Genomic DNA, 55,985 nt, shown 5'->3' on the forward strand with positions numbered 1-55,985 from the left:
CGAGGGCGTCAGTTCGGCGCGCACCTCGGTGCGCGAGCCGGTGAACTCAACAAAGGCCGTGTGGTTCTCGCTCAGCGCAAACGAGGCGCGGGCGACCAGATTCTTGGCCTCCAGTGGCGGGGCCAGCATGTATTGCGAGCCGTAGTCGGTGTTGCAGAGATAGCGGCCGCTGGCCTGCGAGGTGTTCCAGAGCTGGGGCTGGAACTGCACCCCAGCTTCCACATCGCCGCACTTGCCCTGGATGCTCAGCAGATTGATGCGGGTGTACTTGGTCGTGTCGCCGCTGCTGCCCACGGTGGAGCCGGCCGAGCCCAGGGCCGTGCCCGCGCCGTTAAGAATATTGGCAAAGGGCGAGCTGGAGGAATTGGGCGACAGGCCCAGCTCCGGCTGGAAACCATTGGCCCAGCTGCGATCGCTGCCGCGCAAGATCTCGTTCTTGTCCAGCGTGGCGCTGATCAGCACATTGAAGCGGTCCTTGCCCAGGTCGCCGAAGCCGCCGGTGATGGCCGCACGCCGGGTCGTGCCACCGCCATCGGCCAGGGGCTTGGTGAAGTCCACGCCCAGGTTCAGGCCCTGCATATTCTTCTTGAGGATGAAGTTGATCACCCCGCCGATGGCATCGGTGCCGTAGATGGCGGAGGCGCCGTCCTTCAAGATCTCCACCCGGTCCAGGGCCGCCATGGGGATGGCGTTGAGGTCGACCGCGCCGCCACTCATGCCGTGGGTGGAGACGCGGCGGCCGTTCAAGAGCACCAAGGTGCTGCCAGCGCCCAGGCCGCGCAGATTGGCATTGCTGGAGCCGCCGGTGAGCCGGTCGGTGTCGGCGCCAAAGACATTGTTGTTGGAGGTCGCGTTGTCGGCGCCGGCCGCGTTGATGCCCAGCTGGCTGAGCATTTGTTCGGCGGTCTGAATGCCTTGGCGGCTGAGCTCATCGGCCGTGATCACCTGCACCGGCAAGGCTCCCTCGTCCTTGAGTCGTTTGATGCTGGAGCCCGTCACCTCCACCCGTTCGATCTTGGTCGCCGGAGGGGCGGCCTGAGCCTGGGCCAGGGAGGCGGCCAGAGCCAGCTGGGCAAACAGCCCGGTCAGGGCCAGACCCTGGGCGAGGGGGGACAACTTCATCTGCAAGGGCACGATCTTCTCCTTGGGGTGGACGCGGGGGGCGCGGCAATGAGGCCGATGATGGCGGCAAGCCGCGGCCGCCCGCACTAGGGCGGCACCGTAGTTGTTGCGTCAAGCGCAATGAATGCTTGTCGCTCTCGCATAACCTGCGGTGATGCGCGGGTCTGTGAAACCTGCAATTGGGCGCTATGCGCAAAGTGATGCAGCAGCGGCCCCAATCCCGCGCTGGCCCTAAAGTGCGGGCTTGCCTTCCAGCCCCGACCGATATGCACGCCCCAGCCTCTCAACGCCCCCGCGCTCTGCCGCTGCTCACCCGCTGTGCCGGTTTGCTCCTCGCTCTGGGCCTGAGTGCCTGTGCCCAGCTCGGCCCCAGGACGAGCTTGCCACCCGAGCTGAGCAGCGCCCTGCAGCGGGTCAAGCTGCCCGAGCAGGCCCTGGGCCTGGTCGCCTTCCCCTTGGCGGACCGCAGCGCTGGCTGGCGGGTGCAGGCCGAGACGCCCATGCAGCCGGGCTCGGCCATGAAGCTGGTGACGGCCATCGTGGCCCTGGACCGCCTGGGCGCCAACTCACGCGGCCGCAGCGATCTGCTGGTGGACACGCCGCTGCAGGGCGATGTGCTGCCGGGTGCGCTTTATCTGCGCGGCGGCGCCGACACCGATCTGGACTGGGGCGCGCTGTGGCTGATGCTGCGCCAGCTGCGCGAGCAGGGTGTGCGCGAGATCCGCGGCGGCCTGGTGGTGGACCGCACGCTGTTTCGCCCGGCCCGGCCGGAGCTGAACGCGCCGCCCTTCGATGAAGCGCCCGAGTTCCCCTACAACGTCATCCCCGATGCCTTGATGCTGAACGGCGGCCTGCTCAGCTACGAGCTCAGCCGCGAGGGCAGCGGCCCTGTGCATGTGCGCGCCAGCCCGGCCTGGCCGGGCCTGCGCTTCGACACCCAGGCCATGGGCTTGAACGACAAGGCCTGCAAGGACTGGGGGGATGACTGGCGGCCGCCCTTGGTGACGCCTCTTTCGGGCGGCGTTGAACAGTGGGTCCAGCTGCAAGGCAGCTTCCCGCGCGACTGCCGCCAAACCCAGGCCCTGAACCTGCTCGACCGCCAGTGGCTGACCGAGCAAGCCCTGCGCCAGATCTGGCAGGAGCTGGGCGGCACGCTCAGCGGGCCAAGCGTGGAGGCCGCCACCCCGGCGGGCGCCCGTGTCGTGGCCAGCCATCTGGGCCGGCCCCTGGCCGAGGTGATGCGGGGCGCGATGAAGCGCTCCGACAATGCCCTGACCCGCCTGGTCTTTCTGAAGCTGGGCAGCACGGTGGCCGGGCCCGAGGAAGAAACCCAGGCCGCCGCCGCACGCCTGGTGCAGCGCTGGTTCGCCGAGAAAGGCCTGGACGCCCAAGGCCTGGTGATGGACAACGGCTCCGGCCTCTCGCGCTCGGAGCGCATCAAGCCCGCCCAGCTGGCCGATCTGCTGGCCCTGGCCTGGGAGGGGCGCCAAGCCCCCGAGCTGCTGGACAGCCTGCCCATAGCCGGGGTGGACGGCACCCTCAGCCGTCGTCTCAAAGGCGGCCCGGCCGAGGGGCGGGCGCGGCTCAAGACCGGCACCTTGCGCAATGTCGTGGCCCTGGCCGGCTATGTGCAAGACAGCCGCAACAAGCCCTGGGTGCTGGTGGCCATCATCAACGACGAGCAAGCCCCCGCCAAAGGCCGGCCGGTGCTGGACGCCGCGGTGGAGTGGATCAGCCGCCAGTAATTCATGGGCGATGATGGGGGCGTGCTGCTTCCCGTGTTCCGACTCGGAGTCTTGCCATGCTGCCCTTGCGAAGCCCTCGCCTCAGACCCTCGCTGCTTGTCGCGGCCCTGCCTTTGTTGTTGGTCACGCTGCTGAGCGCCGTGGCGCCGGCGCAGGCTGCGCCCAGTGCGCCCGAGACGGTCAAGGCCTTGCACGCTTTGTTCGAGGCCGATTGGCAAGCCCAGCTGGCCGCCAACCCCTTGTCCGCCAGCTATATCGGCGACACCCGCTACAACGCCCTCTGGCCCGACCTCAGCCCTGCCGCGCGGGCGCGCGAGCTGGCGGCTACCCGCGAAACACTGGCGCGCCTGGAGTCCTTTGCCGCGCAAGACCTGCCCGTCGCTGAGCAGCTCAATCTGCGCCTGTTCCGCCGCGACTTGCAGGACCGCCTGGCCGTCGCCCCCTTCCAGCCGCAAGCCTATGCGATGACGGCGCGCGAAGGCCCGCAGTCGGCCAATGAGTTGGCCGAAATCATGCCCTTCAACAGCGTGGCGGACTACGAGGTCTGGCTGCGGCGCATGGCCGGTCTGCCGGCCTATCTGAAGCAGTACGCGGCCCTGCTGGCCGAGGCCGCCAAGTCCGGCCGCACCCAGCCACGACTGCTGATGCAGCGGGTGCTGCCCCAGCTGGATCAGCAGCTGGTGGATGCACCCCAGGCCAGCCCCTTCTACAGCGCCTTTGCCAGAATGCCGGCGCAGATCCCGCCCGCCGAAGTGAGCCGTTTGCAGGCCCAGGCTCAGCGGCTGATCCAGCAAGACATCGTGCCGGCCTACCGCGAGTTCAGGCGCTTTTTCGAGACCGACTACCTGCCCGCCTGCCGCGAGACGGTGGGCATCTGGGACAGCCCCGATGGCGCGGCTTACTACCAAAACCGCATCGCCCAGCACACGACGACCACGCTGACGGCCGAGCAAATCCACCAGATCGGCCTGCAGGAGGTGGCCCGCATCCAGGGCGAGATGCAAGCCCTGATGCAGCGCCTGGGCTTTCAGGGCACGCGCGAGCAGTTCTTCGAGCAGCTGCGCCGTGACCCCAAGTTCTATCACCCCACGTCCGAGGCCTTGTTCGCCGCCTACGTCCAGGCGGCCAAGCGGATCGAGCCCGAACTGCCCCGCCTCTTCGGCAAGCTGCCACGCACGCCTTACGGGGTGCGCGCCATCCCGATGACCAGCGCGCCCAATACCACGGCGGCCTATTACAGCGGCCCCTCCAGCGATGGGCGGCGGGCCGGCTTTTACTACGTCAATCTCTACCGGCCCGAGATGCGGCCCATTTACGAGATCGAGGTCTTGACCACCCACGAGGCCGTGCCCGGCCACCACTTGCAAATCGCCTTGGCACAGGAGCAGGGCGAGCTGCCCGCCTTCCGCCGTTTTGCCGGCTACAACGCTTACATCGAAGGCTGGGCCCTGTATGCTGAGACCCTGGGCTTTGAACTGGGCCTCTACCGCGACCCCTACTCGCACTTCGGCCAGCTCACCTACGATATGTGGCGGGCCGTGCGCCTGGTGGTGGACACCGGCTTGCATGCCAAGCGCTGGACGCGCGAACAGGCGATTGATTACTTCCGCGCCAACGCCGCCAAGACCGAGGTGGACATCGTCAACGAGGTGGACCGCTACATCGGCTGGCCCGGCCAGGCCCTGGCTTACAAGATCGGCCAGCTGCGCATTCTGGCCTTGCGGGCCCAGGCCGAACAGAAGCTGGGCCAGCGCTTCGATATCCGCGCCTTTCACGACATGATTCTGGACGGCGGCGCCGTGCCGCTGGATGTGTTGGAGCAAAAGGTTCAGGCTTGGATCGCTGCGCAATGAAGTCAATGCATAACTTGTTATTCAAGCGCCATCTTGTCGGCGCATTGGCGCTGGCGCTGCTGGCCGGCCTGAGTGCTTGCCAACCCAAGCCGCCCACCGCCTGGGCCGGCTATGCCGAGGCCGAACCTCTGTATCTGGCCGCGCCCGTGGCCGGCCGCCTCGCCGAGATGGCGGTGCAGGCGGGCGATCAGGTGCAGGCGAATCAACTCTTGTTCGCACTGGAAGGCAGCCTGGAGCGGGCCGCCGATGCCGAGGCTCAGGCACGGGTGGGCAGCGCCCGCGCCCAGGCCGCCAATGCCGACAAGGGCAGGCGCCCGCCCGAGCTGGCCATCAACCAGGCCCAAGTTGCCCAGGCGCGCAGCCAGCTGGCCCTGGCCCAGGCCAATCTGCGCCGTCAACAGGAGTTGCTGGCGCAAAACTTTGTGGCCCGTGCCGCGGTGGAAGACGCCCAGCTGCAGCTGGCCCAAGCCCAAGCCCGCTTGGGCGAGCTGCTGGCCGCGCTGCAGACGGCACATCTACCCGCTCGCGAGGACGAGCGCCAAAGCGCCCGCGCCCTGGCCCAGGCCGCCGAAGATGCGCGCGCGCAAAGCCAGTGGCGGCTGGCCCAGACCCGGCAGACGGCGCCCCAGGCCGGCCGCATCGAGGATGTGCTTTACCGCCCCGGCGAATGGGTGGCGGCCGGTCAGCCGGTCCTGGTCCTGCTACCGCCCAGCCATCGCAAGGCGCGCTTCTTCGTGCCCGAGGCCCAGCTGGGCGGCTTGGCCCTGCAGCAGGCCGTCACCTTGCAGTGCGATGGCTGCGGCGCGCCCATCCCGGCCCGCATCACGTTCATCGCGGCCCAGGCCGAGTACACGCCTCCGGTCATTTACTCCAACGCCCAGCGCGCCAAGCTGATGTTCATGCTGGAGGCGCGGCCCGACAAGGCCGAGGATGCGCTGCGCCTGCACCCTGGCCAGCCTCTGGACGTGAAGCCTGGGCCCACGCCATGACGCTGGCCATCGATGTACGTGGCCTGAGCAAGATTTACGGCGGCCGCGCCGTGGTGGATGCCATCGATCTGCAGGTGGAGCGAGGCCGCATCTACGGTTTTCTGGGCCCCAATGGCAGCGGCAAGACCACCACCATTCGCATGCTCTGCGGCCTGCTGACGCCCGATGCGGGCGAGGGCCAATGCCTGGGCCTGGACTTCCGCAAGGAGGCCGCGGCCATCAAGCGCCAGGTCGGCTATATGACGCAGAAGTTTGGCCTCTACGAAGACCTGTCCATACGCGAGAACCTGGACTTCATCGCCCGCTTGTTCGAGCTGCCGCAACGCCGCGCCGCCGTCGATCAGGCCTTGGAACGCCTGGGCCTGCAAAGCCGCGCCAAGCAGCTGGCCGGCTCGCTCTCCGGCGGCTGGAAGCAGCGCCTGGCCCTGGCCGCCTGCTTGTTGCATTCACCGCGTCTGCTTTTGCTGGACGAGCCCACGGCCGGGGTGGACCCCAAGGCGCGGCGCGAGTTCTGGGACGAGATCCATGCCCTGGCCGATGAAGGCATCACCGTACTGGTCTCCACCCACTATATGGACGAGGCCGAGCGTTGCCACGAGCTGGTCTATATCGCCTACGGCAAGATCCTGGCGCGCGGCACCGAGGCGCAAATCATTGCCGACTCGCGCTTGCAGGTCTGGTCTTTGCAAGGTGACAAGCTGGGCCCGCATCTGGCGGCGCTGAAGGCCGCGCCCGGCGTCTTGAGCGTGGCGGCCTTTGGCAATACCGTGCATGTGGCGGGTCAGGACGAGGCCTTGTTGCAGCAGGCCCTGGTGCCCTTGTTGTCGCAGCTGCCGGGCCTGCGCTGCGAGCGGGCCGCTGCCAATTTGGAAGACGTCTTCATCAGCCTGATCGCCAGCGCCAAAGACAATTTCGGGGGCGAGGCATGAGCGGCAGCCCGCCCGGTGGCAAAGCATTCGCCTGGGCCAGAGTTTGGGCCATCTTCGTCAAAGAGTTTCAGCAGATGCTGCGCGACCGGCTCACCTTCGCCATGGCGGTGGGCGTGCCGATCATTCAACTCATCCTCTTCGGCTACGCCATCAACACCGATCCCAAAGGCCTGCCCACGGCCGTGATCTCGCACGACACAGGCGTGATGGGCCGCAGCCTGCTGGCGGCCATACAGACCAGCGGCTATTTCAAGATCGTGGCCCAGCCGGCCAGCGAGCGCGAGGCCGATGAATTGATGGCGCGCGGCGAGCTGCAGTTCATCGTCGTCGTGCCGCCCAATTTCAGCCGCGAGCTGATACGCGGCGAGCGCCCGGTGCTCCTGGTGCAGGCCGATGCCACCGACCCTTCGGCCGGCGGCAATGCCATCGCCGCCCTGCAGCAGCTGGGAGCCACGGCCCTGACGCATGATTTGCGCGGCGTGCTGGCCCCTCTGCAGCCCCGGCCCCAGCCCTTCGAGCTGCGCCTGCACAAGCGTTACAACCCCGAGGGCCTGTCGCGTTACAACATCGTTCCCGGCCTGATCGGCACCATCCTCACCATGACCTTGGTGATGCTGACCTCGCTGGCCATGACCCGCGAGCGCGAGCGCGGCACGATGGAGAATTTGCTCGCCACGCCGGTGCGGCCGCTGGAGGTGATGCTGGGCAAGATCCTGCCTTACGTCTTGATCGGCTATATCCAGCTGGGCGTGATCATGGGCGCGGCCTGGGCCTTGTTCGAGGTGCCCATGCTGGGCAGCCTCACGCTCCTGCTGGCCATGATCGGCGTCTTCATGCTGGCCAATCTGGGTGTGGGTTTCACCTTCTCCACCCTGGCCCGCAACCAGCTGCAGGCCATGCAGATGACCTTCTTTTTCTTTCTGCCCTCCATGCTGCTGTCGGGCTTTATGTTCCCCTTTCGCGGCATGCCGGACTGGGCGCAGAGCTTGGGCGAGCTGCTGCCCCTGACCCACTTTCTGCGCATCGTGCGCGCCATCATGCTCAAGGGCAGCGGCGCCGCCGAGGTCTTGCCCGAGCTCTGGCCCATGCTTGCCTTTTTGCTGGCGGCGGGGCTGCTGGGGCTGGCGAGGTATCGACAGACCCTGGACTGAACTGGCCTAGGGCGAACACCATTGTTGCTCACAGGGCAGGCCGTTTTTATTGCCGTCCAGGTTCACGCCGGGGCAGAACTGAAGAAAGTATTTGGCCTCGTCACAGGAGCGCATCTGCGAGCAATAGCTTCGGCCATCACAGTCAAAGCCGCCCCTGGCTTGGCGTGCTTCGGAGCGGCGGGGTGGGCCTTGCAGCCCCCAGGCTTCGCCGTCGTTTCTGGCCATCGCCTCCGCTGCGGCCTTGGTCTTGATTGCAACTTCCTGCCGGCCCTTGTGGGACTCATAAAGCCTGATCAAGGCGGCAGCCAGGAGGACTAAAAGCGTGAACTTGCGCATCGCTCAACTCATGCACGGTATCGGGTGAGGGGGCTACCGTGACGGCCTGGCAGCATTCGGAACTGCGGGCCAGATTAGAGACGCTGCGCCTCGCTGGGTCTAGCCCATGGCTACGCCGCAGGGGCGACTGCCGCACCCGACTGAAGCGCCGTGGCCCAGTTCTTCCGCCTTGCGTCGATCTCGGGATCGGCTTCCATGACCAGTGCGCGGATGCGGCTGAGGGTGGCAGCGCGCCAATCGCCGAGCTCGGCAAACCTCTGGCTGATCAAGGCGGAGGCCGAACCGTTCGCTTCTTTCTCGCGCATGCACACGCTTCTGTGATCAGCCGCCCGCTGCTTGCTTCAACTCTGCTGCCAAGCGATCCAGATTCTGCTCATTGGCCGGCACCACGATGTGGCGCACGGATTCGGCCACGGCCGCGTCGTCAAAGGCCTGGGACCACTGCAATCGCGTGCCGCTTGCATGAGAACTTAGGCTGATGCTGAGCGTGAAGAAGGGCGCGCAATCGTGACGGATCACGACCTTCTGGTCGGGCACGATCTCGGCGAAGCGGGCAGTGTTGGGGTAGTCGCTGCCATCCGGCCCGTGCATGACGAAGCGCCAAGCCCCGCCGGGCTTGAATTCGCAGACCTCAAAGCTATTGCGAAAGCCGGCCGGGCCCCACCAGCGGGCCAGACGTTCGGGGGCGGCGAAGGCTTTGAAAACCTCGGCAGGGGTATGGGCAAGATCGCGGGTGGTCACGAAGGTGGACATTGCAGTACTCCTCACTGAGTTCGGCCGAGACCTTCTATCTTGCCATTTGATTCGCCAAGTTCGCGACGCGTTGACCCAGGTAATGAGCCGTGCTTCGGTCGGCTGTTTGGAGATGCTGGGATTCCGTCTGGGCCGAGGCTCCGAGCTGAACCCCAAGCCTGTTTCGACCTAGCGCATCGTATCCGCTGGCCAGGTCAACTCCGGCCCACAACATGCCGTGTTGAGCCGCCAGAATGGCAAAGTACTGAAGGGTGTTGCCTTGGTCGCCATTGAGATTGCTGCCAATGGTGAAGCCGGCGGCCAGCTTGTTGCGCCAGAGTTGGCCGTCCCAGCGATCACTGCTGGCATCGGCAAAGGCCTTGAACTGCGCGGAAGGGCCGCCCATAAAGGTGGGGGCACCGAAGATGACCGCTTGTGCGGCGTCGACGGCCGCCAGGCTGGCTTCATTGCGGTAGCGCCCCTCAAGAATGTCAGACCCCAGCAATGGGATCAATGTCGGTGCGGCGAGTCCGGTGCTTGAAACGCCTTCGGCGACAGCTTCGGCAAGTTGGGCCGTTGTGCCCTGGGGGGAATGAAAAACGATCGCGACTTTGATCATTGGAGCGAGAAGTGCCAAAGCAAGAGTTGATGGATAGATAACGCCAAATTTAGACGGAATCTGAATCAACTCGTTGGGCTAAGGGCATTCAGGGCAAAACAGCCGACTCGCTTGGGAAAAGCCGCAATTTAGGCGACGGCCGGCTCCAGCATTTGCAAGCTGCCCGCGTCCGCATCGATCTCGACCATGGCGCCCACGGGCAGGGTCATCTTGCGGCGGATATGGCCGAACATGGCGCCCCGGTAGACGGGGATCTTGTGCGGCTTGACGAAGACGTCGTCGAAGACCTCGTCCAGGGTCAGGGAGCCAAAGCCCTCGCCGGGCTCGCATTTGGTGAACGCGCCCAGGGCTACGCCGGCTAGGCTGTCGAGGGCGCCCGCCAGTCGCAGGGTGGAGAGGCAGCTGTCCAGCTTGTAGATGGGCTCGTTCACGTCCTCCAGGAACAGCACGGCACCACGAAAGTCGGGGAAGTAAGCCGAGCCCGCCATGGATGCCAGCACACTGAGATTGCCGCCTAGCAGGTGGCCACGTGCGCGGCCGCCGCGCAGGGTCCAGATGCGGTCTTGTTTGGCAATGACGTTGTCGCCCCGTTCAGGCGGCGGGTTACGCAGCAGCGCGGCCTGCGCCTCCATCACCACGGCGCGGAAGCTGCTTAGGCTGTACTCGTTCCACTCCGAGCTGCCCATGGGGCTGTGGAAGGTGATCAGGCCGGTGCGCGTCTGGATGGCATTGGTCAGCGAGGTCAGGTCGGAGAAGCCGCCGAAGAACTTGGGCTTGGCGCGGATCAGGCCGTAGTCCAGCTTGTCGACGATGCGGTTGCAGCCCGAGCCGCCGCGCAGGGCCAGGATGCCTGCCACACCGTCGTCAGCGAAAAATTCATTGATGTCGGCGGCGCGCTCGGCGTCGGTGCCGGCGAACTGGCCGTAGCGGGCGCGCAGATGCTTGCCCTCCTTGACCTTGAAGCCCAGGGCTTGCAAGGACTCAATCGCCAGCGCAAAGGGCTCGCGTTCAAAAAAGGCGTGGCTGGGCGCGATCAGGCCTATCGTGTCGCCGGGCTGCAGGCGCTTGGGGCGTAGCAGGGGCAGGCGCGGCTGGCTGGCGCGCGGGGCGGCTTGAGCAAGAGGGGCCGAGGCCCCCGCCACCATGGCGGCGAGGGATTGCGCGGCAAAGGCGCGGCGGGAGGTTTTGGGCATGGTGGGGCGCTGAGAAGCAGGGCTGAAACATCAGCCCCTGTGGAGGCAGTCAAGCGACTTTACTGCCTCCGGCCTGCCGCGGCCTCAGGGTCTGGCCCAGCCCTGGAACAGCGCCTGGGTTGAGGCATCCATGGTGCCGAAATAGCGCGCGTAGAGGGCAGGGAATTCCTTGCTCTGGTAGAGCTTGCTCAGCGTGCTGTCCACCAGCAGGCGGAAATCATCGTCGTTGCGAGCCAGGGCCAGGCCCAGCAGCTCGGTGTTGAAGCTGCGCTTGACCAGCAGCAGCTCGCCTTCCAGTTTGTTGCGGCTCAAGTACTGCTCCAGCAGGACGCGCTCGCCCACAAAAGCGTCGGCCTGTTTGCTGCGCAGCAGCTGCACGCCCTTGGCGTCCTCGTTCACCAGCACGGTGCGCACCGTCACGCCCAGGCGGCGGGTCTGGGTCTTGGCCCAGTCCTCGGCCAGACTGGCGTCGCGCACGGCATAGGTGTAGTTGGCCCGGCCGCCATTGATCGTGCCGCGCCAGACCGGGCCTGCCGCGGGGGTCTTGCCCTGCAAGAAGTCGCTCAAAGCCCGCGGCGCATCACGCCGGATCAGCACGCCCACGCCGCCGTTGAGCACGGGGATGGAGTAGGCCAGGCGCTCGCGTCGCTTCAGCGTTTCGGCCGTGGCCGTGCACATCAGATCGATGCTGCCGGTGGCCACTTTGTCGATGGCATCCTCGGCGCTGACCGCCACAAAGCGGACGTTCAAATTGGCCAGATTCAGCTTGGCCTTGACGGCCTCGGCAATCGGCTGGCACAGCTCGGCGCTATAGCCCTGTACCTGGCCCTGGCTGTTGCGGCTGGACATGGGCGCCGCATCATCGATAAAGCCCAGATTGATCTGCCCCGTCTTGGCCACGCGGGTCAAGGTCTGGGCATTGGCGAGGCCGGGCAGGGCCAGGCTGCTGAGCAGGCCCAGGGCGAGCAAGCAATGCCGTGTGATTTGTGAGTTAGTCATTTCTTCTCCTCCCTTAGACCTTGGTCTGCACAGGCTTGGCAGCGTCGTCCATGAATCGGTGGGCGATGAAGCCGTAGATCAGATAGCCCACGGCCATCACGATCATGCCGCCGAAAACAGCGTCTTTGCCCGAGGCGTAGAGGGCGTAAAAGCTATAGGCCATGGCGACCAGCAAGGCCACCACATTGCGCTTGAACAGGCCGGGCTCGACCCGGGCCTTGTGCATGATGATCATCAGGGCCGAGAGCGAGGTGACGTAGGGGATCACATTGGTGACGGCGGCCAGATTGACCAGCTTGCCGAACTGCGCGGCCGCATCGGGCGACATGGTGGACATGGCCATCAGCGTCTGGATCACACAGGCCACCAGCATGCCGATGACGGGCGCCTCCGAGGCGGTGACGCGGGAGAAGAAGGCCGGGAACATGCGTTGATCGGCCGCCGCCTTGGACACCTGGCTGAGGGTGAACTGCCAGCCCAATAGCGAACCCACGCAAGCCGCCACCGCCAGGAACAGGATCACATTACCCACCATGGGCGTGAACATGGTGGAGTAGACCAGGGCGAAGGGCGCCGAGGAATGCGCCAGCTCGGCATTGGGCACGATGCCCTGGATCACGGTGGTGGACAAGATATAGACCACGGCCGCGCCGCCGGTGCCGAACAAACAGGCCAGGGGCACATTGCGCTTGGGGTTCTCCACCGCATCGGAATTTGCCGCCGCCGACTCCATGCCAAGAAAGGCCCAGAGCGTCAGTGGGATGCTGGAGGAAATCGCCTCGCCCAGGGGGGAGCCATGCGGGTTCCAGGCCTCGACGAAGATGGCGGACTTGAACCAGAACCAGCCGATCAGGGACAGGCCCGCCACCGGGATGATGACGCCCCAGACGGTCACGGCACCGATCTTGCCGGTGAGCCGTGGCCCACCGAAATTGGCCACCGTGGTCAGCCATAGCAGAGCGACGACGCCCACGAATAGCGGCGTGGCGCCGGTGCCCAGCCAAGGGATGAAGGGGGTGATGTAACCGACGGCCGAGATGGCGATGGCCACATTGCCTATGGCCAGCGAGAGGTAGTAGAGAAAGGAGGCCATGAAGAAGCCGGAGCGGCCATGGGCCTCCTCGGTATAGGCCGACATGCCGCCCGAGCGGGCGCAGAACAGGCCGCACTGGGCAAAGCTGTAGGCGATGGCCATGGAGCCCAGGGCCGTGATGCCCCAGGACAGCAGGGACACGGCGCCGATCTGCGCCATATTGGCGGGCAGCATGATGATGCCGGAGCCCATCATATTGACGGCCACCAGGGTCGTCAGACCCATCAGGCTCATCTTCTTGCTGGAGTCAGCCATGGCGGCCTCCTTCTGGTTTTCGGCTTACTCAGCCATGCATTAGGTGTTTGGGCCGAGCGCCGGGCCGCTCCCAAGCCGGTCCACCTGAGGCTGTTTGCGGCTCAATGCCGCAGACGGCCTCGTCCCCACGGGGGACCGACCAGTTTCGCCCGCGTTCAGCGTGGCGAGACTGGGCGAGGGGTTCACTTTCACTTCAGGCACTGGACGAAGTAGCGCCCGTCTTTGACTTCGACTCCGTGGGTGTCACGCCCAAAGCCGGGGAAGCGCTCGCCCCAGTTCTGCAGGCCGCGCAGATAGCCGATGTAGGGCCCATCCGCCGCGCCGGCCGACTCACCCGGCATCAGCATGGGGATGCCGGGCGGGTAGGGCACGATGGCATTGGCCAGCACGCGGCCGGCCATATCGTCCACCGCCACTTCCTCGATCTCGTTGTGCACCAGCTTGGAATAGGCATCGGCCGGCGTCATCACCGGCACCGGCAGGGAGGAGAAGGCCTGGGCCTGCAGGCGCAGGATGTCGCTGCTGCGCATCTGCTCGAACATGGCGGCGGCCAGGTCCTTCAGGCCCATTTCCAGATAGGCCTCGGGCACGGCCTCGCCCGGCGCGTACAGCACCTCGGCCACCGGGGTGTTGGCGTCGTAGGCTTCCTTGAAGCGCAGCAAGGCATTGACCAAGGTGCCGAACTTGCCGCGGGTGACACCGAGCGAGAACAGCACCAGAATGGTGAAGTCGGTGGTTTTCTCGACCTGGATGCCGCGCTGGCTCAAGAAGGCCGTCACCAGCATGGCGGGGATGCCGCTGGCCTCGAAGGAGCCGTCCTCCGCCACGCCGGGCGAGACGATGGAGACCTTGATCGGGTCCAGCATGCAATAGCCGTCCTCGATGTCGGCAAAGCCGTGCCAGGCTTGGCCGGGGTGCAGCACCCAGCAGCTGGGTTCGTTAACGAGCAACTCGGTCGGCGCATCCTCGAAGGCCATGCATTTGCCGCTGGCGGGGTCGGTGACCTGGTCGGCATTCCAGGTGCTGAAGAACCAGTCGCCTGAGCGCCGGGCATCGCGGCGCAGCGCCCACAAGGCCTTGCGGAAATTGACGGCCTCCTGGATCGCCTCGTGGGTCATGGTCACGCCGCCCACACCGCTCATCATGGCGGCCGAGACCTCGTTGGACGCGATGATGGCGTACAGCGGCGAGGTCGAGGCATGCATCATGTAGGACTCGTTGAAACGCGCATGCGGCACCGGGTTGCGGCCATCACGTACATTGATCAAGGAGGACTGCGAGAGCGCGGCCAGCAGCTTGTGGGTAGAGGTGGTGGTGAAGATGGTGGGCTTGTCGCGCGGGTAGTCGCGCGCCTCGCCATACATGCCGAAGCGGTCGCGGTAGAGCGGGTTGAAGCGCGCATAGCCGTACCAGGCTTCATCGAAATGGATGCGGTCCACGCTCTTGTCCAGCAGCTCCACCACACGGGGCACCAGATAGATCAGGCCGTCGTAGGTCGAGTTGGTGACGATGGCGTGGATGGCTTTGCGTGACTTGTCCTGCGCCAGCGGGTTGGCCTGGATGGCGGCTTGCACCGCCTCCTCGCTGAGCGTCTGCGCATGGATGGGGCCGATGATGCCCAGGTGGTTGCGCGAGGGCCGCAGATAGGTGGGCACCACGCCCGTCATGGTCAGGGCCTGCTCGGTCGACTTGTGGGCATTGCGGTCGCACAAGGCGTAATCGCCCCGGGTGACCGAGGCCATCATGATGACCCGGTTGGACATGGACGAGCCATTGGTCACCGAGTAGGCGCGGTCGCCGCCGAAGATCTTGGCGCAATACTTTTCGCTCTCGCCGATGGGGCCGCTGTGGTCCAGCAAGGAGCCCAGCTCGCCGACCGAAATCGACAGATCGGAGCGCAAGAGGTTTTCACCAAAGTAGTCGTGAAAGGCCGCCCCTACCGGCGACTTCAGGAAGGCCGTGCCGCCCGCATGGCCGGGGGTGTGCCAGGAGTATTCGTACTTGCGCGCAAAGTCGATCAAGGCGCGGGTGAAGGGGGGGGCGATCGCGGCCCGGTAGCGGCCGATGGCGGCCAGCACCCGGCCGGCGATGAAGGCGGTGGTGTCTTCCAGGAACCAGATCAGCTCGTCGATCTGGCGCATGGTTTGCGCGTTCAGCTGCAGGCCGTCCTTGCCCGCCATCAAGACCACCGGCACATGGCTGTTGCGCGAGCGAATGAGTTGCAGAATCGCCTGCGCGCTGGCGTGGGCGTCCGCGCCTTGGCCCATATTCCAGCTCAAGAGCACGCATTGGATGGAGGGGTCGGCACTGATCAAGGCCTTGGCGTCCTCGGCCGTGTCGGCCTCCAGCACGACGATGTCGCGCTCTGCCAAGGCCTTGCTGAGGGCCTGCAGGCAGCGGCCGACGGCCGAGCTGGCGTGCAACTCATCGCTGATCAACAGCGCCCGCATTTCAACGATCAAAGAACCGTGAGCCATCAAACTCTCCCAGGCATCCAAAGGCCGCGGGCGAGCGATTGAGCACCATGCTCTAGCTGCGCGCCGGGCCAGGGTTTCCTAGCAGACTAGCAGCACAAAATGACATCACCGAATTTCAAGATAGGGGGCTGTTGCTCTCGTGCAAGCCCCGATTCACAAGACGCGTGGCAGGTCCCGGCGCACATGCAGGCGGTCGCCAAAGTCGAAGTGCCACCACTCGGTGCTGATGGTTTGAAAGCCGGCCTGGCGCATGGCCGCGCGCAGCCAGCCGCGTTCGATCAGCTGAGCGGGGCTCAGCAGGCCTTGGGCCAGATGCTCGGCCTCATGGTCGGTGTGGGAGATCAAGCTCATCTCGTCAAAGCCCGAGCCCATGTCCACCTCCAGGCCTTGCGGGTCCAGCAGGCTCACATCCAGGGCCATGCCCCAGGAGTGGATGGAGCCGCGCTGGGGTTCGGCCAGATAGAGCGTGAGCGGGGTACCGCTCAGCTCCTGCCAGAGCTGCTCCTGCACCCGCTGCGGGCGCAGAGCGTCCAGCACCCGGATGCGATAGCCCGGCCGCTGGCGGCCCAGCCAATGCGCGGCCCGCTGCAGCGCGGCCGCGGCTTCATGGCGCAGCCAGGCGCAGTCCAGGCCGCCGTAGACATTGCGGCTGACGAAGTTGTCTGGCGTGGCATAGCGCAGATCGATGTCTATGCCTTCGATGCTCAGCAGGGGGCGGAAGTCGGGGTGGGCCGCGATCTCTTCGCAAGGGATCATGGCGGGCGGGGTCGGCAGGGAGTCGCTCACGCTTCAAGGCTTTCTAGATTGCGGCGCGCCGCCTCGCCCAGGAACTTGACCAGGCGGCGCGCGCTTTGCGCCAGCGGCGCATTGGCGGCGCTGAGCAGATAGAGGTTGACCGGCACGGCCGGCGCAAGCGGCCGCAGGCGTACACGGTTGCGGTCGGCGCTGGCGGCGGTGAAGGGGTCCACCACCGTCATGCCCACACCGGCCTCGACCAGGGCGCGGGCCAGCTGATAGGTCTGCACCGTGAGGCGGCTGTGCAGGGTCAGGCCCTGGGCCTCGGCGGCGCTGTGGACCAGATTGGCCAGGGGGTCGTCGCCGGCCAGGCCGACCAGCTCGGTCTTGATCTCGGCAATGCCCAGCGGCCCCGTACCGTCTGCCTCAACGGAACCCAGCGGGCATAGCGCCATCATGGGCCCACTGGCCAGCACCTCGGCCTTGATGCCGGGGTGGCGCGGGTCCTGCAGGGACAGGGCCAGATCGGCCTCGCCCAGCAAGAGGGCAGAGACGATCTCGCGGGTGTGGTTGGTGGCCAGGGAGCAATGGCTGCTGGGGAAGGCGGCACACCAGCGCGTCATCGCCGCCGGGATCACCGCCGCGCCCAGGGTGGGCGTGGCCACCAGGCGCAGGCGCTCGGACTCGCCCGCACGCAGGCTGGCGGCCAGGCGACGGATGCTGACCAGATCGCGGTTGAGCTTGTCGATCTCCACAAACAGGCGGTGTGCCTCGGGCGTGGGGTAGAGCTTGCCCTTGACCCGGTCAAACAGCGGCAGGCCCAGCTGCAGCTCGCAATGCTGCAAAACCTTGGTGACGGCCGGCTGCGAGATGTGCAAGAGCAGGGCCGCCCCGCTGATGGTGCCGGCCTGCATGATGGCGTGGAAGACTTCGATATGTCTGAGTCTCATGGGGGCCTGTCTATCTACGCACAACGTTCTCGAAGTCCACCGTGCCATTCGGCGACATGATGAAACCATGCACGTCCTTGCGCACCGGGATGTAGACGGTGGAGTGGGCCATGGTGATCCAGGGCCGCTCGCGCTTGAAGATCTCCTGCGCCTGCTCGTACAAGGCCAGGCGTTTGGGCGTGTTCGTCTCGGCCCGCGCCGCATCGATCAAGGCCTCGAACTCCTTGTTGCAAAACTTGACGCCGCTGCGGTTCGCAGTGCAGCTCAAATTTGGCGTTAGGAATTCATCGGCGTCGCCGGTCTCGCCGCCCCAGCCGCTCATATAGACGCTGTGCTCGCCGTTGTTGGCGCGCTTGAGGTACTCGCCCCATTCATAGGTCTTGATCGTCGCCTTGACGCCAATCTTGGCCCAGTCCTGCTGGATCAGCTGGGCCATCAGCTGGCCGTTGGGATTGGTGGGCCGGCTCACCGGCAGGGCCCAGAGATCGATCTCCATGCCCTTGGCATAGCCCGCCTTGGCCAGCAGCTGTTTGGCGCGCTCTGGGTTGTACTCGTTCCTGAGTTTTTTGTTGTAGCCGGGGATGGCGGGCGGGAAGGCGCTGACCGCCTGCATCGCATCGCCACGCGGGAACAAGGCCTTGAAAATGGCGGCTCGGTCCACCGCGATGTCCAGGGCCTCGCGCACCTCGCGATTATTGGTGGGGGCCTTCTTCATATTGAAGGACAGGTAGGAGATGTTCAGCGCCTGGATCTTCATCACCGTCACGTCGCGGCGCTTGTCCATGGCCGCCACGTCCACATCGCGCAGGGCCGAGGCCACCTGGCATTCACCGGCCAAGAGCTTTTGCACCCGCACATTGGGTTCGCGGCTGATGCTGAAGATCAGGGCCTGCGTCTCCTGCTTATCGCCCCAGTAATCGGGGTTGGCCGTCATACGCAAGACATCGTCCTTGGCATAGGACTTGAAACGATAAGGCCCGGTGCCCACCGGCTGGTTATTGATCTGCTGGGCGCGGCCTTCTTTGAGCAGCTGGGCCGCGTACTCGGCCGATTGGATGCTGGCCCAGGCCATGGCGAAATTGGTGGCGAAGGTGACGTTGGGGCTTTTGAGCCGGAAGCGCACGGTGTAGTCGTCAATCCGATCTATTCCGGCCAGCAGCTTGGCCAGGCCCATGTTCTGCGGGTAGATGAAGTTGGCCGGAAAGGCCTTGTTGAAGGGCGTTGTTGGGTCGACAAAGCGCTGGAAGGTGAACAGCACATCGTCCGCATTGAGCTCGCGCGTAGGCTTGAAATAGGGCGTGGTGTGGAACTTCACACCGCGCCTGAGGGTGAAGGTGAAGCTCTTGGCATCGGGCGAGATCTGCCAGGCCGAGGCCAGCTCGGGCTGCAACTCCGTCGTGCCGCGCTTGAAACCCAACAAACCCTGGAACATCTGCTTGTTCGCCGTGTTGGTGCTGGCGCTGTCCCACATGCCGGGGTCGAAGCCCTCGGGGCTGGCGTCGGCGCAATAGACCAGGGGTCTGGCCTTTTTTTGCGTTTGCGCCTGGGCCTGAGGCTGCAGCGTGCAACCCAGCACAAGAGCCGCCGCGAGGCTGAGCGGCAGCGAAAGCACGGGGCGGCTGGGGTTTGAAAAGGGGGCAGACAGCGGGGTTGGCATGGTCGAGGGGAGGCGGGCTGATCAGGCTGGCGAGAGCGGCTCGCCATTGTGCGGCGCTGCCCACCGCAAACCAGTGAGCAAGCATGTTTTGACCATAACATGAGCTTATACCCAGGCCGCCTGCAGCGTCCCTGTGTCAAGGTAATCCTGACTTCTGGCGCCGCCGGGATTTGACCTTACAGTTCGCCAGCCTCCGCAGAGAGGCGACTCGGTATTCGAAGGAAAAAGGGGGAAACACATCATGTTCAAGACTCAAGCCGCGCCCATGCGCCGTCGGTTTTTTCGGCAAGGCGCCACCTGCTTGACCGGCCTGGCCTTGGCGCTGACAGGGCTAACAAGCGCTGCGCAGACACAAGACAGTAGCGCTGCGGCCAACCGCACCTTTGTGGCCGTGTCATTGCTGGGTGACAAGGTTCATATGATCACCCGCCAGGACAAAACTGGCAGTCTGTTGGACGCCAATCTGCGCGAATCCTTCGACTTGAAGGGGGGCATTTTTGACCAGGCTGCCCTGCTTGCCCTGGAGCAAAGCGTGCGCAAGACGGATGCCAAGGCCACGGTGTTCGGTCTCAAGCTGGCCTCTGCCAAGGTGCTGGGTGAGCCCGACGCCTTGTTGGACGGCAAGCGCTTTGTCGCGCCCGCCGCGCTTTTGCCCTTGTTCCAACAAACCAAGGCCAGCCATCTGCTGCTGATCACGCCGCATCGCGGCGAAGCCAATGTCAAAACCGTGCGCGACGGGCTTGGCATGGGGCGCTTGGAAGGGCTGGGTTTCTATATCGACCGTGACACGGTCATGCAATTTGAGCAATCCAGCGAACTCTCCAAGGGCTATCTGGCGCCCTTTAGCTATTTCAAGATCTCCGTCATCGATTTGGCGAGCATGCAGTTGATTTCGCAAAAGCTGGTGACCAGGGCCGAGGCCTTGCTCAGCCGACGCAAGGAGGCCGTCGCCGACCCTTGGGCGGCCTTGAGCGATATGGAAAAGGTGGAGGCCTTGCGCAAGCAAATCATGGAGGAAATCTCCAGTGCCTTGCCCGATTTGATTGCCAAATCCTGAGTCGCTTGACCCTACTTCCGCCCCGCAATCCGCCCGCATAAATAAGTCCAGACGAACTGGGCAGCGGCATAACTGGTGAGCTCGGCGTGGTCGTAGGCCGGCGCCACTTCCACGCAGTCCATGCCCACAAAATTGAGCCCGGCCAGCTCTTCCAGCAGACTGAAGACCTGGTTGGTGCTCATGCCGCCGGGCTCGGGCGTGCCGGTACCGGGGGCGAAGGCGGGGTCCAGGCAGTCGATGTCCAGGCTGAGGTAAACGGGCGGATGGCCCAAGCTGGCCATGCGTTCGCGCACCGCCTGCAAGACGCCGCTGAGTTGGCTCGGGCTTTCCAGGCCTCGCAGGCCGCGGGCGTCAAAGATCAGGCCCCCCTGTTCGCGCACATAGTCGCGCGCCTCTTGCAGGCCGGCCGAGCGTATGCCGAATTGCACAAAGCCCTCTTTGATGACCAGACCTTCCTGGATGGCCTCGTAGACCCAGGTGCCGTGGCCGCTGGGCTCGCCGAAGTGGTCTTCCCAGGTATCGCAATGGGCATCGAAATGCAGCACGGCCAGGGGCTGGCCGTAGTGCGCCTTGTAGGCGCGCAGCAGGGGCAGGGTGATGGAGTGATCGCCACCCAGCCAGCACATATGGTGGCTGGCGATCAAGGGCGCGATCAGCGGCTGCATGGCCGCGCGCATGGCCTCCAGGTTCGTATTAGGCAGGGGCAGGTCGCCGAAATCGGCCAGCAAGCCCTCGGGCGTGGTGTTGAAAAAGGGGTGGACGCCGTCGCACAGCATCTGGCTGGACTGGCGGATGGCGCGCGGGCCGAAGCGGGCACCGGGGCGGTTCGTCACGCAGCCGTCCCAGGCGATGCCGGCCAGGCCGTAGGGGCGCGGTTCCGCGCCAGGGACTGCGGCCTGCTTCATGAAACGGTTGTCGCTGAGAAAGGCAAAGTCGGCGCTCATGGGGCTCTCTTTCGCGGGCTGGCTGGCTGGTGAGGGGAGCAGCCATCATGCCCCAGCCTAGCCCCTGCCCGCCGCCCCAGAAAACCCTCAAGAATTCTGCGCCGGCGTCGAAGCTCAAGGCTGCGGGCAGTCCTTCGCGAGTGGCCGCCGCATGGCTGTATCCCCTGCATCAGTGACGAACTCTCAAGGAGTGAAGAAGATGACGCCCTCCCACCCGCCCGGAACCCCCTCTGAAGCACCGGCACGCAAGTTCCGGCTGGTCACCCGCAGCGACTTTGACGGCCTGGTTTGCGCCGTGCTGCTGAATGAGTTGCAGCTGATCGACGACATCAGCTTTGTCCACCCCAAGGATATGCAGGACGGCAAGATCGCCATCACCGATCGCGACATCACCACCAATCTGCCCTACGTCGCCGCCGCGCATCTGGTGTTTGACCACCACGAGTCCGAGACCATGCGCAACCAGGGTGAGCGCCCCAATCACATCATCCTGCCGCATGCGCCCTCGGCGGCGCGGGTGGTCTACGACCATTACGGCGGCAAGGCCGCCTTCCCACGCATCAGCGAGGCCATGATGGAGGCGGTGGACAAGGCCGACTCGGCCCAATTCAGCCGGGAAGAAATTTTGGACCCCGCCGGCTGGCCGCTGCTGAACTACCTGATGGACTCGCGCACCGGCCTGGGCCGCTTCCGCGACTTCCGCATCAGCAACTACCAGCTGATGATGGATTTGATCAAGTACTGCGCCGATCACAATATCGACGAAATCCTGGAACTGCCCGATGTGCAGGAGCGGGTGGACCTCTACTGCGACCATGCACGCCGCGCCAAGGAGCAGATCCTGCGTTGCGCCAAGGTCTACGGCAATCTGGTGGTGCTGGACCTGCGCGGCGAAGAGACCATCTGGGCCGCCAACCGATTCATGATTTACGCCCTGTTTCCGCGCTGCAATATCTCCATCCACATGATGTGGGGCTTGCAAAAGCAGAACACCGTGCTGGCCACCGGCAAGTCGATTCTGGATCGCAGCAGCAAGACCCATGTGGGTGAGCTGATGCTTAGCTATGGTGGTGGCGGCCACCAGGCGGCAGGAACCTGCCAGGTGGCGAATGAGGAGGCCGACGCGGTGCTGAAGGCCTTGATCGCCAAGATCAACGCGGACGGCTGAGCCAGAGCTGTTCGGCCTCGCGAACCGCGGCTTCCAGCTCGCTGTCGCGCACCGGGCCGCTGCCGCCTGGCAACTCAAGCATCAAGAGATAGCCCTTGACCATGGGGTCCTGGCCACCGGGACCCTGGCTGAAGCTGCGGGCAAAGGCCTGCGCCAGCCTGAGCTGGCCGCTGGCCAGCAGGCGGCCGCTGCTGGGGTCCCATTGCTCGGGCGCCGTCAAGCAGCCGGCCGTGGGCGTGGCGGGGAAGTAGGGCGCATCGAGGTAGTAGGCCGGGTTGACCACGCTGCCATGCATCAGGATCTCGTCGCGGCCGGCGCGGCCGGCCAGCCAGGCCTCTTTGAGCGGGGCCCATTGCCGCCAGCTGGAGGGCAACAAGGCCTCGTAGAGCGATTCGCTCCAGTCCAGATCGCTGCCATCCACCTGAAAGAACTCCGCCACCGGCGCCTCGATGGGCAGCTTGGTTTCCAGAAAGGGCGTGGGCCCAATGCTGGGGTTGCTGGCCGTGCTGGAGCCGCGCACCGCGAACAGGCCTTGCGGCGTATTGCCCAGGGTGATGGTGCCGGGCAAATCGGCCAGGGCGCGGGCCAGCTGCGGCACCTGGAACAGGCGGCCATCGGGCTCGCGCACAAAGCGGCCATCGGGGCCGCGCAGAATCGCCAGGCCCAGCACCTCGCGGCCCGGCCGCTGCAGGCTGAACACCACCGGCAGGCCCGGCCGCAGCGGCGCGGCCAAAAGTTCGGCCAAGGGCGGCTGCACTTGCGGTGTGGCCGCGCCGGCGCCGCCTTGCAAGGCCAGACCAAGCGCGCGCAAGCGCGGTTCATCGCGCCAGGCGGGGAACTGCAGCTGCATGCGGGCCTGGATTTGTGTGCGGGCGGCGTCACGCGTCGCGCCTTGCAGGGGGCGCAGCAAGGCGTAGGCGGCGATGGCGAACTCGCGCGGCGTGCTCAGTTGCGCCAGCAAGGGCCAGAGTTGGGCGGCGGCCTCGGCCGCGTAAAAGCGGTGCACGGCGGACAGCACATTGCGCTGGTAGTCCACCGGTTTGGCGGCCAGGCCAGGCAAGGCCGCCAGGGCCGGGCCACGGGCTGCCTCGATCTCGCGGTTGTAGAGCAGCACCGCCGACAGGATCTCGGGCAGGGCGGCATCGGCCGCCTCACCCGGCGGCAGGGCCAGGCGCTCGCGCAAAAGCTGCAAGTCCTTTTCGCGCTGGGCCTGTTCCTGATCGGCACGGGTGGCCTGCCAGTGGAAGTCTTTGACGCTGTAACCGAGCAGCTCCTGGGTGCTGTGGCGCTTGCCGGGCACGGCCTCGGGCGGCTGGCTGGCGCAGCCCCAGAGCGTGGCCAGCAAGCAGACCAGCAGGGGCTTCAGCATGGGCTTGTGCAGCTGCTGAAGATTTGGAAAAGGGGGCAGGGGCGCGCGCATCAAAAGATCCTCACAGGGCTCGGGGCTCAGCGTGGACCATACAAGAAAAAAGCGCCCCGGGCTGGGGCGCTTGGTCTTGGCGCGCGAACTCAGACGGACGTGGCTTCCGCTTGGCTCTTGCCGCCGGCGCGAGCGCGCACAAAGCCCAGACCCGCCAGGCCCGCGCCCAGCATCAGCCAGGTGGAGGGCTCGGGCACGGCGTTGACGGTGCTCAAGCTACCGTTGGTGATCTGCACCGGCAGCTCGGCCAGCTGGGAGTTGAGCAGCAAGACATCGGAGAAGTTCAGCGCGCTCGTGCCCACGCCGGTCACCTGGAAGTTGAAGCGGGCTAACACGCCGTCTCCGCTGACGCCAGGGATGGCGCCGATCAGGGAGTTGAAGGTGAAAGAGATCTGGCCCAGGCTGTTGTCCACGCCACCGCCGTCCCAGTAGGTCGTGCCGCCGCTGGACAGAAAGGTGCCTTCGCTGGCGCTGCTGAAATGCAGCAGGGCGGGGTCGAAGGAGAGGCTGAACTGATAGCCGTAGAGATCGCTGATGCCGGAGATCAGCACATCCACGCTGACGTTGGAGCCCAGCACGCCGGGTGTGGGGCTGCTTTGCACCGACAACACCGAGCCGGCTGCGAAGGCCTGGCCGGCGAAGGCGCCCAGAAGCAGGGCGGCGCCCAGGGTTTTCTTCCAATACTGCGGTCTCAGCATGATTTTCTCCTCTGCCTTGAAGACCAGATCTGGCGCGGCGGCTGACGGGGCCGATGAACAGCTTTGTCAAGCATGAGCAAGGGTCTGGCTTGGTATGGATTGCGCTTTTCTTCACGGGATGCGCAGATGATTGAGGCCTCGACCCGCTTCGAGCTCCCCGGCGGCGAGTCTTTCATCTGGGCTGGAAGGCCAACAAGAGGGGAATCCCGCCCTTCAAACAAGGGAAGGTGAATCCTGCCGCTGCGACTCGTCGCTTTCAGCGGGAGGGTGGCTGCAGTGCTAGCTCAGCCTTCAAGGCGTCCAACGCGGCTTCTATTTCTTGCAGCGCGGCCGGTACCTTCTCGCTGCGGCGCCAGACCTGTTTGTCCAGGGAAGGGCCGCTCACGCTGATCAGGGTCCAGGCGCCGTCTTGCGTGTCACCGTCCTCGATGCGCTCGGGCAGTTCAAAAAAGCCTTGCGCCTGCAGCAGCCGGCATAGGCGCTCGAAATCGCCTGCGGCCAGCCGACCCTGGCTGATCTGGTCCACCGTGCCATGCCTGGCCTTGCCAGTCAGAGTGAAGCTCACCTGGCCGTCGCTTTGCAGCTGCAGGCGGCTGCCGGCGCTGCAACCGAAACAGTCTCTCTCGAGCGTGATGGTCTGAATTTGAGGCAGTGCCGCCGCCGCGCTTGGCGCTTGGGCGCAGGCCAGCAGACTGCAGCTGTAGCACAGGGCCAAGGCCCATATGAGCAAGAGCGGACGGCGCATGGGCGAGGGGGCAGGGCCTGCTAAGTTAGGGGGGTAAATCGGCGCCCGCATGAGGATTGACCCTGTGCAGGCGCGCGGGCTTCGCACTTATTCTTGCAGCCGCATTCGAGGGTGTGTGAGAAATTTGTAGATTCAAGGACTAAGTGTTTGATTTGGTTCTTTGCGGGGAGGGTGTGCATCGGGCAAGAGGAGCCTGATAACGCCAAGTTTCCACGGCAAATGCTCATGGACCCACTTCTAAACAGTGTGCTCAGGAAAAGGACAACAAATGGACCACAAGCCTTCGTCTTCCGGCCTCTCGTCTACAGACGCTTCCCAGGCCCCTAAGCGCCAGCGCGCTCGCCCCAACGCCATCGCCCTGGCCGTGCTTTGCCTGGGCTTGGGAAGCGCCCTGGCCTTGCCCGGCGCGCAGGCGCAAGGCCTGAGCGCGTCGCAAGCTGCAGCGCAGAACCAAAGCTCCGGCGCCTTCTGGCAAGAGCAGCGTCTGACGCCGGCCAAGACCTCGGCCCGTGGTGCAGGCTTGTCGGTGCAGCCGCGCGCCTTCCGTGCCGCCACCCTGGACAAGACCGGTCTGATCAGCCACGCCGCAGGCGCACCGATGGAACGCACGGCTGCTGCGGCCCTGAGCCCGCTGGAAATCTCCCTGCCGCATCCGAATGGTGGCTTCCAGCGCTTCGCCCTGGTCGAGTCCCCGGTGATGGAAGAAGGCCTGGCCGCCAAGCACCCCGAGATCAAGACCTACGCGGGCAAGGGGATCGACGACCCCAAGGCCTCGCTTCGCATGGACATCACGCCGCTAGGCCTGCATGCCTCGGTGCGTTCGCCCAAGGGGGCCTGGTATGTGGAGCCCTACTACCACCTGGATGACAGCGTTTACGCCAGCTACCACGGTCGCGACCTGCCCAATGTGCATGGCTCATTGCGTGAGCCTGCCTTCACCGAGGCCAATCTCTCGGTGGCGCGTGGCTTCTATCACGCGGGCGAAACGGTGGAGCTGCGCGGCTTCGGCTTTGTGCCTGGGGCCACGGTGAATGTCACCGTCCGCATGCCCGAGACCGACACCTTGGCTCGCCAAACCTTGAGCGCCGTGGCCGATCGTGATGGCACGCTCAGCCTGTCCTTGCCGGCCGATCCCTCGCGCAATCTCGGTGCTTACGAGATCAGCGCCAGTGATGGCCGTAGCAGCAGCACGGCTGCCTACCACGTGGTCAGCGAGGACATCAGCCCCACGGCCGCCGTCGGTGACCAGCTGCGCACCTATCGCCTGGCCCTGGTGACCGACCCCAACTACGCCACCTACTTCGGTGGCTCGGCCAATGTGACGGCGGCCAAGGTGACCTTGGTCAACCGCATCACCCAGGTTTACGAGGACGAGACCTCGATCCGCCTGGTGTTGATCAATGACAACGACAAACTCAATCTCGACACCGCGGCCCAGATGACGGGTGCCAACGGACCTTGCGGCGCTACGGCCTGCTACACCGCCACGCAGGCAGCGGGCTGTGCCAGCAGCACCCTGACCCGCAATCGCGTGGTGATCGGCCTGCTGGTGGGCGCCAGCAATTACGACGTCGGCCATATCGGCTTCGGCCTCAACGGCGGCGGCCTGGCCAGCCTGGGTGTGGTGGGTGGCAATAACAAGGCGCAAGGTTGCACCGGTGTGCCTACGCCGGTGGGCGATCTGTTCGCGGTGGACTATGTGGCCCATGAGCTGGGCCATCAGTTCGCCGGCAATCACACCTTCAACGGCACGGTGGGCAGCTGCTCCGGTGGCAACCGCAATGCCGGCACCTCGGTGGAGCCCGGTAGCGGCTCCTCCATCATGGCCTATGCCGGCATCTGCAGCACCGACGACCTGCAGCCGCACAGCGATGCCTACTGGTCGCAGCGCAGCTTTGATGAGATCGTCGCCTACACCTCGGGCGCCGAGACCACGCTCAACGAGTCCCAAATGGCGGCCCTGACCGGCTTCAGCAGCAACGGTCAGCAGTTCCAGCTCAGCTTCAACGGTCAGCCCTCGGCCGCCATCGTGCGCGGTACTAACTTCACGACCGCAGGCATCAAGGCCGCTGTGGAAGCCATTTCCGGCTGGCCAGCCGGCGGCACTGTGACGGTCAGCGGCTTGACCGACGCCGGCTTCACCCTCGCCTTTGGCGGCAGCTTGGCCGGCGTCAATGTGGCCCAGTTGCAGCTGAGTGGCTGTAGCGGTGGCTGCAGCGGCTTTGTGGGCGAGATCGCGGCCGGTGGGCCGACCAAGAAGCGCGGCACTGTCACGGCCAAGGCCAATAGCGCGCCGGTGGTCAGCACCACGGCCAGCTACACCATCCCGCTGCGCACACCGTTTGCATTGACGGGGACCGCGACGGACGCCGATGGCGACACCCTCAGCTATCTGTGGGAGCAAAACGACCGCGGCGGTTCAACAGGCACCGCCCTGACCAGCAATGGCAAGACCAACGGCCCGCTGTTCCGTCAGTTCGGCATTGCCGCCCAGGTCAGCGCGGCGGATACCAAGCTCTACAACTCGCCGGGCGAAAACCATGTGGGCAACGATCCCACCCGCGTCTTCCCCGATCTGCTGCAGGTCTTGGCCAATAACACCAATGCCGAAACCGGCAACTGCCCGACGGCCTCCAGCCCACCGAGCTCGGCCCAAGTGGATTGCTACTCGGAGTACCTGCCCACCTCGTCTTATGTCGGCACGGCAGGCGTCAATGCCAGCCCGGCTTCGCTGAACTTCAAGCTGACCGCGCGTGACGGCAAGGGGGGTGTCGGCAGCGCCACCACTCAGCTGATCCTCGCGACAGGGGCCGGTCCTTTCCTGGTGACCTCGCCCAACACGGCGGTGACGCTCAATTCCGGCAGCAACCTGACGGTGACCTGGAGTGTGGCCAACACCGATGTGGCGCCGGTCAACACGGCCAATGTGAAGATCAGCTTGTCGCTGGATGGTGGCCTGAGCTACCCCCATGTCCTGGCCGCCAGCACCCCGAACGATGGCACCCAGGTGGTGACCTTGCCGGCCTCTATCGCCTCGACCCAAGCTCGCATCAAGGTGGAGGCTGTGGACAATGTGTTCTTTGACGTGTCCAACAGCGACTTCACCATCAAGCTCTACGGCGACTTGAACAACGACGGCTCGGTGAACTGCGCCGATCTTTCCATCGTCAAGGCTTCGATGGGCAAGCGAGTTGGCCAGTCAGGCTTCGACCCACGCGCCGACATCAATGGTGACGGTGTGGTCAATGTGCTGGACCTGACTATCATCAGCCGCCTGCTGGAGACCGGCGCCCGTTGCAACTGAGTTCCTGAAAACTCTGCGCGCGCCAGCGCCGCCCTGAGACCAGGGCTGGCGCAGAAGATGGCCTCTTTCCTCGCCGGGGAAGAGGCCTTTTTAATTGAACGAATCAACAAAAAGGGACCGCACCATGAACTGGGCCGATCTTGTCTTGCTGCTGGCCTTGGGCCAGTTCTTCTTCTTTGGCGCCCTGGTGGGGCGTGCCCGCGGCTTGTACGGCGTCAGGGCGCCGGCCGTCAGCGGCCATGAAGGCTTTGAGCGCATCTACCGGGTGCAGATGAATACCTTGGAGCTGCTGATCATTTTTGCGCCCTCGCTGATGCTGGCGGCCAAATACTTCCCCAGCAGCTGGGTGGGCGCCGTCGGCGCGGTGTATCTGCTGGGTCGCCTGATCTACTGGCGAGCCTATGTGCTCAACCCGGCCCGACGCAATGTGGGCTTTGTGCTCAGCGCCATGCCCACGATGTGCTTGCTGCTGATGGCCTTGGTGGGCGTGATTCGTCAGGCTTGAGAACTAGGGCTCAGACCACATGACAAGCCACCTGCCGCCCGTCCAGCTCGCGCAATAGCGGCGCCTCGACGCTGCAGCGCGCCTGGGCCAGTGGGCAGCGCTTGTGAAAAGCGCAGCCGCTGGGCGGGTTCAGCGGGCTGGGGAGCTCGCCGTGGATCTTGATGCGCTCGCGTCGGTCGGCCTGTCTCAAGGCCGGCGTGGCGCTCATCAAGGCGCGGGTGTAGGGGTGCAAGGGTCGCGCGAAAATTTCTGCCTTGGGGCCCATCTCCACCGCCCGGCCCAGATACATCACCATCAACTCGTCCGCCACATGCTCGACCACGCTGAGGTTGTGGGAGATGAAGACGTAGGCGCAGCCCAAGCTCTCCTGCAAGTCCATGAAGAGGTTGAGGATCTGGGCCTGGATGGAAACATCCAGGGCCGAGACCGGCTCGTCGGCGATGACGATGCCGGGCTTCAGAATCATGGCCCTGGCGATGGCGATGCGCTGGCGCTGGCCGCCGGAGAACATATGCGGATAACGCCGCAAGTGCTCGCTGCGCAAGCCGACCTGGGCCAGCAGCGCGTCGATGCGCTCCAGGCGCTCGGCCTTGCTCAAAGCCGTGTTGATCAGCAAGGGCTCGTCCAGCGTGGCCTGCACCGTCTTGCGCGGGTTGAGTGAGGCAAAAGGATTCTGGAACACCATCTGCACCTGCTGGCGCAGGGTCTTTAGTTTTGCCTTGTCGGCGACGGCCGCGTCTTCGCCGCCGAAGCGTAGCGAACCCGCAGTCGGTGGCTCGATCAAGGTCAGCTGGCGGGCCAGGGTGGACTTGCCGCAGCCCGACTCACCGACCACGGCCAGAGTCTGGCGTGGCCGCAGCGTGAAGCTGACCCCATCGAGCGCCTTGACGGTGGCCTTTGGCGCAAACAGTCCTTGGCTGACGCGGTAATGGCGGCTGAGCTTCTCGGCCTGCAACAAAGGAGGAGCGATCTCATGCATGCGCTGGCTCCTGGCTAGCAATGGGGAAGAAGCAGCGCACGCCGTCTAGCAAAACGGGTAACTCGTTCTTGCAGCGGGCTTGCACATAGGCACAGCGGGGTGCGAGCAGGCAGCCGCGCGGTCTGTCCAGGGCGCCGGGCACGATGCCGGGCAAGGCATGCAAGCGGGCGGCGCCGCGATTGTGTTCGGGGATGGCGGCCAGCAAGGCCTCGGTATAAGGGTGGCGCGGCGCCTCAAACAGCGCGGGCACGGGGCCGGTTTCCACCACCTGGCCGGCGTACATCACGGCCACGCGCTGGGCCATCTCGGCCACCACGGCCAGGTCGTGGGTGATCATGATCAGGCCCATGCCTTGCTCGCGCTGCAGGCGCAAGAGCAGGTCCATGATCTGGGCCTGGATCGTCACGTCCAGGGCGGTGGTGGGTTCGTCGGCGATCAAGAGCTTGGGCGAGCAGGCAATCGCCATGGCAATCATCACCCGCTGGTTCATGCCGCCGCTGAGCTGGTGGGGGTAGGCGTTCAGGCGGTTCTTGGCGTCGGGGATCTCCACCAGCTCCAGCAGCTCCAGCGCCCGCTGCGTGGCGGCCGCACCGCGCAGGCCCAGATGGACTTGCAGCACTTCCTTGATCTGGAAGCCCACGGTGTAGCTGGGGTTGAGGCTGGACAAGGCGTCTTGGAACACCATGGCCATGTCCTTGCCTATCAGCTGGCGGCGTTGCTTTGGGCTCAGGCGCAGCAGATCCTGACCCTGAAACTCCAGGCAATCGGCCGTGACCTGGCCGGGTGCATCGATAAGGCCCATCAAGGCCAACATGCTGACCGATTTGCCCGAGCCCGATTCGCCCACGATGCCAAGCAGTTCACCGGCATCCAATTGCAAGTCCAGGCCCTCGACGGCGGGGAAGGCGCCGAACTTGACGCTGAGGTTTTTGATCTTGAGCAGCATCAGAGCTTCTTCAACTTGGGATCCAGCGCATCGCGCAGGCCATCGCCCATCAGATTGATGGACAGCACCGTGATCAGAATCGTCAGGCCCGGCAGGGTCACCACCCAGGGCGCGCGCTGGATGTAGTCGCGCGCGGCCGAGAGCATGGTGCCCCATTCGGGCGTGGGCGCCTGCACGCCCAGGCCCAGAAAGCCCAGGCCCGCCGTCTCCAGAATCGCCGAGGAGAAGCTCAGCGAGGCATTCACGATCAGCGGGGCCATGCAGTTAGGCAGCACGGCCACAAACATCAGGCGCAGATTGCCCGCACCCGCCACGCGGCTGGCGGTGACGTAGTCCTTAGTGATCTCGGCCAGGGCGGCGGCGCGGGTCAGGCGGGTGTAGCCGGGCAGGGCGCCGATGGCAATCGCGATCACCGTGTTGATCAGGCCAGGGCCCAGTACCGTGATCACGCAGATGGCCAAGAGCAGGCCCGGCAAGGCCAGCATGATGTCCATCACCCGCATGATCAGCGGCGAGGCCAGTTTTTGATAAAAGGCCGCCAGCAGGCCCAGCAGCACGCCGGGCAGCAGGGACATCAGCACCGAGGCCAGGCCTATGCCTAGCGAGACGCGGCCACCGTGCAGCAGGCGGGAGAGGATGTCCCGGCCCAGCTCATCTGTGCCCAGCAAAAACTGCCGTGAGCCGCCCTCGGCCCAGACCGGGGGCTGCAGCATATGGCTGCGGAACTGCTCGATGGGGCTGTAGGGGGCGACCCAGGGCGCCAGCAGCGAGGCCAGGGCGATCAGGCTGAATACGATCAAGGCGGCCAGGGCGCCGCGATTGGCCGCGAAGCCGCGCCAGAACTCCTGCAGCGGCGTGGGGGGAGCGAGGGTCAGGTCTTGCTCGTTCGAATTGGCTGTGGCTTGCATGGCGTCAGTGTTGCGAGCGGATGCGTGGATTGACCACACCGTAGAGCAGGTCGACCACCAGATTGACCGCGATGAAAGTCAGGGCCGAAATCAGGATGCCGGCCTGCACCACGGGGTAGTCACGCCGGGCGATGGAGTCGATCAGCCATTTGCCGATGCCGGGCCAGGAGAAGATGGTCTCGGTCAGCACCGCCCCGGCCAGCAGGCTGCCGGTCTGCATGCCCACCACGGTCAGCACGGGGATCAGGGCATTGCGCAGGGCGTGGACGATGACGACCCGGCCAGCGCCCAAGCCCTTGGCGCGGGCGGTGCGGATGTAGTCCTCGCGCAGCACCTCCAGCATGGAGGAGCGCGTCATGCGCGCCACCACGGCCATGGTGCTGGTGCCCAGCACCAGAGCGGGCAGCAGCAGATGCAGGCAGGCGGACTTGAACGCGCCTTCCTCACCCGAGAGCCAGGAGTCGATCAGCAAAAAGCCGGTGACGCGCGTGATGTCGTACTCGATGCTGATGCGGCCCGACACCGGCGTCCAGGCCAGGCCGACCGAGAAATACATGATCAGGATCAGGCCCCACCAGAACACCGGCATGGAATAGCCCACCGTGGCCACGCCCATCACGCCCTGGTCCAGCAGGGAGCCGCGCTTGAGCCCGGCCAAGATGCCTAATGCCAAACCCAAACTGACGGCGAGCAGCAAGGCGGCCAGGGCCAGCTCCACCGTGGCGGGGAAGAGGGCGGCAAACTCCTTGGCCACCGGTTCGCGGCTCACCAGGCTCTGGCCCAGATCGCCTTGGGCGAGTTTGCTGATGTAGTCGAAATACTGGATATGCAGGGGCTGGTCCAGACCCAGGCGCTGCACCAGGGCTGCATGGGCCTCGGGGTCCAGGCGGCGCTCGCCCATCATCACCTCGATGGGGTCGCCCGGGATCAGGCGGATCAGGCCGAAGGACACCAGGGTGATGCCGATCAGGGTCGGGATCAGGGTGGCGAGCTTTTTGAGCAGAAAGGTGAACACAGCAGGGATATCAGGGATTAGCGCGAGCTGGTTTTGATGGGCTTGCCGTCCCGGCCGAGCTTGCCATCTGAGCTGATGGGCCAGGGCGAGGGCTTGAGCAGCATGCCGCCGGGGCTGGTGGCGACATCCAGCAGGGCGGCGGTCTCGGCGTCCATCTTGCCGCTGTAGTCGCTGGGGCGGTACTTCATTTGAAAGGTGGAGACGGTGTCCAGGGTGCGCTGATCGCTCTCGCCATTGCGAGGCACGCCGCTATAGCCGTAGCGGGCCAGCTTGTCCTGGAACCAGGCGGCATCGGGCGGCACGCTTTGGTAAAGCGGCAGGCGGGCCGCCACCTGGGCGGCGTCCGGCCAGGGGATCAGGCCGGCATCGGCCAGCTGCTTCCAGGGGAACATGGGGCCCGGGTCCTGCTTGCGACCGGGGGCGATGTCGGCGTGGCCGATGATGCGCTCGGGCTTGATGTTGTGGCGGGTCTGGATGTCGCGCACCAGATTGATCACCTCGTCGATCTGCTTTTGCGGGAAGGGCGCGTAGACGCGGCCATTCGGCGTGTCGGTGAAGCCGGGGTTGACGATCTCGATGCCGATGGAGGAGGAGTTGAGGCCCTGGTTATTGCCCCAGCTGCTCAGGCCCGCATGCCAGGCGCGGCGGTTCTCGTCCACGATGTAGTAGCTGACGGGCGGCTCGTCCCGCACCAGATAGTGGCTGCTGACCTGGCCGCCGGTGGTCAGCACGCGCAGCGACTTTTCAAAGTCCAGCACCGTGTAGTGCAGCACGATGAAGAGGGCGCGGCTGTCCTGGTTCAGCGAGGTGAAGCTCTTGTCGATCTTGGGTGCCGGGGGGCCGGGCGGGGTGCGGGGGGCACTGGCGCAGGCGCTCATCAAAAGTGCGCTGGCGGCGCAGATCAACAGATTTTTCTTCATACCCGGTCGAGATTGGCGTTGGCTGAGGCTGGCCATTGTTGCAGGCTCTCAGGGGCTCGGAGGTGCTGGCTCGCAACAAGGCTGCGGCCTGCGATTTTTTAGCAGCAGAGCCTAGGGGTCAGCGCCAGCGCGCGCCAATGTCAATGCCGGGGCGGGGTATAGCTTTTGAGCATGGCCGGGGCTGCACGTCTAAGCACCGGGCAAAAAGAAGGCCGACTCTTTCCCGGGGTCGGCCCAAAGATGACAGCGTGCTTTGCTTGTCCAGGCGGGCCCCGTTCTATTTGTCGCGATGCGCGACCACCGGCCACACATCAGGGCGGGCTCGCCTGAATTTCAGTTTAGGCCTAGCCCCGCTGTTTGCGCCGCCCGGCCGGCCGGCTCTGTCCCGCCTTGCGGGCTCAAAACTTTCACTTTGATTGAAATCACGGCAGTTCTGCACGGGCCTAGGGCCAAGCCTCAAGCCTTGAGCCAGGCAATCCGCCCCTGCCCTGATTCATTCAGCCGCGCCACCAAGCTGGCGGCGGCGGATTCGGGCAGGCTGAACATGGCCTCGACTTGGCTGCCGTGCTGCACCTCCAGCAGCTGCGCTCCGGCGGCTTCCAGCTCACGGCGTAGCAGGCCTTCGAAAGCGTAGGGCAGGGTGCAGCGCAGGCTTTGCAGGCGCAGCAAGGGCACTTTCTCGGCCTTCAGCAGGGCCTGGGCCACGGCATCGGTGTAGGCCCGCACCAGGCCGCCGGCGCCCAATTTTGTGCCGCCCCAGTAGCGCACCACGGTGGCCAGGGCGCCTTCCAGGTCCTGATGACGCATCACCTCCAGCATGGGGCGGCCGGCCGTGCCGCTGGGCTCGCCGTCGTCCACCGCCGCCGATTGCCCGCCGGCAAGCAGGGCCCAGCAGATATGCACCGCGCCCTCGTGCTCGGCCCACAGGGCGTCGACGCGCGCTTGGGCGGTGGCGCGGTCGGGGCAGGGTTCCACGCAGCCGATGAAGCGGCTTTTCTTGATGATCAATTCGCTGTGGACGGCGCGGGCGAGGCTGAAAGGCATGGCGCCATTGTCCCTTGACGGCGGTCTTGGGCGTCCCTGCGACAATAGCGCCACTATGCTGAAGTTCGACCTCCTCAAGACCGAGGGCCACGCGCGCCGTGGCCAGATGACGCTCAACCATGGGGTGGTGCAGACGCCCATCTTCATGCCGGTGGGCACTTATGGCACCGTCAAGGGTGTGATGCCGCGCTCGCTGGATGAAGCCGGCGCGCAAATCATCCTGGGCAATACCTTCCACCTCTGGCTGCGGCCGGGTCTGGACATCTTGCGTCAGTTCGGCGGCCTGCATAAGTTTGAGAGCTGGAACAAGCCCATCCTGACGGACAGCGGCGGCTTCCAGGTCTGGTCCCTGGGCGAGATGCGCAAGATCAGCGAGGAAGGCGTGCGCTTTGCCTCGCCGGTCAATGGCGACAAGCTGTTTTTGACGCCCGAGATCAGCATGCAGATCCAGACGGTCTTGAACAGCGACATCGTCATGCAGTTCGACGAATGCACGCCCTACGAGACCAAGGGCCAACTCACCACCGAGAAAGAGGCCCGCGCCTCCATGGAGATGAGCTTGCGCTGGGCCAAGCGTTGCAAGGACGAATTCGCTCGCCTGGAGAACCCGAACGCCTTGTTCGGCATCGTCCAGGGCGGCATGTTCGAGGGCTTGCGCGATCACTCCCTGGCCGGCCTGGCCGAGCTGGACCTGCCCGGCTATGCCATCGGCGGCCTGAGCGTGGGCGAGCCCAAGGAAGATATGCAGCGGGTGCTGGCCCATATCGGTCACCAACTGCCCGATAACAAGCCGCGTTATCTGATGGGCGTGGGCACGCCGGAGGATTTGATTGAAGGCGTGAGCCGTGGCATCGATATGTTCGACTGCGTCATGCCCACCCGCAATGCACGCAACGGCCATCTCTTCACCCGCTTTGGCGATCTGCGCCTGCGCAATGCCCGCTACAAGACCGATGAGCGCCCGGTGGACGAGACCTGCTCTTGCTACTGCTGCGGCAATTTCAGCCGCGCCTATCTGCACCATCTGGACCGCTGCGGCGAGATGTTAGGCCCCATGCTGGCCAGCATCCACAACATCCATTACTACCTGAACCTGATGCAGGAAGCGCGTGATGCGCTGGATCAGCCGGGCACGGGTGGCTTTGAAGCCTTCAAGCTTAAGTTCGCGGCGGATCGGGCGCGCGGGGTCTAGCCACCACGCTTGGAGGCAAGTATTCACACTTGCCTGCTCGCCCCGCCCTGTTTGTCATAACCCCCCATTTGTGGGGATACATCCGCGGGTTTTCCCCTTCCTACACTGCCGACCGAGTTGAAAGGGGTCAGGTCTTGCCTGGCCCCTTCTTTCTACACAGCAGAGGGAGAGAAAGCGGATGTTGGATGTTCGAAAAGTTGGCGGCGCCCTGAGCGTCGTGGCCATGGCGGCGCTCTTGAGCGCTTGCGGTGGAGGCAGCTCGCAGCCCGAGGTGGTGGCGGGGCCCGATGCCTTGACGGTGGAGTTGGGCAAGAGCGCGCACCTGTTGGGCAATGACAGCGTGGGCGGAGCAAGTGCTCAGGCCACGGCAGGCGGCAATGTTAGCTTCGCCCTGAAGGATGGCCAGCTGCCTGCCGGCATCAGCGTTGAAGCCGGCCAGCTCACCGTGGCGGCCAGTGCGGTGCCCGGCGTGCACAAGTTCTCTTACAAGATTTGCGAGAGCGGCAATGCCAGCAACTGCGCCAGCGCGGATGTGACCCTGACCGTGCCGCCGCCACCCATCGTGGCCACGGCCGATGCGCTGACACTTGGCGCGGGCGGCACCGCCGATGTCTTGCTCAACGACACGCTGGGCTCGGCCGCCGCTGCGGCCAGCACCGTCACCGCCAGCTTGAAGAGCGGCTTGCCCACGGGCGTTGAGTTCAATGAGGCCGGCTTGCTGACAGTGGGCACGGCCGCCATCCCTGGCGTTTATGAGCTGAGCTATGGCATCTGCCAGAAGATCGCGCCCAGCAACTGCGCCAGCAGCAGCATCAAGCTGACCGTGCAGGCCCAAGGCACTTTGAGCGGCAGCGCCATCGATGCGGCCACCGGTTTGGGTGTGCCCGGCATTACCGTGCGCGTGGCCGGCCTGAGCACCACCACCGATGCGGCCGGCAACTTCAGCCTGGCCGGTGTGAGTGTGCAGGACCGCGTGCCGGTGATCTTCGACGGGGCCACCCATGCCGAGACCGTGCGCATCGCCAGCGTCAAAGCCAATACCACCACCGATGTGCGTGCTCGTCTGCTGAAGGTGGGCGGCAGCTCGACGGTCGACATCACCTTGGGTGGCAGCGCCACCCTGAGTGCTTCACCGGCGGCCGTCTTTTTGCCCCCCAACGCGGTGCAGCGTGCCGATGGCAGCGTGCCCGTGGGCAATATGACGGTGGAGTTGACGGCGATCGACCCTGCCGTGGACTCTTCTGTGATGCCAGGTGACTTCACCACCTTGGTGGGCGATGTGCCGACGCCGATCGAGAGTTTTGGTGCCATCAACGTCCGCTTGAAGGACAGCGAAGGCAAGGACCTGAATTTGCGCGCGGGTCAAACGGCCACCATCCGCATTCCGGTGGCGACGCGCAGCCCGGTGGTTCAGCCGCAAATCCCCTTGTTCTTCTTCAACACCACGACGGGACGCTGGGTGCAAGAAGGCACGGCCAATCTGTCCTCGGATCGCCGCTATTACGAGGGCACGGTCACGCACTTCACGATCTGGAATGCGGATCAGGTCTACGACACGGTTCGCGTGCTGGGCTGCGTGGTGGACGCCTTGGGCGCGCGCGTGCCAGGGGCGCTGGTGCAAAGCGATGGTGTGGACTACTCCGGCTTCAGCAGCGCCGTGTCGGATGCCAATGGCAAGTTCAGTCTGCCGATTCGCAAGGGCTCGATGGCGACCGTGGTCGGCCTGGCCGGCGGCAAGCTGACCAACACCTTGCGCTATGGACCTTTGTCGAGCGACTACGAGCCGGCTGAATGCCTCAGCCTGGGCCAGACCGGTGCCGGCGTGACCATGAAGCTGACCTGGGGCGCACGGCCCTGGGACCTGGATTCGCATTTGTACACACCGAGCGGTGAAGAGGTCTACTTTGGCAACAAAGGTCAGCTCACCCGCGCGCCCTTTGCCAATCTCGATGTGGACGACACCAGCAGCTACGGCCCCGAGGTGGTGACCATCACCAAGCTGATGGTGGGCACCTACAAGTACTGGGTGCACAACTACTCGGGCAGCTACAGCGGCAGTTTTGCAAGCTCGAATGCACGCGTGGAGCTGAACATTCCCGGCCGCGCCGCCGAACTGTTCGTGCCGCCCACAAGCGGTGAGACCTCCAGCACGGACTGGTGGCAGCTGTTTGAGTTTGATGTCAGTGCCAACTGCACGGTGACCCTGCGCCGCCAGGGCAGCTTTGCCCTCACCGACCCGAGGCTGAGCAGCAGCACCCCGCAGTACTGCACGCCTTAAGCAGGGAATTGATTGACGCTAGGCCGGCATGTCCTTTGGCATGCCGGCCTTTTCATTTCCTGCCGCATGATGGCGCCATGCTGAAGTTGTTGATCGCGCCCTTGCGCTGGCTTGTGCGCCTCTTGCTGGCGCTGCTGATTCTGTTTGAAGAATGGGGCTGGCAGCCGCTGGCCAGGGCCCTGGCCCGTTTGGGGCGACTGCCGCTGTTCCGGCAGCTGGAGGGCTGGATTCGGGCCTTGCCGCCGTATGCGGCCTTGGGGCTGCTGATCCTGCCCAGTTTGTTGATCTTGCCCGTCAAGCTGGTGGCTGTGTGGCTGATCACCCAGGGGCGGGGCTTGCTCGGTCTGGGTCTGATCATTGCGGCTAAGCTGGTGGGCACGGCCGTGTTGGCCCGCTTGTTCCAGCTGATTCAACCGGCCTTGATGGAGCTGGCCTGGTTCGCGCGCTTGTATGCGCGCTGGACGGTGTGGAAGACCGAGCTCTCGCTGTGGCTGCGGCGCCAGCCTTTTTGGCGGCTGGCGCGAGCCTTGAAGCTGCAGCTGCGGCGCAGCTGGCGCCATCTGCGCTGGCGCTGAAATTGTGGCTTAGGCGGCTTGCTGCTGCAGGCTCAGAATCTCGCCACGCAAGCGCTCCAACGTGACCTCACCCGCCGCCAGCGGCGCACCTGCCACCAGGCCAACCCGGCTGAACAGGCCGCGCCGGAAGGGCTTGCTCATCGCCTCGCCGCGTTCGATGCGCGAGAAAAAAGAACCCCACAGATTTTGCAAAGCCAGGGGCACGACGGGCAGCTCGGGCGAACCTTCCAATAGCTTCATCACCCCGCCCTTGAAGGGCTGCAACTCGCCGTCGCGGGTGATGCCACCCTCGGGGAAGATGCAGACCAGATCGCCCTCGGCCAGCACCTGGCGGGCCTGCGCGAAGGCTCGCTCGTAGGTGGCCGGGTCGTCTTTTTGCGAGGCGATGGGGATGGCCTTGGCCAGGCGGAACAGCCATCCCAAGACCGGCATGGCGAAGATGCGGTGGTCCATCAAGAAGCAGATGGGCCGCGGGCTCGCTGCCATCAAGAGCACGGCGTCGACAAAGGACACATGGTTGCAGACCAGCACCGCCGCGCCCTGGGTGGGGATGTGCTCATCACCCTTGAGCTTGAAGCGATAAATCAGGCGCGAGGCCATGAAGGCGATGAAGCGCAAGAGGTACTCAGGCATCAGCAAGACGATGTAGAGCGCCATGGCCGCATTGGCAAGGCCGGCGGCCAGAAAGACCTCGGGCACCGTGAAGCCCGCGCCCAGCATGATGCCGGCCAACAAGGAGCTGGCCACCATAAAGATGGCGTTGAGAATATTGTTGGCCGCGATGATGCGGGCGCGGTGCGAGGGCTGCGAGCGCAGCTGGATCAGCGCGTACATGGGCACGCTGTAAAGCCCGGTGAACAGAGCCAGCAGGCCCAGATCGATCAGCACCCGCCAATGCTTGGCATGGGCCAGGAACTCGGGCACGGTCTGCAGGCTGCTTGGCGGCAGGCCGCGTGAGGCAAAGTAGAGGTCCACCGCAAACAGCGTCATGCCGATGGCGCCCATGGGCACCAGGCCGATCTCCACATGGCGGCGCGAGAGCAGTTCGCACATCAAGGCGCCCACGCCCACGCCAACTGAGAACACCACCAGCAGCATGGACGCGACATGCTCGTTGCCGTGCAGGACCTCTTTGGCGAAGGTGGGGAAGTTGGCCAGAAACACCACGCCGAAGAACCACATCCAGGAGATGCCCAGCAGGGAGCGGAACACCACCACGTTCTCACGCGCCAGCTTGAGATTGCGCCAGGTCTCGGTGAAGGGGTTCCAGTTGATCTGCAGCTGCGGATCGGTGGCCGGGCTATGGGGCACAAACTGGGCCGTGATGCGGCCGACCACAGCGACGGCCAAGCAGGCCAGGCCGGTGTAGAAGGCGCCTACCTCGGGCAGCGCGATCAACAGCCCGCCGATCAAATTGCCCAGGATGATGGCCACAAAAGTGCCCATCTCCACCATGCCATTGCCGCCGGTGATTTCCTTTTCGTTTAGCTGCTGGGGCAGGTAGGCGAACTTGACCGGGCCGAACAAGGTGGAGTGCATGCCCATCATGAACACGCAAGCCAACAGCACCGGCACCTGGGCATGCCAAAAGCCCCACAAGGCCACCAACATGATGACGATCTCGAAGCTCTTGACGAAGCGCATCAGGCGCGACTTTTCATACTTGTCCGCCAGCTGCCCGCTGGTGGCCGAGAACAGCACAAAGGGCAGGATGAACAAGGCCGCAATCACCAGGCCGGCCTCGGCTGGCGGCAACCAGCTTAGTTGCAGCTGGTAAGTCACCATCACGGTCAGTGCGAACTTGGAGATATTGTCATTGGCCGCACCCAGGAACTGGGTCCAGAAGAAGGGCGCAAAGCGGCGCTGCTTGAGCAGGCCGAATTGGCTGGTGTGGCTGTCGTGGGTGTTCACCGAGGGTCGCTTTCTGCAGTGGTGGGAATCAGGACGGCATTCTGTCCGAGTCCGGCGCGGGGCAGCCAGTCAAAAATGCCGTCCACGGTCACCGTCGCAATCTGCCCCGCCAAACGCGAGCCCAGAGGGTGATCGTCAAACGCGATATTGGCCCGGCTGATGCGGGCGCCCAGGCGCGTCAGCGTGGGGATGTGCAAGACCGTGGGCTGCAAACCCTGGGCTTGCAGCCAGGCCAGGGCCTGGGCGCGGTCCAGGGGCTGTTGTGCGGCCGGCGCCGCGACGCTGGCCAAAACTTCGGTCGCCCATTGATTGCTCTGCTGATAGTGCAGGCCCCAGGCATAGGCCACCATGTTGTAGCGGGTCTGCTGCAGGCGTGTGACAGCCCTGTTGTCTTGCAGCAGGGGCAATAGGGCAGCCTGCAAATCCTCGCGCAGCGGGGCGAAGGCGGCGCGGTATTGATAGGGCCGATCCAGAAAAAACTCCCCCAGGCCTTGGCGAAACAGGCCGCCTTGATCGGAGCCGCAAGCGTTGAGCTTGTGTACGACCCGCCAGACGCCGATGCCTGCGGGCGACTCGGCCGCTGGAGTCTCCAGATACGCAAAGCCCAGATGCGACCAGTGCAGGCCGTACTTGCCCAGGTCTTGCCCGGCTCGTGCCAGCAGCACGACTTTGGCAGCGCTGGCATCCAGCGCTTTGGCGGTCTGAAGTGCTAGCTGCAGGCCTTGTTCCACCTCGGGCGGTGTCAGCGGCGCTTCCTCGCAGCTTTGACCCGCCCAGGCGCCAAGGGCTACGCACAGCGTCAGGGCCAGCATTAGCAGGCTGCGGATCAGCCAGGTTTTCATAAGGCCTCGTGATGCATCAAGGCGCGGCCAAATTCATTGGGTACAAAGGCCAGCACCTGGCCCGAGTGGGTCAGCAAAAAGCCTGAGGCGGTGCTCAGCACCGTGATGCTGCTGCCTACCGCCAGGGCCGAGGCCCCCAGCGCCTGTTTGCCGAAGCGCAGGCTGGCGCGGGCGCCATCGCTGGCCCGCTCCAGCACCCAGACCGTGCCCTCGGCGCTGCTCTCCACGGCCACCACCAAGAGCTTGGCCGTGCTGGACAGAAGCAAGGCCGGCGCCGCCATGGACAAGGCCACGGGCAGGGCCGAGGCCTCGCTGAGCCGGGTGGAGGCTTGCGGCGTGCCGCCGGCTGCTGTTGTTGCTGCAGCTTCGCTGCTCAAGGGCAGGGCGCCCATCAAGCTGAGGCTCAGGGCCAGGCGGTGGAAGCTGGTGTAGCTGCTCATGGGCTGCTCCAGAAGGGCTGATCAAGCGATGCTAGGTGGGCGGGACTCATGCCGGGGTTTGCTGCGCCGAGTGGCGTGTAGCGCTCCCTGAAGGGGCAAGACTTGCGACCTTGGGCTTCTTTTCGAAGTGCTGCCGGGTAGCAAACACCTCGGACCGCAAGACCTGACCCCGCCAGCTCACCAGGCGTTTGAGGTGGAAGTCGAACAGCAAGGGGTTGTGCTCGCGAAGGGCTTCCAGCACCCGCATATGGGCCGCGTCCAGCAGGCCGGCCCTGACCAGGCCCTTCAGCCGATACAGCGGCCCCACGCCGGGCAGGGGGTAGTCGGAGCCATGCAGCAGGCGCGCATGCCAGTCCTGGCGGCTCAGCACTTGTTGCCAGACCTCGGGGCGGCGGTTGAACTGGAACAGAGCAGACACATCACCCAGTAGCAGCTCGCGGTGCGCAGGCTCGTCCATCAGACGGGTAAAGAGATCAAAGGCCGGCACTAGGCGCGGGCGCTTCATGTCCAAGTCCAGTGCCTCACCCAGGGAGGCGCAATGGGCCATGATTACCCTAACGCCAGCCGCCAACGGAGCGCGGGCCAGCAAGGGGTTGCCCAAGTCATCGCGCCCGGCGCCGGGCACGGCTTTTTCTTCACCGCAGTGGATGATCAAGGGCAGTTTGGCCTCAGCGAGGCGGGCGTAGAAGGGCCGCAGATGCGGGGCGCGCAGATCGATATTCATCGCGCTGGGCAGCCATTTGAGGGCCAGGGCGCCGCCAGCAATCGCCGCATCCAAGCGCGCCAGCGCGTCCTCCCGGTAGGGGTGGATGGAGGCCACCCACGCAAAGCGATGGCTGTGCAGGCGGCTGGTCTCGGCGGCATAGGCATCGGGCACATGGAAGGTGGTCCACTCCGGGCGTGCCTGGCCTTGGGCATCGCGGGCCTCGTCAAATGCGTAGAGCAGCCAGCGTGCGCCGATGGGGAAGTCTTGGCTCAGCTGCAAGAGGCGCTGCACATAGGCGATGTCCACGCTGGGGGCGCTGGCGGGCACGCAAGCGCCCTTCAGAATCACCTGGCGCCGCAGGCTCTCCACCGGATGCCACCACTGCGTCATCTGGGCGTTGATGCGGCAACCCGTGCCCGCGTCGCCGGTGCCCAGCAAATGGGTGTGCACGTCCCAAAGATCGGCGGGGGTCAGGTCTTGCCAGTTGCGGGCCAGCATCGGGTGCTCATGCAGGGCGGCAGGCAGCTGGCCGCGGCAGGGGTTGATCAGGCTGCCGGCTTGGGCCTCTTGCGTCGCTTGCGGCAGCAAGCCGCTGAACAGGCCCGCCGCGATGGCGCCGCCGCAGCATTGCAGATGTTGTCTTCGGGTTTGGAGCTGTGGGTGTCGCATGCCTGCACTGTGGCGAGGCGCGGCGGCGCTGTCCGTGGATTTCTGGGCCGGTGGCGGCTGGCGCTGCTGCGGGTAGCATGCGGCGCTACCTCAATCCTGCGCAGCCATGTCCAGTACCCAATCCCTGATCGCTCTCATCAAGGCAGAGATGAAGACCGCCGGCCTCAGCTATGCGGCCTTGGCCGAGGCGCTGGGGCTGTCGGAGTCCAGCGTCAAGCGCATGTTTGCGGCCGGTGGCGAGATGCCACTCTCGCGGGTGGATGAGATCTGCCGCGTGCTGAACACCGACTTCGCCGAACTCTCGCAAAAGCTGCTGGCCCAGGCTCCGCTGCGTCGCGAGCTAAGCCTGGCGCAGGAGCGTGCCGTGGTGGCCGACCCCAAGCTGCTCTTGATGGCGATTTGCTGCTTGAGCCAATGGAGTGCCGAGCAGATCCTCGCCAGCTACCGCCTCAGCGAGGCCGAGGTGACGCGCTACTTGGCGCAGCTCGACAGCCTTGGCATCCTGGAGCTGCGGCCGCTGAACCGCTACAAGCTGCAGGTGGCCAAAACCTTTCGCTGGCGCCCGCATGGGCCGGTGATGAACTTCTTCCGCGATGCGGTGATGGCCGACTACTTCTCCGGCGGTTTCGATGGCGATGGCGAGCTGCTGACCCTGGTCCACGGCCAGCTCTCACCCCAGGCCGCACGCGAGCTGACGGCCCGCCTGCAGCGCGTGGCCGAGGACTTTGCCCGCCAGCATTCCCTGGACCAGAAATTGGCCGAGCATGAGAAGCGGCCCTATTCCATGGTGCTGGGCATGCGCTCTTGGTTGTTTGAGCACTTCAAGCATCTGCAGCGCGCGGCGAAAAAGACCTGAAATCTGCGGGCTATCATGGCCGCGCGGCCCATTGCCCAAGTTCTCCGTGAAGTGCATGCACGGCTGTGTTTGCGCCTCACACCCAGGGGCACCCCCTGGGTCATGTTTTTGTTGAAGTCAATCGGGGCCTGATCGGCGTGGCGCTGTGCGCCAGTCGGATCAGGCAGGACCCGCAGGTTGGGCAGCTGGGCCGCACCTTTTATTAACTCCCAAGCTCGGCCCATGGCCCGACTCTCACGCTTGACGGCGCTGGCCCTGGCCCGCGCCCTGCTGGCCGGCCCGCATCAGGCCCAGGGTCTGGCCGCGCGCATGACCAATTGCTTGGGCCTGGGCCTGGAGCCAAGGCCATGGCTTGAGACCCTGGCCCTGCGCTTGGCCCGCATGCCCGGCGAGCGCTGGGCGCGGCTGGAGCCTCGTAGTCTGGCCACGCTGATCGAGAAAGAGCAGGCCTTTCGGGATGCTTGCGCCTCCGCGGCGCCACCCCGGCCGCAGCGCTATCTGCTGCGGCCGCGCGAGCACAAAGCGGGCGCGCCCCTGGGCCTGGAGGCCTGTGACTTGCCCGATCTGCCCCATGTCGGCGCGCTGGCCGATTGGCTAGGCCTGCCCCTGGGTGGCTTGTGGCGCCTGAGTAAACCGCGCGATTGGCAGCGCCGCGAGCCGCTCTCGGCCCAGCACTATCGCTTCCAGCTGATGGCCAAACGCAGCGGCGGCTGGCGCTTGCTGGAGGTGCCCGAGCCGCATCTGATGGGCGTGCAGCGCAAGATTCTGCGTGGGCTCTTGCAGCAGCTGCCCTTGCACGAGGCCGCGATGGCTTATGCGCCCGGCCGTGGCGTGCGCGAGCATGCGGCCCTGCATGCAGGGCAGGCCGTGCTCTTGCGCTACGACCTGTGCGACTTCTTCGCGGCCGTGCAAGCCGCCCGCTTGCGGGCCTTGTTCCTCACCTTGGGCTATCCGCATGAAGTGGCAGTTAGCCTCGCGGCGCTGTGCAGCGTGGCCACGCCCGAGCCGGTGCTGCGCCGCATGCACGAGGCCGGCCAGCTGACTTGGACCCAGCTGCAAAAGCTGCGCGGCGCCCATCTGCCCCAAGGCGCGCCCAGCTCGGCCACCCTGGCCAATCTCTGTGCCTTTCGCCTGGACCTGCGCCTGGATGGCCTGGCCCAGGCCCTGGGCGCGCGCTACAGCCGCTATGCCGATGACCTGGTGTTCTCGGGCCCGCAGCATCTGCGGCAGGCGCAGGCGCGCATCTCGGCCTGGGTGGGGCGCATCGCTCTGGAGGAAGGTTTTGCCCTCAATCACCGCAAGAGCCGCTGCCTGAGTGCCGGCGGCCGGCAGATGGTGTGCGGTGTGGTCGTCAATGCCCTGCCCAATCTGCCGCGCGCCGAGTTCGACCGCCTCAAGGCCTTGCTGCATCAATGCGTGCTGCATGGCCCGGCCAGCCAGAACCGCCAGCAACACGCCGACTGGCCGGCCCATCTCCGCGGCCGCGTGGCCTGGGCCGCACAACTCAACCCCGCCAAGGCCCAGCGCCTGCAAGCCCTGCTTGCGCGGGTGGACTGGACGCGCTGAGCGCTTGAACCTGCCCGCCTCGGTGTAGGGCCTAGCGAAGCTCTGCGCGAATTCACTGCGCCCCTGCGCGGCAGGCCCGCGCCGGCTCTGTGGCCGCCGCGACCCTCCCCAGCCCCGCTATTTCCTGGGCCCAAGGACCGCCCGAGTCCGCCTCTGCCCGCAATCCGGGTAAACATAGGTGTGAAAGTAAATTGTTTACTTAACAATCTTGTTGTCGGCCTTGCTGTGCTTGCCAAGGCTTCTCGCGGTCCCCTTTTGTTCAAGGAATTCGATCTGTGAAATCTATAGCTTCGTCACTCCTGATAGTGACAGCCATGAGTAGCCCCGCCTTTGCCGGCAGCCAGGTTCAGGTCTACGGCCTGCTCGATGTGGGCGTCAGCCGGCTCAGCAATATGGGCGGCCAGGCCATTTGGTTGGTGGACACCGGCGTGCAGCAGGCCAACCGCCTGGGATTCCGTAGCGAAGAAGATTTGGGCGGCGGCCAGCGCGCCCTGTTTGTGCTGGAAAGCGGGTTTGCCCTGGATACCGGCATGCTGGGGCAGGGGGGGTTGATCTTTGGCCGCCAGGCCTGGCTGGGTTTGCAGTCGTCCTATGGCGTGATCAGCCTGGGGCGGCAATATGACTTCATGGTCGAAGAATTGGCCAATGCTGCGACGGCCGCCAATATCGGCGGCCTGTATGCCTGGCATTTGGGCGATGTGGATCGCATCGCTGGAGAGCGTTTGAACAACGCCCTCAAATACCAATTCAAGAGCTCGGGCGGTTTCAATATCGGCGTTCTTTACTCCCTGGGCGAGGTGGCGGGTGCCAGCCAAGCCAAGAGCGGCTGGAGTGCCGGCCTGGGGTATAGCGGCGATGGTTTCAGCCTGGGCCTGGCCTATACCCAGGCACGCGACACCAGTTTCCTGCCCTTTAATTTCATGGGGCTGAGCCAGTTTGGCGGGCAGAGCACGCCCAGCGGCACGGCCATCGCTCTCGATAAAACCAGCAATCTCGGCCTGGCGGCGACTTATCGCCTGGGGGCTTTCAATCTGCGCTCGGTCTTGACCTGGACACGGTTTGAGACCGCCAACGAGAAACTGGATTTAAAAATCTACGAAGCCGGGCTGGACTATTGGCTGGGCCCGAATCTGCTGGCTGGCTTTGGCTATGCCTATTCCCAGATGGCCGCCAATCATTGGCACCAATTCAATATGGGGCTGGACTACAACCTGTCCAAACGCAGCGATGTCTATATGACTTATGGCCGGATTGATGCGGCGGGTGGCAATGTGTTTGGTGCCTTGCCTGCGCAAATTCCATCCAGTACTGCGCAGCAAGCGGCCCTGCGCGTGGGTTTACGAACAAAATTTTGAACGAGCCATTCACCATGACCCTATTTTCTCAATTAGGCAATGGCTTGGCGGCCCTGCGCGCCCTGCGCCAGGATATCCATGCCCATCCCGAGGCCGCTTTTCGGGAAACTCGCACCGCCCGTGTGGTAGCCCTGCGTTTGCGGGCGGCAGGGATTGAAACTCATGAAGCTGTGGGCGGCACCGGCGTGGTCGGAGTTCTGCGCGGTGATTTGCCGGATACCGGCCAAAGCATCGCACTGCGGGCCGATATGGACGCTTTACGCATGGACGAGGCCACCGGCCTGCCCTATGCCTCCTGCCAGGCGGGGGTATTTCATGGCTGTGGCCATGATGGCCATACCACCATGCTGATCGGTGCGGCCGAGTATCTGGCGGTGCATAGAAATTTCGCCGGCACGGTGGTGTTTGTGTTTCAACCGGCGGAAGAAAGTATTGCCGGTGCGGCCGCCATGCTGGCCGACGGCTTGCTGAAGCGCTTTCCCTTCAGCGAAATTTATGCCCTGCATAACGCGCCCCATTTGCCCCTGGGGCAAATTGCGCTGAAACCTGGGGTGATGCTGGCCGCGGGTGATTCCTTTGAAATCAGGGTCAAGGGTAAGGGCGGCCACGGCGCCAGACCGCAGGAAACGATTGATCCCATTGTTTGCCTGGCGCAGTTGCTGGTGGCGGCCCAAAGCATTGTCAGCCGCAATATCGACCCCATGGATGTGGCGGTCCTGAGTTTCGGCAAGATCGCCGCCGGGGAGGCTGGCAACGTCATCCCGGCTTCGGCCTATGCCGCGGGCACCCTGCGATCTTACAAAGAGAGTACGCGCCAACTTCTCAAAAAACGCTTGCAGGATCTGTGCACCGGCATGGCGCTGGCCAGCCATAGCCAGATCGAGCTGGACTTCCCCATCGGCTGCCCGGCCACCGTCAACCACCCCGAGCAAACCGCCGTGGCGCTGGCCGTGGCGCATGAATTGCTGGGCGCGGAAAAGGTCAGCAGCGACTTCCCAGCCATTATGGCTGGGGAGGATTTCGCGGTGTTTCTGCAGCAAATACCGGGTTGTTATTTATTCCTGGGCCAGGGCGGCGTGGAATGCCACAACCCCGGCTATGACTTCAATGACGATATTTTGCCAATTGGCATCGCATTCTTTGTCCGTCTGGTCGAGCGCCGTTTGTCGGCGGCGGCGCAGCAATAAAAGGTGAACAGCATGAGTGAAATCAAATTGGGCGGCCAAGATATGAAGAGGTCGCCTTTCTACAATATTTTGATGGCCTCGGTGGGCAATGCCCTGGAGTGGTATGACTTCATCATCTACGGCTTTTTGTCGGTGGTGATTGCGCGAGTGTTTTTCCCAACCGGCAATGAGTTAACCTCGCTATTGCTGGCGCTGGCGAGTTTTGGCGTGCCATTTTTGGTGCGACCGTTTGGTGCATTTTTTATCGGCCGCTATGCCGACAAGCATGGCCGTAAACCGGCGCTGACGCTGACCGTGGGTTTGATGTTGCTGGGTACTTTGATCATTGCCTTAACGCCGTCATTTGAAAGTATTGGCGTGATGGCGCCTGTTTTGGTGGTGTCTGCCCGTTTGCTGCAGGGCTTTTCGGCCGGCGGTGAATTTGGCAGCGCCACCACTTTTCTGGCCGAGCAAAACCCCGCGCGCCGCGGGTTTTATGGCAGCTGGCAGTTTGCCAGCCAGGGTTTGGCCTCGATGTTTGCCGCCGGTGTGGCCTGGGCTATTTTCAGCCGCTATACCCCGGCCGAGGTGGATGCCTGGGCCTGGCGCCTGCCTTTTGTGTTTGGTCTGCTGATTGGCCCGGTGGGTTTGCTGATGCGCCGCTCCATGCTGGAAACCACCGAGTTTCAGGCCGAGCAGAAAAAGGCCGCGCGTGAGAAGCCCGCGCCGGTGCAAGGCCGCCAGATGCTGCGCAATGTCTTGCTGTGCATGGGTTTGATTGCAGGGGGCACGGTCAGCTCCTATGTGCTGATTCTGTATTTGCCCACCTTTGCCATCAAGCAATTGGGTTTGCCGCAAACCAGTGCTTTTTTGTCGGCCATGCTGACGGGCTTGATTTCCCTGCTGGTGACGCCGCTGATGGGGGAATTGTCCGACCGGATTGGCCGTATCCGCATGATGCAGATCAGCCTGATTTTGGTGGCCGGCGCCATCATTCCCTTGTTCCTGCTGCTGCTGGAACATAAGGATTTGCAGAGTTTGCTGTTCTTCCAGGGTTTGATGGCCTTGCTGCTGAGTTTGTATAACGGCCCGCTGGCGGCGGTACTGGCCGAGTTATTCCCGGTGCGGGAGCGCAGCCTTGGGATTTCGCTGGGTTACAACCTGTCGGTGACCTTGTTTGGCGGTTTCGCCCCCATGGTTTTGACGGCGTTGATATCCGCCACCGGCTCCAAGGCGGCGCCCAGTATTTACGCCTTGTTTGCCATCGCTATTTCTTTTGTGGCCTTGGCCGTGGTGGCCAAAACCGAGCTGCCGCGCGCCGCGAGCCAGAGGGCTGCCGTGTAGACTGCCAGCCTCTCTTTGACTCATGTAGGTTGCGATGGCGCGGATGAAAAAGAAGGAAGTCGACTTTCTGCAGCAGATGCTGGGTCAGATGGACAGCCCCTTCTATCTGTCCTACCGCTTCATCGCGCTGAGCGAGTTGGTCACCCGCGAGAACGACGCCCTCTACAAGAATGAGGTGGGCCTGGGGATCAAGGAGTTGCGGGTGCTGCGCCTGGTGCATCTGAACCCCGGCCAGCCGGTGTTCATGATCGGGCGCTGGTCGTTTGCCGAGAAGGCCATGACCTCCAAGCTGGTGGGCAAGCTTTGCGAGCTGGGCCTGCTGGAGCGCCGCATCGACGGCAAAGACGCCCGCTCCCTGCTGCTTTACGTCACGCCCGCCGGGGCGGAGAAGGTCAAGGCCGCCGACGCGGCCGCCCACCGCCTGTTTGCGCAACATTTCCCCTCCATGTCGCCCGAGCGTGCGGCGCAGCTGATGGGGACGCTGGACGAGTTGATTCTGGAGTTTGTGTCCTCGGCCACCCAGGCCTGATCACCAGAACTGCCACTGCCCGGTTATCACCACCCAGATGCCCAGCACGCCATTGGTGACGGCGTGGGCAATCACGGCGGTCCAGAGCTTGCCGGTGCGCATATACAGCCAGGCATAGGCCAGACCGGCGACGATGGCGGCTAGCCACAAGGTGTGGGCCAGCATGAAGACGAAGGTGGAGAGCACGATGGCCTTCAGGCCCACGGCGCGCGGGTCCACCGTCTGGAACTGCGGCGAGGCGATCCAGCGCATCAGGAATGAGCGCCAGAACAACTCCTCCATCACCGGCACGATCAGGGCCGCGCCGACCCAGCGCAGGGCGATCAGGGGCCAGATCTTCTGGCCTTGCAAATCAAGCGGTAGAAAGCTGGCCGTGGGCTCGCCGATCTGCATCCAGGCCGCGTCCAGATGAATCCACAGGCCGAACACGGCCAGACCCACGGCCACGCTCAACAGCGCTTCGCGAGCGCTGGGCAGGTTTTGCCGCGCCAGCTCGCCGTACTCGCGCCAGTACCAGGCCAGCATTCCGCCCACGACGAAGACGCTGAGGCCGTAGACCCAGCGCGGGTCCAGGCTCTCGCTCACCGGCAGGGCGCCTCGCAGGCCCAGCAAAAGCATGAAAACTGCAAAAGGCAGGCAGCGGGCGAGGGCGGCGGAGCTCAGTCCAAAAGTGGGGGCGTTCGACATGGCGGTGGTGTGCGCGAGGGGGCGATCCAGATGAGGTTGGCAGCGTACCGCGAAATCCCCCCAAACCCGGCCTCAGGCGCCCCTGAGTCCGAGGGCTTGCGCTTGCGCCAACCAGTGCTCGCGCCGGGCGGCGCTGCTCTTGAGCACCGGGGCAAATTCGCTGATGCGCACCGGCGCGATGCCGCAGAACTCCAGTACCGCGGTCTTCATCATGCGGTGCGCCGGCGCGCCTTGCAGCCAGCGGAAGTACCAGGCCGGCGTGTCCATGCAGACCAGCAGGCGGGCGCTGCGCCCCTTGAGCAAACGATCGGGCAAGACCTGACCCTTGGCATAGCGAAAGGCAAAGCCCGGCAGCAGCAAGCGGTCCAGCAGGCCTTTGAGCAGGGCCGGCATCGAGCCCCACCACACGGGGTAGACCCAGACCAGATGCTGGGCCTGCAGAATCTGCGCCTGCAATGCTTGTAGATCTGGCTCCAAGTCTTGGGCGCCGACATAGCCCTGGCTGAGATTGAGGGCGAAGTTCAGCTCGCGCAAGTCGACCTGCTCGACCCGGTGGCCGGCCTGCTCGGCCCCTTGGGCATAGCGATCGGCCAGAGCCCGGCACAGGCTGTAGGGCTTGGGGTTGGCATTGATGATGAGGATGTTTTTGGGCGTGGCTTGCGTGCTCATGAGGCGTTCTGGCTGCGGCTTTTGGGGCCGCCAAAGCGGAAGAGAACGCCAGCATGGGGTCTGCCCCATGGGGCAGAGTCAAGCACTACTTTTTCTTGCGGGGAGTCTTGAGGGCCTTGTAGGCCTGCAACTGGGGGCAGGCACAGGCCAGCTCATGGGCTTGGGCGAGCAGGCCATCGAAGTCCTGCAAGCGGCTTTGCAAGGCCTGCAGTTGCTGAATTTGTGCGGCCAGTGCCGCCTGCTTCTTGGCCAGGCCCTCGCGGGCCAGGCCCAGACTCACAGCTTCCAGCAAGGGCGCTTGCTGGGCCAAGGCCTGCAACTCGGCCAGGCGGAAGCCCAGCGCTTGGGCCTGCCGGATCAGGCTCACGGCGTCCAGCTGTTCCTGCCGATAGAGGCGGTAGCCGGCCTCGTCCCTCGCGGGGCTGGGGATCAGCCCAAGCGCTTCGTACAGGCGCACCGCCTTGGGCGTGGCGCCGGTGAGCCGGCAGAGCGCGCCTATGCGTATCGGGTCGGGCAGGCTCAAGCTTGCAATGGGCTCAGTTCGAGCGTTGCTCTAACAAGAAGTTAGCGCCGTCGTACTGGCCCAGCTTCTCGACCAGATAGGGCAGGCATTCCTGCAGCTGGTCGTGCAGGGTGAAGGGCGGGTTGATGACGAACATGCCGCTGCCCAGCATGCCCACGCCACGGGCGTTCTCCTGCTGTGCCACGGTCAGGCGCACATGCAGCCAGCCCTTTTTGGCGCCTGCATCGGCCGCGGCCTTGAGGCGCTGGGGCAGTTGGGCGGACTCCAGCAGCTGCAGCTGCGGGTACCAGACCAGGAACACACCATCGGCAAAGCGCTCCAGGCCCTCGCGCACGGCGGTCACGACCTTGCCGTAGTCGCTCTTGAGCTCGTAGGACGGGTCCATCAGCACCACGCCACGGCGCGAGGGCGGTGGCAGCTCGGCGCGCAGGGCGGAGAAGCCGTCCTTGTCGCTGACCTGGGTGTTGGGGCGGGTGGAGAGGTAGGTGTCGAGGATGCGGTAGTCGGTGGGGTGCAGCTCGTGCACGCGCAGGCGGTCATCGGCGCGCATCAGCAGATTGGCGATGGCGGGCGAGCCGGGGTATTGGCGCAGCTGGCCGTCGCTATTGAAGGCGCGCACGGGCTCCAGGTATTGCTGCAGAGGCTCGGGCAGGTCTTTGGCGTCCCAGAGGCGGGAAACGCCGTGCACATACTCGCCCTTTTTCTGGGCGTACTGGCCTTCGATGGAGTAGCCGCCGGCACCCGCGTGGGTGTCGACCAAGGTGTAGGGTTTGTCTTTTTCCGCCATATAGCGGAGCACCTGGGTCAGAACCAGGTGTTTGAGAACATCGGCGTGATTGCCGGCGTGGAAGGCGTGACGATAGGCGAGCATAGGGCTGGACTTTACCTTCCCAGCCTTGCAAGCGGTGTTTCCGCTAGGTTTACGGGAACTGGAAAGCGCCCGGATTCATCGCCACGGCCTTCAATTTGAGCGTGCCGCGTGGGTGCAGGAACTGTTCGGTCGGCCGCAGCTTGAGGCCGTCCACCTCGCCGGGGTCCACCGCCTTGCCGCGTATCTTGGCGCCGGGCTTGAGCAGATAGTTGTCTCGCATGGGCAGCACAAAAGTGTCCAGATCGACCAGGAAGTTGCCCGCCTGCTCCCATTCCGGGTTGGCCGGAATCTGCGGGTTGCCCACCCAGAGGTTGTTGATCAGCCGCACCTTGACCGCCCCCGGATTGACCCGCAGATAGACGCCGCCGCTGGGGCGTTGGTCCACCACCGTGTTGTTGATCAGATGCAGCTCATGGCGGCCAGGGCCATAGCCTTCGGAGCCGAAGGCGATGATGTGGGGGTTCTCGGTGCCGGCGCTTTGCTGGATCACATTGCCCACCACCAGGGCCAGGCCGCCGTTGGGGAACTCCAGCTCATAGCTGGCGCGGCCACCTAACTCGTCCGTCAGACGGTTGTAGAAGATGTGGTTGACGGCCGCCCGGCTTTTCAGCAAATGCCCGGACTGGCCGTGGTGGAAGTAGCTGCCCACCACACGCAGGTAAGCAATGGCGCCGACGTAAAGGTTGTGGTTCTTGCCATTGCGCCGAACGATGGTGCCGAACTCGCAGTCCTCGATTTCCAGCCGTACCTTCTCGTCATTGCTGGTCAGCACGCCGTTTTCGTTGTCCTTGAATGTGCAGTCACGCAGGCTGAGCGAGCCGGCCTCCAGCCGTATGCCGGCGCCGTTCTGGTCCGGCACCTGGGCGCCGATGAAGTCAAAGCCCTCGATGCTGATGCCCCGCCCGGTGGTGACAAAAATGCCCTTGCCCTGCGAGGCCGCGCCCTGGGCCAGCATGCGCACCCGGCCACCCACGGCCTTGAGGCGCAGATTGTTTTGCGGCCAGGCCGCCACATCGCCGAGGTAGTCGCCCGCATCCACTTCCAGCATATCGCCGTCCTTGGCCGCCTTGGAGGCAGCCGCCAAGCTGCGCAGCTCGCGCAGTGGGCCGACCTTCAAGACCTGGCCTTTGGGTGGCGCTGCAGGCGACTCCTGCGCCAACAGGTGGCGGGGCAGCAGCAGGGCTGAGGCGGAGGCCAAGGCCATCTGCAGGCTGCGCCGTTTGTGAAGCAATGTCGCGTTCGCCGTTTTGTCCTTCATGTGGGGCCCTGGTTGCTGCACCTGATGTGCGGGCTCAGTCTATCGGGCTTGCGTGTCCCCATAAAAAGTCCCTGCGTTTTGGCGGCCTGCACTTGTTCCCAAAGGGGATGGCTGGGACGATGACGAGCAAGCTTCTGCAGACGCTTGGTGTCTTGGCAACTGAACGAGGCAAGTCCCTGATGAACAGAATCCTGACCCTTATCCTGGCGCTGAATTGCGCTTCCCAAGTGGCGGCGCAAGAGGGGGGTGTGCGCGAACTTTCTATTGAATCGCAAGGAGGCACTGCAAATCTTCATCAGAAGAGTGGCGTGCTAACTGGGCATGTTGTGGTTCGGCTGAAGGACGCGATGTATACGGCCGATACCGCCGTGGTCTCAACTGACAAAGATGATTACGCCACCATCCAGCTGCAGTCGTCCTCGCCCGAGCGGCGTGTCAAAGCTCAGTGGACGGCCAAGGACGGGTCCAACTACGCAAGCGAAAGCCGAATGGCGATCTACGACGAATCGACAGGCATCTTGAGGATGCAAGGCGAATGCTTGGTGACGGTGCAGTCCAAGCGTCGGCGCAGCGAGATACGCGGGGAATCGATCGTCTACGACAGAAGGACGGAAGAGGTGGAGATCAACACGAACCCGGGTGGCGAGCCGCGCGGCCGGGCAAGGATTGTGGTGTTCGACAAAGGTGGCAAGCAGGGCAAGGACGAGTGATTGGCCGGGAGCTGGTTTGCTAACAGGGTTTGAGCTTCCCTGGGTCAAACAGGCCATGGTTTTCCCGCTACCCTTGCGGCATTCCAGCTTTTGCCCACCCGCTCTTCAGCCATGCCCAATCTTTTTGATCCCCTTCAGCTCGGCGAGCTCGCCCTGGCCAACCGCATCGTGATGGCGCCGCTGACGCGCAGCCGCTCCAAGGGCTTGGTTCCCGGCGAGATGGCGGTGGACTATTACCGCCAGCGCGCCACGGCCGGCCTGATCATCAGCGAGGGCGCGCAGGTTTGCGCCGAGGGCCAGGGTTATCTGGACACCCCGGGCATTCACACACCCGAGCAGATCAAGGCCTGGCGCCGCGTCACCGACGCCGTCCATGCCGAGGGCGGCAAGATCGCGGTGCAGCTCTGGCATGTGGGCCGCATCTCGCACACCAGCTTCCAGCCCGGCGGCGCGGCGCCGGTCTCCTCCACCGCCATATCGGCCGGGGGCAAGACTTACACGGCCGAGGGCTTTGTGCCCGTCTCCGCGCCACGCGCCCTGAGCCTGGCCGAGATCCCCGGTGTCATCCGTGCCTTCGTCCGCGCCGCCGAATGCGCGATGGAGGCGGGCTTTGACGCCGTCGAGGTGCACGGCGCCAACGGCTATCTGCTGGACCAGTTCATGCGCGACAGCATCAACGACCGCAGCGACGACTACGGCGGTTCCATCGCCCACCGTGCCCGCCTGACGCTGGAGGTGATGAGCGGCATCGCCACGGCGATTGGCAGCGGCCGCACAGGCCTGCGCCTGAGCCCGGTGACGCCGGTGAATGGCGCGGGCCAAGACAGCGACCCGCAAGCCCTGTTCAATCACATCGCCCAGCAGCTGGCGCCGCTGAAGCTGGCTTTTGTGCATGTGATCGAGGGCCAGACCGGCGGCGCCCGTGATATCGCACCCTTTGACTACGCCGCGATGCGACAGCACCTGGGCGGCGCCAGCGCCTGGATGGTTAACAACGGCTACACCCGAGAGATGGCGCTGAAGGCCGTGGCCGAGGGGCGGGCCGATCTGGTCGCCTTTGGCCGCGACTTCATCGCCAACCCCGACCTGGTGCGCCGTCTGCGCCTCAATGCCCAGCTCAACCCCCTGGACCGCGCCACGCTTTACGGCGGCGATGCCAAGGGCTATATCGACTACCCGACGCTCTGAAATCCGCCCTACCTCGGTAGGGTTGTGAGCCCCCGTCCCTCTGCCCAGAATCAAGCGCAAGGCAATCGATTCTGAACAGTGATTGGAGGACGCGATGAGGATGAAACGGAAGCTGGGCCTGTGGGCTGCCAGTGCGATGCTGGTCTTGGCCAGCGGCGGTGC

General features: G+C 64.8%; 52 protein-coding genes (2 of these 52 only partly in view). 21 read left to right on the plus strand and 31 right to left on the minus strand.

Translation table 11 applies throughout. The annotated features are described in order from the left end of the window. Positions 1-1,122 carry the start of a TonB-dependent receptor gene (locus DBR47_RS10735; protein ID WP_124449772.1) on the minus strand. It extends 1,689 nt beyond the left edge of the window, so the window shows 1,122 of its 2,811 coding nt (coding positions 1-1,122); it begins with the start codon at positions 1,120-1,122; its stop codon lies beyond the left edge, outside the window. 266 nt (positions 1,123-1,388) lie between these two features. On the opposite strand from DBR47_RS10735, the gene dacB reads away from it, so the two are divergent. The 5 genes from dacB to DBR47_RS10760 are packed head-to-tail and all read left to right on the plus strand — an operon-like array spanning position 1,389 to position 7,789. Then, complete coding sequence (gene dacB / locus DBR47_RS10740) at positions 1,389-2,867, plus strand: D-alanyl-D-alanine carboxypeptidase/D-alanyl-D-alanine-endopeptidase (protein ID WP_197046993.1); 1,479 nt, start codon at positions 1,389-1,391, stop codon at positions 2,865-2,867. A gap of 56 nt (positions 2,868-2,923) precedes the next feature. Beyond that, on the plus strand, positions 2,924-4,720 hold the full coding sequence (locus tag DBR47_RS10745; protein WP_124449776.1) for a DUF885 family protein: 1,797 nt from the start codon (positions 2,924-2,926) through the stop codon (positions 4,718-4,720). Between the two features lie 5 nt (positions 4,721-4,725). Continuing rightward, a complete protein-coding gene (locus tag DBR47_RS10750) occupies positions 4,726-5,709 on the plus strand; it encodes an HlyD family secretion protein (protein ID WP_197046994.1) in 984 nt (327 codons plus the stop codon). After that, positions 5,706-6,638 (plus strand): ABC transporter ATP-binding protein, encoded by a 933-nt coding sequence (locus DBR47_RS10755; protein ID WP_124449780.1) that lies wholly within the window; start codon positions 5,706-5,708, stop codon positions 6,636-6,638. Before DBR47_RS10750 ends, DBR47_RS10755 begins: the two co-directional genes overlap by 4 nt. Next, positions 6,635-7,789 carry an ABC transporter permease gene (locus DBR47_RS10760; protein ID WP_124449782.1) on the plus strand — a complete coding sequence of 385 codons (1,155 nt, stop codon included), beginning with the start codon at positions 6,635-6,637 and terminating at the stop codon, positions 7,787-7,789. The genes DBR47_RS10755 and DBR47_RS10760 overlap by 4 nt, the downstream gene beginning before the upstream one ends. Before the next feature lie 6 nt (positions 7,790-7,795). Here the strand turns inward: DBR47_RS10760 and DBR47_RS10765 are convergent, their stop codons facing one another. From DBR47_RS10765 to DBR47_RS10815, 11 genes are all read right to left on the minus strand, one after another. Next, complete coding sequence (locus DBR47_RS10765; protein WP_124449784.1) at positions 7,796-8,125, minus strand: excalibur calcium-binding domain-containing protein; 330 nt, start codon at positions 8,123-8,125, stop codon at positions 7,796-7,798. Between the two features lie 110 nt (positions 8,126-8,235). Continuing rightward, positions 8,236-8,430: a hypothetical protein gene (locus DBR47_RS10770; RefSeq protein ID WP_197046995.1), complete on the minus strand. Its 195-nt coding sequence runs from the start codon at positions 8,428-8,430 to the stop codon at positions 8,236-8,238. Positions 8,431-8,446: 16 nt separating this feature from the next. After that, the gene (locus tag DBR47_RS10775; protein WP_124449786.1) at positions 8,447-8,878 is read right to left on the minus strand and encodes an SRPBCC family protein; all 432 of its coding nucleotides are present in this window, start codon (positions 8,876-8,878) and stop codon (positions 8,447-8,449) included. Between the two features lie 34 nt (positions 8,879-8,912). Next, the gene (locus DBR47_RS10780) at positions 8,913-9,545 is read right to left on the minus strand and encodes a flavodoxin family protein (protein ID WP_197046996.1); all 633 of its coding nucleotides are present in this window, start codon (positions 9,543-9,545) and stop codon (positions 8,913-8,915) included. A 59-nt stretch (positions 9,546-9,604) separates the two neighbouring features. After that, on the minus strand, positions 9,605-10,669 hold the full coding sequence (locus DBR47_RS10785; protein ID WP_124449788.1) for an LD-carboxypeptidase: 1,065 nt from the start codon (positions 10,667-10,669) through the stop codon (positions 9,605-9,607). Between the two features lie 84 nt (positions 10,670-10,753). Further along, positions 10,754-11,668: an amino acid ABC transporter substrate-binding protein gene (locus tag DBR47_RS10790; protein ID WP_124449790.1), complete on the minus strand. Its 915-nt coding sequence runs from the start codon at positions 11,666-11,668 to the stop codon at positions 10,754-10,756. A 13-nt stretch (positions 11,669-11,681) separates the two neighbouring features. Beyond that, complete coding sequence (gene potE / locus DBR47_RS10795; protein WP_124449792.1) at positions 11,682-13,016, minus strand: putrescine-ornithine antiporter; 1,335 nt, start codon at positions 13,014-13,016, stop codon at positions 11,682-11,684. 188 nt (positions 13,017-13,204) lie between these two features. Further along, positions 13,205-15,493 (minus strand): Orn/Lys/Arg decarboxylase N-terminal domain-containing protein, encoded by a 2,289-nt coding sequence (locus tag DBR47_RS10800; RefSeq protein ID WP_231512248.1) that lies wholly within the window; start codon positions 15,491-15,493, stop codon positions 13,205-13,207. 153 nt (positions 15,494-15,646) lie between these two features. Next, positions 15,647-16,279, minus strand: coding sequence for a M15 family metallopeptidase (locus DBR47_RS10805; protein ID WP_231512249.1), 633 nt, complete (start codon positions 16,277-16,279; stop codon positions 15,647-15,649). Then, positions 16,276-17,178: a LysR family transcriptional regulator gene (locus DBR47_RS10810; RefSeq protein ID WP_124449794.1), complete on the minus strand. Its 903-nt coding sequence runs from the start codon at positions 17,176-17,178 to the stop codon at positions 16,276-16,278. Before DBR47_RS10810 ends, DBR47_RS10805 begins: the two co-directional genes overlap by 4 nt. A 10-nt stretch (positions 17,179-17,188) precedes the next feature. Beyond that, positions 17,189-18,790 (minus strand): ABC transporter substrate-binding protein, encoded by a 1,602-nt coding sequence (locus DBR47_RS10815; RefSeq protein WP_197046997.1) that lies wholly within the window; start codon positions 18,788-18,790, stop codon positions 17,189-17,191. Positions 18,791-19,076: 286 nt separating this feature from the next. On the opposite strand from DBR47_RS10815, the gene DBR47_RS10820 reads away from it, so the two are divergent. Beyond that, a complete protein-coding gene (locus DBR47_RS10820; RefSeq protein ID WP_124449798.1) occupies positions 19,077-19,892 on the plus strand; it encodes a hypothetical protein in 816 nt (271 codons plus the stop codon). Positions 19,893-19,903: 11 nt separating this feature from the next. Here DBR47_RS10820 and speB read toward each other — a convergent pair whose 3' ends face one another. Then, complete coding sequence (gene speB, locus DBR47_RS10825; RefSeq protein ID WP_124449800.1) at positions 19,904-20,836, minus strand: agmatinase; 933 nt, start codon at positions 20,834-20,836, stop codon at positions 19,904-19,906. A 199-nt stretch (positions 20,837-21,035) separates the two neighbouring features. Between speB and DBR47_RS10830 the strand changes: the two genes are divergently transcribed. After that, on the plus strand, positions 21,036-22,004 hold the full coding sequence (locus DBR47_RS10830) for an exopolyphosphatase (protein WP_124449802.1): 969 nt from the start codon (positions 21,036-21,038) through the stop codon (positions 22,002-22,004). Here the strand turns inward: DBR47_RS10830 and DBR47_RS10835 are convergent. From DBR47_RS10835 to DBR47_RS10845, 3 genes are all read right to left on the minus strand, one after another. Further along, entirely contained in the window at positions 21,988-23,373 is a 1,386-nt protein-coding gene (locus tag DBR47_RS10835) for a hypothetical protein (protein ID WP_124449804.1), read from the minus strand. The two genes, DBR47_RS10830 and DBR47_RS10835, sit on opposite strands and share 17 nt — an antisense overlap. 140 nt (positions 23,374-23,513) lie before the next feature. Beyond that, positions 23,514-24,122 carry a cohesin domain-containing protein gene (locus tag DBR47_RS10840; RefSeq protein ID WP_124449806.1) on the minus strand — a complete coding sequence of 203 codons (609 nt, stop codon included), beginning with the start codon at positions 24,120-24,122 and terminating at the stop codon, positions 23,514-23,516. Between the two features lie 256 nt (positions 24,123-24,378). Then, positions 24,379-24,867: a hypothetical protein gene (locus DBR47_RS10845; protein ID WP_124449808.1), complete on the minus strand. Its 489-nt coding sequence runs from the start codon at positions 24,865-24,867 to the stop codon at positions 24,379-24,381. A gap of 268 nt (positions 24,868-25,135) precedes the next feature. On the opposite strand from DBR47_RS10845, the gene DBR47_RS10850 reads away from it, so the two are divergent. Together DBR47_RS10850 and DBR47_RS10855 are read left to right on the plus strand one after the other, a co-directional pair. After that, positions 25,136-28,171: a M12 family metallo-peptidase gene (locus tag DBR47_RS10850; protein WP_124449810.1), complete on the plus strand. Its 3,036-nt coding sequence runs from the start codon at positions 25,136-25,138 to the stop codon at positions 28,169-28,171. 124 nt (positions 28,172-28,295) lie between these two features. After that, positions 28,296-28,676, plus strand: coding sequence for an MAPEG family protein (locus DBR47_RS10855; RefSeq protein WP_124449812.1), 381 nt, complete (start codon positions 28,296-28,298; stop codon positions 28,674-28,676). 10 nt (positions 28,677-28,686) lie between these two features. Here the strand turns inward: DBR47_RS10855 and DBR47_RS10860 are convergent, their stop codons facing one another. The 6 genes from DBR47_RS10860 to DBR47_RS10885 form a co-directional block, all read right to left on the minus strand. Then, complete coding sequence (locus DBR47_RS10860) at positions 28,687-29,655, minus strand: peptide ABC transporter ATP-binding protein (RefSeq protein WP_124449814.1); 969 nt, start codon at positions 29,653-29,655, stop codon at positions 28,687-28,689. Beyond that, the gene (locus tag DBR47_RS10865) at positions 29,648-30,601 is read right to left on the minus strand and encodes an ABC transporter ATP-binding protein (RefSeq protein ID WP_197046998.1); all 954 of its coding nucleotides are present in this window, start codon (positions 30,599-30,601) and stop codon (positions 29,648-29,650) included. The genes DBR47_RS10860 and DBR47_RS10865 overlap by 8 nt, the downstream gene beginning before the upstream one ends. Then, complete coding sequence (locus DBR47_RS10870) at positions 30,601-31,509, minus strand: ABC transporter permease subunit (protein WP_124449816.1); 909 nt, start codon at positions 31,507-31,509, stop codon at positions 30,601-30,603. Before DBR47_RS10870 ends, DBR47_RS10865 begins: the two co-directional genes overlap by 1 nt. A 4-nt stretch (positions 31,510-31,513) precedes the next feature. Then, positions 31,514-32,524 (minus strand): ABC transporter permease subunit, encoded by a 1,011-nt coding sequence (locus DBR47_RS10875; protein ID WP_124449818.1) that lies wholly within the window; start codon positions 32,522-32,524, stop codon positions 31,514-31,516. Between the two features lie 17 nt (positions 32,525-32,541). After that, a complete protein-coding gene (locus DBR47_RS10880) occupies positions 32,542-33,444 on the minus strand; it encodes an N-acetylmuramoyl-L-alanine amidase (RefSeq protein ID WP_124449820.1) in 903 nt (300 codons plus the stop codon). A gap of 456 nt (positions 33,445-33,900) precedes the next feature. Then, the gene (locus DBR47_RS10885; protein WP_124449821.1) at positions 33,901-34,488 is read right to left on the minus strand and encodes a YigZ family protein; all 588 of its coding nucleotides are present in this window, start codon (positions 34,486-34,488) and stop codon (positions 33,901-33,903) included. A gap of 55 nt (positions 34,489-34,543) precedes the next feature. Here DBR47_RS10885 and tgt point away from each other — a divergent pair, with 55 nt between their 5' ends. From tgt to DBR47_RS10900, 3 genes are all read left to right on the plus strand, one after another. Further along, the gene (gene tgt, locus DBR47_RS10890; protein WP_124449823.1) at positions 34,544-35,680 is read left to right on the plus strand and encodes a tRNA guanosine(34) transglycosylase Tgt; all 1,137 of its coding nucleotides are present in this window, start codon (positions 34,544-34,546) and stop codon (positions 35,678-35,680) included. Between the two features lie 178 nt (positions 35,681-35,858). After that, positions 35,859-37,958: a hypothetical protein gene (locus tag DBR47_RS10895; RefSeq protein ID WP_124449825.1), complete on the plus strand. Its 2,100-nt coding sequence runs from the start codon at positions 35,859-35,861 to the stop codon at positions 37,956-37,958. Between the two features lie 77 nt (positions 37,959-38,035). Continuing rightward, a complete protein-coding gene (locus DBR47_RS10900) occupies positions 38,036-38,533 on the plus strand; it encodes a hypothetical protein (protein ID WP_124449827.1) in 498 nt (165 codons plus the stop codon). A 9-nt stretch (positions 38,534-38,542) separates the two neighbouring features. Here the strand turns inward: DBR47_RS10900 and DBR47_RS10905 are convergent, their stop codons facing one another. From DBR47_RS10905 to DBR47_RS10920, 4 genes are read right to left on the minus strand one after another with little or no spacing between them, the layout of a single operon-like run. After that, a complete protein-coding gene (locus tag DBR47_RS10905; RefSeq protein ID WP_124449829.1) occupies positions 38,543-40,444 on the minus strand; it encodes an MFS transporter in 1,902 nt (633 codons plus the stop codon). Further along, positions 40,441-41,286, minus strand: a complete 846-nt coding sequence (locus DBR47_RS10910; RefSeq protein WP_124449831.1) for a DUF2145 domain-containing protein — start codon at positions 41,284-41,286, stop codon at positions 40,441-40,443. Before DBR47_RS10910 ends, DBR47_RS10905 begins: the two co-directional genes overlap by 4 nt. Continuing rightward, positions 41,283-41,726: a hypothetical protein gene (locus DBR47_RS10915; protein ID WP_148090419.1), complete on the minus strand. Its 444-nt coding sequence runs from the start codon at positions 41,724-41,726 to the stop codon at positions 41,283-41,285. Before DBR47_RS10915 ends, DBR47_RS10910 begins: the two co-directional genes overlap by 4 nt. Before the next feature lie 46 nt (positions 41,727-41,772). Then, complete coding sequence (locus tag DBR47_RS10920; RefSeq protein WP_124449833.1) at positions 41,773-43,101, minus strand: amidohydrolase family protein; 1,329 nt, start codon at positions 43,099-43,101, stop codon at positions 41,773-41,775. A gap of 106 nt (positions 43,102-43,207) precedes the next feature. On the opposite strand from DBR47_RS10920, the gene DBR47_RS10925 reads away from it, so the two are divergent. From DBR47_RS10925 to DBR47_RS10950, 6 genes are all read left to right on the plus strand, one after another. Next, positions 43,208-43,957: a helix-turn-helix transcriptional regulator gene (locus tag DBR47_RS10925; protein WP_124449834.1), complete on the plus strand. Its 750-nt coding sequence runs from the start codon at positions 43,208-43,210 to the stop codon at positions 43,955-43,957. A 222-nt stretch (positions 43,958-44,179) separates the two neighbouring features. Beyond that, a complete protein-coding gene (locus tag DBR47_RS10930; protein ID WP_124449836.1) occupies positions 44,180-45,523 on the plus strand; it encodes a reverse transcriptase family protein in 1,344 nt (447 codons plus the stop codon). 314 nt (positions 45,524-45,837) lie between these two features. After that, the gene (locus DBR47_RS10935) at positions 45,838-46,878 is read left to right on the plus strand and encodes a porin (RefSeq protein WP_124449838.1); all 1,041 of its coding nucleotides are present in this window, start codon (positions 45,838-45,840) and stop codon (positions 46,876-46,878) included. A gap of 14 nt (positions 46,879-46,892) precedes the next feature. Continuing rightward, positions 46,893-48,065 carry an amidohydrolase gene (locus DBR47_RS10940; RefSeq protein WP_124449840.1) on the plus strand — a complete coding sequence of 391 codons (1,173 nt, stop codon included), beginning with the start codon at positions 46,893-46,895 and terminating at the stop codon, positions 48,063-48,065. A gap of 12 nt (positions 48,066-48,077) precedes the next feature. Beyond that, positions 48,078-49,388, plus strand: coding sequence for an MFS transporter (locus DBR47_RS10945; RefSeq protein WP_124449842.1), 1,311 nt, complete (start codon positions 48,078-48,080; stop codon positions 49,386-49,388). A gap of 43 nt (positions 49,389-49,431) precedes the next feature. After that, entirely contained in the window at positions 49,432-49,917 is a 486-nt protein-coding gene (locus DBR47_RS10950; protein ID WP_197046999.1) for a MarR family winged helix-turn-helix transcriptional regulator, read from the plus strand. Here the strand turns inward: DBR47_RS10950 and DBR47_RS10955 are convergent, their stop codons facing one another. The 5 genes from DBR47_RS10955 to DBR47_RS10975 form a co-directional block, all read right to left on the minus strand. Beyond that, on the minus strand, positions 49,918-50,604 hold the full coding sequence (locus tag DBR47_RS10955) for a CAAX prenyl protease-related protein (RefSeq protein WP_124449846.1): 687 nt from the start codon (positions 50,602-50,604) through the stop codon (positions 49,918-49,920). It abuts the gene before it with no gap. Between the two features lie 72 nt (positions 50,605-50,676). Beyond that, complete coding sequence (locus tag DBR47_RS10960; protein ID WP_124449848.1) at positions 50,677-51,273, minus strand: NAD(P)H-dependent oxidoreductase; 597 nt, start codon at positions 51,271-51,273, stop codon at positions 50,677-50,679. An 85-nt stretch (positions 51,274-51,358) separates the two neighbouring features. Then, the gene (locus DBR47_RS10965; RefSeq protein ID WP_231512250.1) at positions 51,359-51,796 is read right to left on the minus strand and encodes a MerR family transcriptional regulator; all 438 of its coding nucleotides are present in this window, start codon (positions 51,794-51,796) and stop codon (positions 51,359-51,361) included. 13 nt (positions 51,797-51,809) lie between these two features. Next, positions 51,810-52,667 (minus strand): 23S rRNA (adenine(2030)-N(6))-methyltransferase RlmJ, encoded by an 858-nt coding sequence (locus DBR47_RS10970; protein WP_124449852.1) that lies wholly within the window; start codon positions 52,665-52,667, stop codon positions 51,810-51,812. A 49-nt stretch (positions 52,668-52,716) separates the two neighbouring features. Next, complete coding sequence (locus DBR47_RS10975) at positions 52,717-53,925, minus strand: hypothetical protein (protein ID WP_197047000.1); 1,209 nt, start codon at positions 53,923-53,925, stop codon at positions 52,717-52,719. A gap of 119 nt (positions 53,926-54,044) precedes the next feature. Here DBR47_RS10975 and DBR47_RS10980 point away from each other — a divergent pair, with 119 nt between their 5' ends. The 3 genes from DBR47_RS10980 to DBR47_RS24705 form a co-directional block, all read left to right on the plus strand. Continuing rightward, positions 54,045-54,635, plus strand: coding sequence for an LptA/OstA family protein (locus DBR47_RS10980; protein WP_197047001.1), 591 nt, complete (start codon positions 54,045-54,047; stop codon positions 54,633-54,635). Positions 54,636-54,746: 111 nt separating this feature from the next. Next, positions 54,747-55,823 carry an alkene reductase gene (locus DBR47_RS10985; protein ID WP_124449858.1) on the plus strand — a complete coding sequence of 359 codons (1,077 nt, stop codon included), beginning with the start codon at positions 54,747-54,749 and terminating at the stop codon, positions 55,821-55,823. A gap of 94 nt (positions 55,824-55,917) precedes the next feature. Next, on the plus strand, positions 55,918-55,985 hold the 5' end (the start) of the coding sequence (locus tag DBR47_RS24705) for a PEP-CTERM sorting domain-containing protein (protein ID WP_197047016.1). It continues 655 nt past the right edge of the window; only the first 68 of its 723 coding nucleotides appear in the window; the start codon lies at positions 55,918-55,920; its stop codon lies off the right edge, out of view.

Source organism: Paucibacter sp. KBW04, from assembly GCF_003852425.1.
Classification (GTDB): domain Bacteria; phylum Pseudomonadota; class Gammaproteobacteria; order Burkholderiales; family Burkholderiaceae_C; genus Paucibacter_A.

What these genes read in the sequence shown, in the direction of transcription:
- dacB (WP_197046993.1), top strand. Translation starts at nt 1,389, where the DNA reads ATGCACGCCCCAGCCTCTCAACGCCCCCGCGCTCTGCCGCTGCTCACC.
- DBR47_RS10745 (WP_124449776.1), top strand. Translation starts at nt 2,924, where the DNA reads ATGCTGCCCTTGCGAAGCCCTCGCCTCAGACCCTCGCTGCTTGTCGCG.
- DBR47_RS10750 (WP_197046994.1), top strand. Translation starts at nt 4,726, where the DNA reads ATGCATAACTTGTTATTCAAGCGCCATCTTGTCGGCGCATTGGCGCTG.
- DBR47_RS10755 (WP_124449780.1), top strand. Translation starts at nt 5,706, where the DNA reads ATGACGCTGGCCATCGATGTACGTGGCCTGAGCAAGATTTACGGCGGC.
- DBR47_RS10760 (WP_124449782.1), top strand. Translation starts at nt 6,635, where the DNA reads ATGAGCGGCAGCCCGCCCGGTGGCAAAGCATTCGCCTGGGCCAGAGTT.
- DBR47_RS10765 (WP_124449784.1), bottom strand. Translation starts at nt 8,125, where the DNA reads ATGCGCAAGTTCACGCTTTTAGTCCTCCTGGCTGCCGCCTTGATCAGG.
- DBR47_RS10770 (WP_197046995.1), bottom strand. Translation starts at nt 8,430, where the DNA reads ATGCGCGAGAAAGAAGCGAACGGTTCGGCCTCCGCCTTGATCAGCCAG.
- DBR47_RS10775 (WP_124449786.1), bottom strand. Translation starts at nt 8,878, where the DNA reads ATGTCCACCTTCGTGACCACCCGCGATCTTGCCCATACCCCTGCCGAG.
- DBR47_RS10785 (WP_124449788.1), bottom strand. Translation starts at nt 10,669, where the DNA reads ATGCCCAAAACCTCCCGCCGCGCCTTTGCCGCGCAATCCCTCGCCGCC.
- DBR47_RS10790 (WP_124449790.1), bottom strand. Translation starts at nt 11,668, where the DNA reads ATGACTAACTCACAAATCACACGGCATTGCTTGCTCGCCCTGGGCCTG.
- potE (WP_124449792.1), bottom strand. Translation starts at nt 13,016, where the DNA reads ATGGCTGACTCCAGCAAGAAGATGAGCCTGATGGGTCTGACGACCCTG.
- DBR47_RS10800 (WP_231512248.1), bottom strand. Translation starts at nt 15,493, where the DNA reads ATGGCTCACGGTTCTTTGATCGTTGAAATGCGGGCGCTGTTGATCAGC.
- DBR47_RS10810 (WP_124449794.1), bottom strand. Translation starts at nt 17,178, where the DNA reads ATGAGACTCAGACATATCGAAGTCTTCCACGCCATCATGCAGGCCGGC.
- DBR47_RS10820 (WP_124449798.1), top strand. Translation starts at nt 19,077, where the DNA reads ATGTTCAAGACTCAAGCCGCGCCCATGCGCCGTCGGTTTTTTCGGCAA.
- speB (WP_124449800.1), bottom strand. Translation starts at nt 20,836, where the DNA reads ATGAGCGCCGACTTTGCCTTTCTCAGCGACAACCGTTTCATGAAGCAG.
- DBR47_RS10830 (WP_124449802.1), top strand. Translation starts at nt 21,036, where the DNA reads ATGACGCCCTCCCACCCGCCCGGAACCCCCTCTGAAGCACCGGCACGC.
- DBR47_RS10835 (WP_124449804.1), bottom strand. Translation starts at nt 23,373, where the DNA reads ATGCTGAAGCCCCTGCTGGTCTGCTTGCTGGCCACGCTCTGGGGCTGC.
- DBR47_RS10840 (WP_124449806.1), bottom strand. Translation starts at nt 24,122, where the DNA reads ATGCTGAGACCGCAGTATTGGAAGAAAACCCTGGGCGCCGCCCTGCTT.
- DBR47_RS10845 (WP_124449808.1), bottom strand. Translation starts at nt 24,867, where the DNA reads ATGCGCCGTCCGCTCTTGCTCATATGGGCCTTGGCCCTGTGCTACAGC.
- DBR47_RS10850 (WP_124449810.1), top strand. Translation starts at nt 25,136, where the DNA reads ATGGACCACAAGCCTTCGTCTTCCGGCCTCTCGTCTACAGACGCTTCC.
- DBR47_RS10855 (WP_124449812.1), top strand. Translation starts at nt 28,296, where the DNA reads ATGAACTGGGCCGATCTTGTCTTGCTGCTGGCCTTGGGCCAGTTCTTC.
- DBR47_RS10860 (WP_124449814.1), bottom strand. Translation starts at nt 29,655, where the DNA reads ATGCATGAGATCGCTCCTCCTTTGTTGCAGGCCGAGAAGCTCAGCCGC.
- DBR47_RS10865 (WP_197046998.1), bottom strand. Translation starts at nt 30,601, where the DNA reads ATGCTGCTCAAGATCAAAAACCTCAGCGTCAAGTTCGGCGCCTTCCCC.
- DBR47_RS10870 (WP_124449816.1), bottom strand. Translation starts at nt 31,509, where the DNA reads ATGCAAGCCACAGCCAATTCGAACGAGCAAGACCTGACCCTCGCTCCC.
- DBR47_RS10880 (WP_124449820.1), bottom strand. Translation starts at nt 33,444, where the DNA reads ATGAAGAAAAATCTGTTGATCTGCGCCGCCAGCGCACTTTTGATGAGC.
- DBR47_RS10885 (WP_124449821.1), bottom strand. Translation starts at nt 34,488, where the DNA reads ATGCCTTTCAGCCTCGCCCGCGCCGTCCACAGCGAATTGATCATCAAG.
- tgt (WP_124449823.1), top strand. Translation starts at nt 34,544, where the DNA reads ATGCTGAAGTTCGACCTCCTCAAGACCGAGGGCCACGCGCGCCGTGGC.
- DBR47_RS10895 (WP_124449825.1), top strand. Translation starts at nt 35,859, where the DNA reads ATGTTGGATGTTCGAAAAGTTGGCGGCGCCCTGAGCGTCGTGGCCATG.
- DBR47_RS10900 (WP_124449827.1), top strand. Translation starts at nt 38,036, where the DNA reads ATGCTGAAGTTGTTGATCGCGCCCTTGCGCTGGCTTGTGCGCCTCTTG.
- DBR47_RS10910 (WP_124449831.1), bottom strand. Translation starts at nt 41,286, where the DNA reads ATGAAAACCTGGCTGATCCGCAGCCTGCTAATGCTGGCCCTGACGCTG.
- DBR47_RS10915 (WP_148090419.1), bottom strand. Translation starts at nt 41,726, where the DNA reads ATGAGCAGCTACACCAGCTTCCACCGCCTGGCCCTGAGCCTCAGCTTG.
- DBR47_RS10920 (WP_124449833.1), bottom strand. Translation starts at nt 43,101, where the DNA reads ATGCGACACCCACAGCTCCAAACCCGAAGACAACATCTGCAATGCTGC.
- DBR47_RS10925 (WP_124449834.1), top strand. Translation starts at nt 43,208, where the DNA reads ATGTCCAGTACCCAATCCCTGATCGCTCTCATCAAGGCAGAGATGAAG.
- DBR47_RS10930 (WP_124449836.1), top strand. Translation starts at nt 44,180, where the DNA reads ATGGCCCGACTCTCACGCTTGACGGCGCTGGCCCTGGCCCGCGCCCTG.
- DBR47_RS10935 (WP_124449838.1), top strand. Translation starts at nt 45,838, where the DNA reads ATGAGTAGCCCCGCCTTTGCCGGCAGCCAGGTTCAGGTCTACGGCCTG.
- DBR47_RS10940 (WP_124449840.1), top strand. Translation starts at nt 46,893, where the DNA reads ATGACCCTATTTTCTCAATTAGGCAATGGCTTGGCGGCCCTGCGCGCC.
- DBR47_RS10945 (WP_124449842.1), top strand. Translation starts at nt 48,078, where the DNA reads ATGAGTGAAATCAAATTGGGCGGCCAAGATATGAAGAGGTCGCCTTTC.
- DBR47_RS10950 (WP_197046999.1), top strand. Translation starts at nt 49,432, where the DNA reads ATGAAAAAGAAGGAAGTCGACTTTCTGCAGCAGATGCTGGGTCAGATG.
- DBR47_RS10955 (WP_124449846.1), bottom strand. Translation starts at nt 50,604, where the DNA reads ATGTCGAACGCCCCCACTTTTGGACTGAGCTCCGCCGCCCTCGCCCGC.
- DBR47_RS10960 (WP_124449848.1), bottom strand. Translation starts at nt 51,273, where the DNA reads ATGAGCACGCAAGCCACGCCCAAAAACATCCTCATCATCAATGCCAAC.
- DBR47_RS10970 (WP_124449852.1), bottom strand. Translation starts at nt 52,667, where the DNA reads ATGCTCGCCTATCGTCACGCCTTCCACGCCGGCAATCACGCCGATGTT.
- DBR47_RS10975 (WP_197047000.1), bottom strand. Translation starts at nt 53,925, where the DNA reads ATGAAGGACAAAACGGCGAACGCGACATTGCTTCACAAACGGCGCAGC.
- DBR47_RS10980 (WP_197047001.1), top strand. Translation starts at nt 54,045, where the DNA reads ATGACGAGCAAGCTTCTGCAGACGCTTGGTGTCTTGGCAACTGAACGA.
- DBR47_RS10985 (WP_124449858.1), top strand. Translation starts at nt 54,747, where the DNA reads ATGCCCAATCTTTTTGATCCCCTTCAGCTCGGCGAGCTCGCCCTGGCC.